We start from the raw sequence: 57,671 nt of genomic DNA on the forward strand, positions 1-57,671 counted from the left end.
GCAGCGGTAGTTCAGTTGGTTAGAATACCGGCCTGTCACGCCGGGGGTCGCGGGTTCGAGCCCCGTCCGCTGCGCCATTCTCTTGATTCCCTTGTCTAGAGAATGTAAAGTATAAAGATACATTCGTTATCTTTTCTTATTAAGGGCGCTTAGCTCAGTTGGTAGAGCGTCTGCCTTACAAGCAGAATGTCGGCGGTTCGATCCCGTCAGCGCCCACCATAATTTCTATCAGAAATTTAAAATCCCCTAAACTCATATTAATCTATAAATATCCTATACTTACATGTAAATTTATTTACTATGTGGTTCAGTGTAGATACAACTTTTCTATTCTAAAATTAAAATCCTGAGATCTTTAATTTATTCTTTTTAGTGATCGCTATTTTTTAGTTTTTAACATTAGTGTTTCTTCATGCTTTTGATAGGATTCCTCATTCTCATTAAATTGCGTTACTTGTGCTAAAAGATAAGAATCTAGCCTGTAATTTACTAGTTTTAGCTAATATCAGCTTTGTATCTGTACCGATCACCAATATTTTTACAAATAAAAAAACTGCTATTTTTTAAATAGCAGTTTTTTTATTAAATTATTTTTAATATTCGTTTAAAAGCCATCCACTTGCATATGCGAAATATTCACGTAACCATGCATTGTAGCGAGTAGCTAATGGTGTCTCGGCCGCTACCCCATAAACTTGGGTATAGCCCTGTTTTTTTGCAATTGCTACTGCTCGAGGAATATGAAAATCACTTGTCACAATAGCGATTGGCTGGTCTAAGGTAAAGTGGTGCTGTTCTAATAAGGGTTTACTATTTTTTAAGTTAAGCTCTGTGCTGGTGCTTTTATCTTCAAGGATCATTTGATCTCTTGCGATATGATACTTTTGTTCAAGATAACGAGACATAACCAATGCTTCGCTTTCTTTTTCTGAAAAATCAAGACCACCTGTTAAAACAATCTGTGCCTGCTGCTGTTTTAGGGCTAAAGGGGCAGCTGTATCTAAACGTTTTGCAAGAATTTCGGATGGCTGACCATTCTCGACACCGCTTCCTAAGACAATAATTGCTTTTACTGGAGGGGTACTATTTGAAGTATCTTTATTTTCTTTAATAAAGCTAAAAAAATAGCCTAAGCTAATTAACCATATCCAGAAGCATAACCATCCAAAACGCCAAAGTGTGTGTAAGCGATAGTGATAGAAGAAAAAGCGTTCTAAATGATAATAAAATAAGGAATATAGGCAGAAGAAAGCACCTAAAATTAAAGGAATAACGGTGCCTACATTAATTTTATTGAGACAAATTAGAACTAATCCATCTAGAAATAAAATTGAACCAATGATTGCTAGGAAAATACGGATCCACTTACTGACTTGCATTGTGCTTAGAGTTGCAATTTAAATTGCAGACAGTGTATGCAAAATCATTCTGAATGCAATAAAAAACCGAGTAAAGCATTTAAGCTATTACTCGGTTTTTTGTTTTTATTGATCTTTAATAAACATCACGGCGGTAACGGCCTTGTTGTCTTAAATCATCTACCTGTTCTTCACCTAGAATTTCGATAAGTGCTTGATCAACTCCGCTTGCCATACCATCAATACTACCGCATACATACAGAACAGCACCGCGTTCTATCCAGCGTACTAATTCTGCTGCATTTTGACGGATTACATCCTGAACATACATGCGTTGTTCTTGATCTCTCGAAAATGCTAAATCGAGGCGCTTTAACATTCCTGTGGTTTTCCATGCTTCAATAGTTGATTCATAGAAGAAATCACATGCTCTTTGACGTTCACCAAAGATTAACCAGTTTTCAGTGTAATCATGACGTGTACGGGTGTGTAATAGGCTCATTAAGCCAGCAATGCCAGTTCCGTTACCAATACAAATAATAGGGCGATTATCATCAATAAGATGGAATGATTCATTGGTACGAATACGCAAAGCAATTTCATTATTAACTTGTGTATGTTGAGTCAGCCAACCCGAACCTAAACCTAATTTGCCAGACGCATCATATTGTTGGCGTACAACCAAACGAAGGACTTGCTGAGACGGAATGCTCGCAATCGAATACTCTCGCGTTGGTAGAGTAGGCAGCTGCTCTAATAAATGATCCAGATTGGCAAATGGTTCAATTTCACCAGTTAAATCTTTATTCCAAAGCGCTTTTTCGATTGAAATCTGTAATGAATCAACTTTTGAATTTTTAAGAATATGATGCTTTTGCAAAAAAGCATGGATACGTTCAGCACTATTGCCTGGCTGTATTTCCGCAATATCACCCGCTTGCCATATCGCTTCATGATTTGCTTTAAGTTCAATATTATAAGCAGACTGACCTAAGCTATTTGGATTGAGTAAGTCACGTTGCTGTAATGTCCAACTATCAAATACTTTTTCCAGATTTACAGCATGCAAATCTAATTTAGTTGCCTTCGCGAGAGATTGATTCCAATTTTGAATATCCGAGGGGTTTGCATTATCAACTTCAATTGTATTGAAGAGAGCATGGGCCCCATTTGCTTTAAGCCAAGCATCTACTGCATGGCCAAAACTACAATAAGTGTCTGGATATTCTTTAGAGCCTAGAGCTAGAACAGCATAGTTGATGTGCTTAAGGTCCACATTCAATTTTAAAAGTTTCTTAGCAAAGCTTGTAGCGAGATCAGGAGCATCACCAGTACCATAAGTACTAATTACAAATAAAACCTGTTGATGTTGTTCTAAATCAGTTTGTGTTAGCTGCTGTATAGGTTTTACCTGAACAGGTTGATGAGCCTCTTGTAAACTTGTTGCCGTACTCCAAGCGAGTTGTTCAGCTACGCCGGTTTGAGTTGCATAAGTAATAAGCCAAGGCTTTGCATTTGGATCAATGTATTGTCCTGCTAAAGACTGACGAGCTGCCTGTGTTAATTTTTTCTGTTTACGACGTTTAAGGTAAAGCATCCACCCAGTAACCAAGAACAAAGGCATTGCTAGAGAAGCAAGCATCGCAACGAATTGATAAATTGGTCCAAAGAAGCTACCACGGTGTACTGGTAACATGCTGCTCATAATCTTTTGATTAAGCTTTTTGTCTTCGTAAAGCTCCATCTTTTCGATGTTGCCAGTTTGATAATTATAGATGGCTTGATTGCGTGCACGTTCGTGTTGTGGGATAGCATCGACAAAGGTTAACTCAATTTTCCCATCATCTTTTTTCGGTAAGCTTAATGTTAGTGTCGAATAATCACGTCCGATTTGACTATTGAAGCCGCTCCATGTTTGATTAAGTGCTGTAATGAGCTGTGTATTATCTAATTGAGGCTCTGATTTTTTATCATTATTACGGCCAGATTGTTTGCCTTGCTGCATTCCTCGATTTTGATTTTGAGGAGTGGCACCATGATCTTGTCGTTTAGGCTGTTCAACTCCCATCACTTTGAACATGCCACTACGCCACCAATCATAAGACCAATATAGGCCTGTACATGCGAAAAGAAGGTAAAAAACAATGACCCATGTACCAACAACAGCATGTAGATCCCAAATAAAATTTCGGTCTTTGAGTTTTGGTTTTACGGCAAGCCATTGACGAGCAGAATGCTTCTTAGGCCAGCGTAAATACAAACCGCTAAGTACAAAGTAAATTAACATGAGTGCGCAGGCACCCGTAATTTGTTTACCAACTTCACCGGCTGTTAAATTACGATGAATTTGTTGTATGAGTAACAATAACTTTCGACCTTTAACATCTGGAAGAACCTCAGCGTTATAGGGGTTAACCATCATATTGTAGCCACGACGTTCACCTTCTTTTTCAATGTTTACCACAGAAGAAGAGGTGGGGTCCTTAGCAATCGTAATGCTATTAATTTTGATTTCAGGCTGAGTTGTATTGAAATGCTGATAAAGCTGAGCAGGAGTTAGTTTAGGAGTGTTTTCAGCTTGAACAACATAACTATCAGAATTCACCCATTTTAAAATTTGTTGATCATAAGAATAAATTGCACCTGTAACACCCATAATGGATAAGATGAGGCCAGCAGTAATTCCCAGAAACCAATGAATTTGAAATAAAATCTTTTTAAACATGGTCGAAAATGTAAATATGATGGAGATCTTGTAACGAAGTATAGCCGAAGATTGGGGAGATAATATGGATTTTGGAGATAATATTAATTTTCATTATCATTTATTTTTAGCTTAATAAAAAACCTCCGTGAGGAGGCTTTTTATAAAATCTAGAATTACAAGGTTTTTGGTTCGCCTACAGATTCTTTTAAGTGTGTGCGAATTGTGTTGAACGAGAAGTTTTTCGAATCCATGCGCTTAGGTAGAATATAAGCACCTTGTTGTTCTTGGCCTTTTGGATCTTTTACTTTGAAATTGACCAAAATAAAATCAGGTGTATTGTACCATTCGTAGATATTTTTCCACCCAATAGTACCTACGCCTTCTTGTAAGCCCATTTGTTGACGCATCACAATACCATGAGGTTGCACACCTAAACGAATACCTTTGATTTCCTGTACCGGAAATTCATTCATCTTGCGTTTAACGTACCATTCTAATCCGTATTTACGTCCTACGTAGTAAAGGACTACGCAGACAATAGCAACCCAGCAAAAAATAGTAGAGTAGTTCTTGATAAAAACAAGGCCTAAAATAGCTAGGGCTAAAACCACACCCATAATTACCCAGATTTTTGTGCTGATTTTATTGGTACTGCGCCAGATAAGAAGCTGTGCATGACGTTGTTCAGCTTCTGACACGTCATAGGGAACAGGCTGAAGAGTATAAGCGTATAAAGTTTTCGCGGTCATAGTGCAAATAACAAATTGTAAACTGTTTTAAGTTTAGCATTAATTGGCATAAGTCAGGAAAGGATATTATGCCAATTTCATGCTAATTTCCGACTCAGATTTATAACGATGCAAGCTCACTGGCATCGTTATCAAGATCATGACTTAGGCGTTGTTTTAGCATACTGAAACGGTTTAATACACTAAGCATGAGTGATAGCTGTTGTAAGATAATGAGTGATTTTTGGTCCTCTTCATTATTTTGACTCAAACGTTGACGTATCGTTTGGAGCATATTTTGTGCTGTAAGACCAGGCATCTCATCTCTCAATAACGCACCTTGAATGTCGTCCAGCGCTTGGTCTAAAAGTTTAAGAACAGCTTGGTCTTGAATGCTTTCTCGATGTGCCCCTAGTGCTGCGATATAACTTAAAAAAGTATGGTTTAAACACAGAAATTCAAAAATATCTGATTTACGGGTTGGGTCAAAGTCAGGCTCTGTCGCTAAAGTTGAAATAAGCGAAGCAACCTCGGCATCAGTATTATGTGCAGCTCGTCTTACAATACGGTAATTCAACGCATGATTGCGGCCTTCATGATATTGTTTAACAACTTCAGCTAAATAATTGCATTGAGCTTGTAATGAACGTCTGATGTTGCGAGGTAAGCGTCGGAATTTCCAGTCAGGCCAAATAAATGTCACACCAAACCAAGCTAGAGCACATCCAATTAAAGTATCTACAAATCGCGGAATAGCAGCAGCCATTGCTGAACCGTCTAGATTAAAGTTAATTAATGCAAGAATAGTGATAAATGCGGTTGCTTGAGCATATTGCTTACTGCGTAACTCAAAAAACAGTACTCCGCTCAGGATTAGCATTAATAGTTGTCCTTCGACGGAAGGCACGAGAAATACAATGGTAAGACCAACAATAATTCCGACTAATGTTCCGACAATTCGTAAGCGTAAGCGACGTTTGGTTGCGTTGAAGTTAGGCTGGCTTACAAATAGCGCTGTAAGCATAATCCAATAGCCGTACTCAATATTGGTCATTTGAATCAACACATATCCAATAAAAAGAACAATCGAGACGCGAATTGCATGGCGGAAGAGTACAGATTCGGGAGTTAGATTTTGCTTTATTCGGATGACAATATCATTCCATCCTTGTAAATCATCATCTTTAAGCTGGTTCTCTGCTTGTTTAACTTTATCAGACTGAATGTGTTGTTCCGTTTCTAAGTTAAGTAACTGAGAGTCGATAGATTTTAAATTTTGGTATAAAGCGAAAAGAGCATTTACCCATAAAAGATCATAATGCTGATCACGTCTTAGCTTCTCTAAAGATAGTCTTAAGTTCTCAAAACTCTGCTTGAAACGTTTGTTATGTTTATAGGGTTTACGTTGTAAAATACATTCATTTAACTCTTGGCAAGCTTTACCTTGAACTGCCAAAATTCGTTGAAATCTAAATAAAATATCGCTGTGCTGAAAAATTTTGGCTAACTTTTGATAGTCGATATGGGCTGAGTCAGCACGCTCATGAATGTCTTGAGCGACAAAATAATAATGTAAGCTTCGACGTGTATCTTTTTGTCCACGGTCACCTTTTAAACGAGTCAATAAAGCTGTTTTTAAGTCATTAAAAATCGTAATTAATTTGCCATTTTCTAATGACAACTCAATCATGCTTTGCTGATAGCTAGCAGGAGTCATATCTACATCAAACAAATTTGATTTTGCAAAAAGAAAATCACCTAAAGATGCATAAGACGCAGCCAGTTTGTCTTGTAGTTGTCGAACTGGAAATAATAAAAAGCTAATAGTAGCAATGAGGCCATACCATGCAGCACCTGCAACTAAAAGGGCAGGTTGGATATACCAATGATCAAAAAGGTGAACACCTAGCATGGTATAGACTGAAACGACTAAACAGCCATAAGAGATGGTTGCGTAACGACGTCCTAATGAACCAAGTAAAATCCAGCCAATACATGATGCAATTAACCCTAAAGCAAAAGCCATGGGGTAGGGGAAAAGTAGTTGTACGGAAGCAGCGGTAACGAAGAACCCAATATAAGTATAAATCAGGTTCATGATTCGCACGGAAAAGCGATCATCAATATCACTTAAACCTGCTGCGACTACACCTAAAGTGAGTGGAATGGTTGCTAATTGATAGCCTAAAAAATAAGGCACGAAAGCAGTTCCTGAAAAGGCTATCAGCATTCGTACGTTATACATAAATGTTGTGTTATAAGTCGCTCTTTTTAGGCGTTTAAACCAAGATTTCAAAGGAAGTCCTTGCTGATCAACCTGAGTGATAAAGGATTTGTGTATTTCTACACCAATGTTGCACAAATCATACGATAGACAGTGTAAGCTTGTCTGTATGCAAATGATTGAAAAATGAAATATCGTTATGTCTGAACAAACAGCCCAGCGTCAATACTCTATTGGCTGGATTATGCTGCTCGCTTTGCTTACGGCTTTAGGGCCATTATCCATCGATATGTACTTACCTGCTTTGCCACAAATGGCTCATGATTTTGGGGTAAGTACGCAAATGGTGGCAAATACATTACCAGCGTACTTTTTTGGTTTAGCTGTTGGGCAGTTGGTTTATGGTCCTCTAAGCGACCGTATTGGTAGAAAAAAACCACTTTACTTTGGCCTCGCACTTTACGCAGTCGCAAGCTTATTTTGCGTATTGGCGACAAATGAATGGGGCTTGATTGCTGCTCGTATTTTGCAGGCTTTAGGCGGTTGTGTTGGCGTGGTCATGGCTCGTGCAGCAATACGCGATAAATTAGACGTTCAAGGCTCGGCACAAGCTTTTTCAAGCATGATGATTGTAATGGGACTTGCACCAATTTTGGCACCTATGATTGGAGCATGGATTTTAATCTGGTTTCCTTGGCAAGCTATTTTTATTGCCCTTTCAATTGTTGGCGTTATATGTTGGTTGTGTGTACATTTCTTCTTTAAAGAGACCTTAGCAACTGATAAAAGGCTTAAGCTTTCACCATATCAAGTAGTGACCCTCTATGGGGCTATTTTCAAAGATACGAGCTTCCGTTTACCTATGTTTGCAGGGTGTTTAACAGGAGCAGCGCTATTTTGTTATATCAGCTCGGCACCAGCAGTTTTCATGGATCAGTACGGACTAAATCAACAAGAGTTTGCTTATGTATTTGGACTAAATGCTTTTGGCATTATGTTGATGTCATCTTTAAATAAGCACTTAACAACACGTGTTGAAATCACTAAACGTTTAAGAGCTGGTTCAATGGTACAAGTAACAGGAGCAAGCATTGTACTGATTGCTGGTTTAATCCCAGCAGCGCCTTTATGGCTTGTTATGTTAGGGCTATTTTTAGCGATTTCAGGGATTGGTTTAACAGGACCAAATGCAATGGCGTTGGCAATGTCCAAACAAGGCGCTCGCGCAGGGACAGCGAGTGCAATCATGGGAAGTATGCAGTTCGCTTGTGGCCTGTTAGGTGGCGTGCTTCTTAACTTCCTGATTTGGTCTGCGTCGCTCAATATGGGCGTGATGATGGTGTTATTTACACTAAGCGGTTTTATTGTCGTATTAAAAGCGACGAAACAGGTAGCAATAAAGCCATTCTCATAGTTTTAAGAGAATGGCCACTTATATATTATTTGTCTAGAAAAACTGCGAAATTTTCTACTGGTTCTCTAGGGGTAATAAAGGTATTTACAATGTGGTTGGGATCAGCATGACCTAACGCAATTGCACATACGAGCTCTTCTTCATCTGATGCACCCAAGATATCTAAAACCACAGGGTGAAAATGGTTCCAAGCTGCTTGTGGGCATGTATCTAAACCACGTGCCTTAGCAGCGACCATCACGTTCTGGATCATCATTGCGATATCCATTTTAGACCCGATTCCCATTGTTTTATTTACAGTAAAGAAAAGGCCGACTGGAGCATCGAACAGTTTGAAATTACGTAACTGCTGTTCCGCCATTTTTTCTTTTTCGCCTTTTTTGATTTCGAGTAGACCATAGAGTCCCCAACCATTTTCACGGCGGCGATCAATAAATGGCGATATCCATTTTTCAGGATAATAGGCAAAGGTTTCTTTATATTTTTCTGCAAGCTCTGGGTTTTTTGAAACTTCAATTTGTGCTGCACAAACACGCTCTACCATTTCATCACGCTTATTGCCTGTTACCACATAGACTTTCCATGGTTGAGTATTTGTTCCAGAAGGTGCTCGACTTGCGACTTGTAATATATCTTTAATGACTTCTGGCTCAATTGGGGTATTTAAAAAAGCGCGGACAGAATGTCGAGAAGTGATAGCTTCATCAACGAGACGAACTTGTTCCAGATTCATGCGTACTCCTATATCTTTTCTTAAATACTTAATACCTTTTTTGAAGCTTAATTTCATGTTTTGAAAGTACTTCATTTATAAGCAAAAAATATTAGAAAAGGGATATCCTTAAAGATATGATGATGTGTTTAGTTTGGACATGATGTCTAATTAACTCTAATGTGAATATGCCACTTTAGATCTAAATAGACAAAAAAATATGATGTTTTTGACTATAAAAATAAATCTATAGCATCAGTTGGATTAAAAATTACTCAATTGAAAAAAAGGTATAATATGTTTAAAAACAGTACAAAACAGATGATTTTGGATAAAAAACAATCTGAAATAACATAAAATTTTAATGAAAAACATACACAAAATTTTAAATTTCTGCATAATACCGACTTTTTTACGCAGGTATGATTTCTCCATACTCATGTTAGGAAAGAAATGGCTGCATACAAAATCCCTTTACAAAAAGGATTTGGATGTAGAAATGGAGAAATACACGAGGAATAAGGAGCTTTACATGAGTTTACCGCTCATCAACAAGCAGTTCATGAAACAAGGATTGGCGATTACCATTGCAACCATGAAAATGAACGTAACTCACGCAACTACTGAGCCACAAGAAATACAACAGCTTGGTACAGATCTAAATGCACTCTTCTCCAATCAGAGGGAAAAGAGCGCAGATAGCCGCGTTATGGCGATGGCTCGTTACAGTCTTTGAAATTCATATCCATTTTAGACATTCGCTCTCAAGTATATGTAAATATGCTTATTGGCTTAAATCCAGATTTTTATAACTCGATTAATTGATGGGAATCATTAAGCGAGCTGATTTAGCGGTGGTCATTTGTTAGTTTCCAAGTTTGTAGCCGAGTCGATGCATTCTGTTCACCTAAATGGGAATATGTTCAGTGGTGCGATGAATTCATTTTATCTGAAGGGTGCTTTCTCTCATGCGACCTTCAAAGGCTTAGTGCTGGGCATTATGTTGCTTAAACTTGTGACGTTAATTGCTATTCAAGTGACATTAAAAGTTTTTCCTTAAATGTACTGAAGAAGTCCCTATTTTGAGGGGCTTTTTTGTTTATTGCAGTATTTTGGCTTGTGCTATTAGCACATTAGCAAGAACGTAAGCGGACCGAGTATGAATGAACAACTCAATGCCACACTGATGTCGTGGGTACAATTTTTTAATGATCCTTTATGGGATTTTCTGGTTATTTTCTTGCTGGCTGTCGGTATTTTTTATACGGTCTTAACAGGGGCAGTGCAGATTCGCATGTTCTTGCAAAGTATCCGTGTCATGAAAAGCAGCCGTACAGAAGGCGAAGATGAGCATGGACTTACACCTTTCCAAGCGTTTGTAACGGGTCTTGCGAGCCGTGTTGGGGTGGGTAACATTGCAGGTGTGGCAATTGCGATCGCAATTGGTGGTCCTGGTGCTGTGTTCTGGATGTGGGTAACTGCTGTACTTGGTATGAGTTCTGCTTTTATTGAGTCTACACTTGCTCAGCTTTTTAAAGTTAGAGATAGCAAGTCTAAACAGTTCCGCGGTGGACCAGCTTACTACATTACCCAAGGTTTACGCAGTAAAACCTTTGGTGTGGTTTTCGCACTAGCACTTATCTTTACGTATGGTTTCGTATTCAACTCAGTCCAAATTAATGCAATTGCTAATGCTTCTTCGCATGCTTGGGGTTGGGATAAAGCCAATCTTATTGCTCATTTAGGTGGGGTTGATCTTGAAATTTCATGGGTTGGCCTTGCGCTTGTCGTTATGGTTGCATTGGCAATTTTTGGTGGTATTAAGCGTATCGCTAAATTTGCGGAGATGTTTGTACCTTTAAAAGCGGGTCTTTATCTAGCCGTTGCTCTCTATATTGCAATTAGTAACTATGCAATTTTGCCTGATATTTTAAAGTTGATTGTGACTGAAGCTTTCCAATTCAATGCTGCGGCAGGTGGTTTCTTTGGTGCTGCTGTATCTATGGCAATGATGCAAGGTATTAAGCGTGGTTTGTTCTCAAACGAAGCAGGTATGGGTTCTGCACCAAACGCAGCTGCTGCATCTGATGTAAAACATCCTGTAAACCAAGGTTTAGTACAAATGCTTGGTGTATTCGTAGATACGTTCATTGTATGTACAAGTACCGCAATCATCATCTTAGTTTCTGGCGTTTACCAAGACGCAGGTTTTGTTGGTGTTGAATTAACACAACGTGCCTTAGAAACTCAAGTTGGGCATTGGGGATCTGATTTCCTAGCTGTTCTATTATTCTTATTCTGTTATTCAGCTGTACTAGGTAACTATGCCTATGCAGAAGGTAATGTACAGTTTATTAATAACAACCCGAAAGTCATGTTCATCTTCCGTATTTTCGTATTGGTGATGGTGTACTTCGGTGCAATCGGTAGTGTTCCACTCGTTTGGTCTATGGCTGACTTATTTATGGGTATTATGGCAACCATTAACTTGATTGCGATCTTACTGTTAACGCCAATGGCACGTACTTTGTTAAAAGATTACCGTGAGCAATTGAAACGAGGCATCAAAGAGCCTGAGTTTAAAATTGACAAGTATCCGGAATTGAAGAAAAAAGTTGATTCAGATATCTGGTAAGTTTCAAAAGGCCTCTTATACATAAGGGGCCTTTTTCATGTAGGTGATGAATAAAATACTTGAGTCTAAATTTTAAACATGACAAATTAAATAAATTCACTACAGCTTTTCACGAAAGTAGCAACTAAAATTGCAATCCGAACTTAAACCTCATAGTGCGAAGATGGGCCATGAAACAGCTTAAATTGTGGGTTCTCGGACTCTCTATGGTATTGGCAGGATGCCAGACCACCACACACTTGTCTGCTGCTCTAAAACCGCAAACGACAGAAGCTTATGCTCGTCCTGTCGATCAACCTTTTGCAAGAATTAAAAAAATGCAAAAACGTCCTGTTGTTGCGCTTGTATTGGGTAGCGGTGGGGCACGAGGTTATGCTCATATAGGGGTGATTGAAGTTTTAGAACAACATGGTATTCGCCCAGATTTTATTGTAGGTACGAGTGCGGGTAGTATTGTTGGGGCAATTTATGCGAGTGGTAAAACACCTGCTGAACTGCGTGATACTGCCTTAAAAATGAAAGCTGGCGATGTCCGTGATATTAGTATCGGTTTAAAAGGCTTTTTTGATGGCAAAAAAGTAGAGAATTACGTTAACCAGCAAGTAAATAATATGCCACTCGAAAAAATGAAGATTCCAATGTATGTGGTGGCAACTGAACTGAAGCATGGCACTAAGACCGTATTTAACTACGGCAATACTGGGCAAGCCGTGAGAGCCTCTGCTTCGATTCCGAGTATGTTTGTGCCGACTAAAATTGGTAAATCTGAATATGTTGATGGCGGCTTAGTGAGTCCTGTGCCAGTTGAAGTGGCTCGTGATTTAGGTGCTGATGTCATTATTGCAGTTGACATTCTAGCTCAACCTATTTACACAGAAACTTCGAATGTCTGGGGACTGTTTAATCAGAATATTAATATTATGCAAGGACGTTTGGCAGCAGAAGAATTGCAATATGCAGATGTTGTTATTCAGCCAGATTTAAGAGAAAAAGCACATATTTTTGATGTCAAAGGCCGTGAAGCTACTATGAAATCTGGTATAGATGCAGCTAATGCCAAGCTTTCTGATATTCAGTTTGCTATTGATGAAAAAATAGCTGAACACAATATGTCTACGGAAGGCTTGAGTGCTCAAAGCCAATAAATAAACGTTAATATTCTGAAAATTAAATAAAAAGCCCACAAAGGGCTTTTTTTATGGAAGTCTAAATCTTCAATTTTTGGAATAAAATTTTTTGTATATTAGAGACATGTTGGATATGCTGAAAACTCTAATGGTCAATATGAAATATTGTTGCCGTTTTTTAAAAATAATTGATTTGTAGTGTATTGAGGCTGACTGGATAAATGATACAGCAACAGGTTAAAAATGGCTTTCCAACATTAGATGATGTTCATGCTGCCGCAGAGCGTTTGGAAGGTTTAGTTGTAAAAACTCCCTTTGTTTTCTCAGAAACCATTTCTAAAACCTTAGGGGCTGAGATGTGGTTGAAATTTGAAAACTTACAATTTACAGCTTCATTTAAAGAGCGGGGGGCTCTAAATAAACTGTTGTGTTTATCTGAGCAAGAAAAGCAACATGGTGTTATTGCAGCTTCGGCAGGCAACCACGCCCAAGGTGTAGCCTACCACGCTCAGCGGACAGGTGTGACCGCGACCATTGTGATGCCCAAATCGACACCAAACGTTAAGGTACAACGAGTACGTGAGTATGGTGCACGCGTTATTTTGCATGGGCAGGACTTTTCGGAAGCTGCTGCTGAAATGCACCGTGTTGCACAAGAAGAATCTTTAACGATTATCCACCCATTTGATGATGCTGAAATTATTGCAGGTCAGGGAACCATTGCGCTTGAAATGCTTGCGGCTGTGCCTGATCTGGATATTTTGGTTGTGCCAATTGGTGGTGGTGGTTTAATTTCTGGTATTGCAATTGCTGCTAAAGCGATCAATCCAAAAATTAAAATTATTGGGGTGCAATCGGTTGTATACCCAAGTATGGCAAAACTACTGTGCAATTATCAGCACGCGGTTTCAATGGGCTCTACGGTTGCTGAGGGTATTGCGGTAAAAACTCCAGGTGAGCTTACGACCCAAGTTGCTAAAGAATATGTTGATGACATTGTTGTTGTCACTGAAGACATGATTGAAGAAGCGATTGCACTATTACTTAATATTGAAAAAACAGTATGTGAAGGAGCAGGAGCGACAGGTATTGCTGCAATTATGTCGCGTCCTGATCTGTTTTTAGGTCATAAATTGGGCGTGGTGCTGTCGGGTGGCAATATTGATACACGTGTTATGGTCTCTGTGTTGCAACGTCATTTAACTCGAACAGGCCGTATGGTGCGCATACGTGTTGAATTACCGGACAATCCAGGTGCCTTAGCTCGTTTAACAGCCATTATTGCTGAGCAGGGCGGTAATATTTATGAGCTGCGTCATGAACGCTTTGCGGCAACAAGCCGTGCCAAAGAAAGCGCTGTGAGCGTTGATGTCGAATTAAAAAGTGCCTCGGACCTAGATTTGCTTATTCAAGCAATGCAATTAGAAGGCTATATTGTTCGTAAGGAAGAGATTTAATCTCTGATATCACTGTGTTATAAAAGCCGTCTATGACTCTATCAAGAGTCATAGACAAGGTAATTTAAATGGATTAAATTGCCAAAAAAGGGATTAATTTACAAAAAAACGATCAAATCCTTCAATGGAATAGGAAAAACTGACAATTCTCTAAACTTTACCCTTCACAATTTTAAGGTTTAGGTTTTAGTATTCCTTTCATTGTAAATTTGAAGAAATATAGGGATATCCACGCTCAATGTTCAAATCATTTTTTCCATCACCAAGGTATTTCTTTATATCTGCGGTCATTTGGATCGCGCTCAATATGGTGCTCTGGTACTCAGGTGGAAACACATGGGGAACTTTTATCGGCTTTGCTAAGGGCTACCATGATGTTCAACCACCATTAGGTGTGAGCCGTTTTTGGTCTCCAACTTTCTTATGGTTTTATGTTTGGTTTTTAGTCTCTACTGCGCTTTTTGCTGGTTTCTGGAGGACTATATCGAATAACCCTTGGCAACGTTGGTCTGTGTGGGGCTCGGCGTTTATTTTATTTAATATTTGGTTTGGTGTTCAGGTTAGTGTAGCTGTTAATGCATGGTATGGGCCTTTTTATAATCTCATTCAAAGTATGTTAGATCACGGTGGTGGTGATATTAATAAACTTTATATGGGAACAGTTACATTTCTTTTAATTGCGATGGTCGGTGTTACTTTAGCTGTTATTAATGCCTTTTTTGCTAGTCATTATGTATTCCGCTGGCGTACAGCAATGAATGAATATTACACAGAGCATTGGGAAAAGCTTCGTCATATCGAGGGGGCTTCACAGCGTGTTCAAGAAGATACCATGCGTTTCGCCTCTGTTTTAGAAGATCTAGGAGTGAATTTTGTTAAGGCTATAATGGTTTTAATTGCCTTTTTGCCTATTCTTTTTGAACTTTCTAAACAAGTTAAAGTGCTACCTATTGTAGGTGAAATTGATCATTCATTGGTCTGGGCTGCAATTGTATGGGCTGTTTTTGGTACTGTTCTATTAATGGTTGTTGGTATTAAATTACCTGGTTTACAGTTTAATAATCAAAAAGTAGAAGCAGCCTATCGTAAAGAACTTGTCTATGGTGAGGATCATGAGGAACGTGCACAGCCAAAAACATTAAGAGAATTGTTCTCAAGTGTTAGGCTCAATTATTTCCGTTTATATCTGCATTACTCTTATTTTAATTTAGTTAGTATTTGGTATATCCAATTAGATATTTTATATAGTCTAGTTGTTTTATTCCCTTCTATTGCCGCAGGTAAAATGACATTGGGTTTAATTACGCAAATAGGTAATGTTTTTGATAAAGTCCGTGAATCATTCCAATATTTAATTAGCTCATGGAAAACGATTATTGAACTGCTTTCAATTTATAAGCGTTTAAGAATATTTGAGAAAATTTTAAATTAAAAAGTAATCATCGCTCTGTAAGATGCCTGGGTTCAAGCCAAGGCATCTTTAGAATATTAAGTATTTAGTAGAATAAAAGATTTGGTAAGTTTCTTCGTTTATAATTTTTATTTATATAAAAATATATTTTTGAAAATATTATATTTTCGCGGTATAAAACTTGCTTCTATATTGGTTTTAATTTTGCCATTCGCTTAATTAATAAAAAATAATCACTTTAAACCATTGTTTTAGATCATTAAATATTTAAATATGAGGTTAAGTCTTTGAAATCTATTTTGCTTAAAAGTGCTCTTACGACTGCACTTATGACTTCTGCTAATTTGGTACGTGCGGAATTAGTAACAAATTCTCAAATTAAAAAAATATCAGGTATAGATCAACAATATATTGATTCCTCTATTAATGAAAAGAACGACTTTTATTCACATGTAAATGGTATTTGGTTAAAAAAGACTGAAATCCCAGCTGATAAAGCAAGTTGGGGAGCTTTTAATCAGCTCCGTGAGTTATCAATTAGCCAAGTACATGGAATTGTAGAAGAGCTATCTGGTCAAAAGTGGGTGGATGGTAGTTTAGAGCAGAAAATAGCTACTCTATATGCTAGCTTTATGGATGAAAAAAGTATTGAAAAGCAAGGTGCTAGCCCTATAAAAAATGAGATAAATCAAGTTGATAAATTGAAAAATAAGAATCAAATTGCAATTTTAATGGCACATTTTGCTCGTATTAATGTCAATAGCCCAATCCGTTTAAGCATTGAACAGGATATGAAACAATCTACTGAAATGGTGGCTGGGTTGGAGCAAAGTGGTTTGGGTCTACCTGACCATGATTATTATTTGAAAGATGATAAAAAATTTATTGAAGCTCGTGCACAGTATTTAAAGTATATTGAAAAAACTTTAACACTTGCTGGAGACTCGCAAGCAGCACAACATGCTCAGGAAATTTTAAAACTTGAAACTCAATTAGCAAAAATACAATGGAGTAACGTACAAAACCGTGATCTTGCAAAACGCTACAATAAATACAAACTCGCAGAATTGTATAAATTGACCCCCAATTTTGATTGGCAAGGTTATCTAACTGCAACTGAATTAAAAGGAAAAATTGATACTATTCAGGTAAATCAGCCAGATTACTTTCAGGGCTTAAATACAATTATTCAAGATACACCCTTAGATGTATGGAAAGCTTATTTTAAATTGCATTTAATAAATAATTTTTCTCCATTACTAAATAGCGCTTTTGTAGATAATAAATTTAATTTTTATAACAAGACACTTCGAGATATTACTGAACAAGAAACACGTTGGAAGCGGGGTGTACAGCTTGTTGATAAGGTGTTGGGAGATGGTATCGGCAAACTTTATGTTGAAAAATACTTTCCTGCTGAGAAAAAACAACAGATGGAATTATTGGTTCAAAATCTGATTCGTGCTTATGATCAAAGCATTACAGAATTGGACTGGATGAGTCCTGCGACGAAAATACAAGCTCGTAAAAAGCTTTCTCACATGTCAATAAAGATCGGTTATCCAAAAAAGTGGCGTAATTATTCTGGTCTGCACATCGCTAAAAATGATTTAGTTGGAAATATAATTCGCGCAAGTGAGTTTAGATATCAATATGAACTTAATAAATTAGGTAAGCTGGTTGATCGTGATGAATGGTATATGAAACCACAAACGGTGAATGCCTATTACAATCCTTCATTGAATGAAATTGTATTTCCAGCAGCGATATTACAACCACCTTTTTTTAATATAAATGCAGATGATGCCGTGAACTATGGTGGTATAGGTGCTGTGATTGGCCATGAAATTAGTCATGGCTTTGATGATCAGGGTAGCCAGTTTGATGAATTGGGCAATATGAGAAACTGGTGGAATGCTGAAGATCACCAGCGTTTTAAAGCTAAAACACAAGCGTTGATTGAACAATATAACCGTTATGAACCGATTGCTGGTTATCACGTTAATGGTGAATTGACATTAGGTGAAAATATCGCAGATAACTCTGGGTTAGCAATTGCCTATAAGGCTTACCAAATTGCACTAGGCGGTAAGCCAGCTCCTGTAATTGATGGACAGACTGGGGAGCAACGTTTTTATATGGGGTGGGCTCAGGTTTGGCGTGCGAAAACCCGCGAAGCTCAAGCGATTATCTATTTAAAAACTGATCCTCACTCCCCTGATAAAGTGCGTGGCAATGGAGCTTTAATGAATCAAAAACCATTTTATGAGGCTTTTAAAATAAACGAAGATGATCAGATGTATTTACCACCAGAGAAGCGGATAACTATTTGGTGATTAAAAAACCCGCGAAAGCGGGTTTTTTTATAAGTATTGGATTAGTGCGTTGCATTATAAAAATTAAGGATAGGGCCAACTAAAGATTGTTGGGATTTATCTAAGGTGACTTGAATTTCTTTATAGTTAAAAGTGTCTTCATCATAATATTTGGCAATGCCATGGGTTTTATTGTTCACTTGTGGAATTTGATAACTAAAAAAAGCCACTTTTTTAGATGGGTGAACAATATGGATGAGTTTTTTAGGATCTTTAAATCCGCCAAATTCATTTTCCAGACTTTCTTTTAATAGCTCAGGAAAATAAAGCGTTGCATTGGGTAAGCCACATCCAACGCAAAATGAAGAGTCATAAAGCTTAATCGCTTGCTTTTGATCTGGACTCATTATTAGAGCAAAACCAGCTCCATTTGCCCCTGCATTTGCTTGAACATCTTGCCAGTTACGTGGAACAAGTATTAAACCTATTTCAGGTAATGCAAGAAGTTTTAATTGTTTGGCGTGTTGAGCATCGAGTTGAAAATTAAAACGGCAGCTTTTAGGCGTGCATTTTTCAAAATCTTTAAGTAAACCATCCTCCATTGGGTTCTGTGCAGTAACACCATAAAAAGGGACTACAACGCCGTTTAAAAATTTTGCCTCTCCAAGAGCATAGAATTGATTGTCTGCTTTGCGGGTTGCAGCAGAGCTATAAAATTTGGGGAAATGAGGAGTAAAGCTTTTTACTTCTGCATAAACAGTTGAATTTAGGCTGACTAATGTTGACCATAATAAAAAATTTAGTTTTTTCATTTTTAGAAAGTAATCAATTTAAATCTTATATAAATCTAACATATTCTTTTAAACTAGACGGTAACTCAAAATTTAACGCTGTTGTTAACTTCATAATAAAACAGACGTGTAGAGACATGAAAAAATGAAAAATATACTTTCAATTTGTTGTTTGGCAGTAATAAGTTCTTATAGTTTTGCTCAAGATATAAAAGGTATTTCATTTTCTCACCAAGAGTGGGAAATCTCTTGCAGTAATACGGGTACCTGTAAGGCTGCAGGCTATCAAAACGAAGAAAATGGTGATAATCCCGCTTCAATTTTATTAACACGTAAAGCAGGCCCAAAACAACCTGTACAGATTGAATTTGCTTTGTCCGACTATGAACAAAGCATACCTGCAAACCAGCTTAAAAATATCCATTTTTATATCAATGGCAAAGATTTAGGTGCGGTGGGTGTAGATGGTACTGAGCTGCCAATTATGGGTAAGCTAAACAGCTCGCAAGTCAATGCTCTACTACAGCAGTCCAAACAGAAGACTGAAATTGTATTTAAAAATGCGCAGCATAAATGGAAAATTTCCGATGCTGGGATGACTGCCGTATTATTAAAGATGGATGATTTTCAGAAGCGTATAGGGACTATTGGTGCTTTGGTTAAAAAGGGCAGTGCCAATGAAAATCAAGTGCTTATGCCTGAACCAAAACTAGTTGTGAAGCGTATTAAGACTTCAACCAAACCTTATTTAACTTTACAGCCTAAAAATAAACAGTACCAAGCAATACACCGTAGTTTGATGGCTGCTAAACCGAATCCGAAAGAAGACGGCTTTTGTGAAGGTATTTATGGTGGTAACAGTGATGGAGCCGAACCACAGAAAATTGAGCTATATAAACTAACCAATAAGAAAGTTCTGGCGACTACGTTGTGCTGGAGAGGGGCTTATAACGAAGGGTATGGGGCATGGGTACTCGATGAGTCTTTAAACGGTAAGCCCGCGTTTGTAACTGAGTCCGCCTCAGATTTTGATAGCGGTATTATTAGTAGTGCTCAAAAGGGACGAGGCATTGGAGATTGCTGGGCAAGTGAAGAATGGGTATGGGACGGCAAGAGTTTTGTGCATACTAAGGATATGTGGACGGGTATGTGTAAAGGCTTGGCAGCAGGTGGAGTGTGGGAGCTTGATCGCATTGAATCAGTCGTAAAGTAAGTATTTTGCGGTTACAGAGTCATAACAGGTAACTTTAGTGACTCTGTGATAAAAAGAACAGATTGTTTATTGGAGCTAGACCTATGTCACGTCATCTTTATGCTATTGCTCGCCGTAAGTTTTCACATCTGAGCCGTTCAATATGTGTGGCGGCGACTGTACTGGGTGCAACACAAATTGCGATGGCTGGTCCGACAGTTGATCAGTTAAGTGACTGTCTGGTTAAAGCAACAACAGCTTCAGATAAAACCACGGTGCTCCAATGGACATTTACAGCTTTAGCGGCTCATCCAGATTTAAAAGCATTTAGTAATGTAACGCCTGAGCAAAAAGACCAGTTAGATCAAAAACTGGCTCAGGTTTTACAGCGGATAATTGTAGAGCAATGTTCTGCTCAGACCAAAGCTGTAATTCAGGCTGAAGGTGTGAAGGCAGTTGGGGAGGCTTTCCAGCAGTTAGGCCAAAGTGCGGGTGAAGATATTGTTAAGGACCCAGCCGTTAAACAGCAGTTGCAGGGCACATTACGCTATATTGACTTAAATAAATTGGTGACGACGTTTTTAACACCAGAAATTTGGAATAAATTAGGGATTACAAGATAAAAGTCTAGTTTTCTATTTTAGTAATAAAGCCTGCTATCTAAGAGCAGGCTTTATTGTATTTGGGATAAAGATATCTTTTTAGATCGTAATTGTAGCCCCTAAAACTTTCACAAATTGAGCTAACCAAGCTGGATGTGCAGGCCAAGCTGGAGCAGTCACCAAATGACCATCTGTAACTGCTTCAGTCACAGCAATATCTGCGTATTGTCCACCTGCCAATTTTACTTCGACAGCACATGCTGGATAAGCAGAACAGAGGCGGCCTTGTAATACATCTGCCGCTGCGAGTAACTGAGCGCCATGGCATACGGCTGCTATCGGTTTTTTCACTCTATCGAACTCACGTACAATTTCGACAACACGTTCATTCATGCGTAAATACTCTGGTGCACGGCCACCCGGAATCACTAGACCTACATAGTCTTCAGTATTAATGGCATCAAAATCATAGTTAATCGCGAAGTTGTGACCACGTTTTTCGCTATAAGTTTGCTCGCCTTCAAAATCATGAATAGCAGTCGCAATATGGTCGCCGTTCTTTTTATTTGGGCAAACAGCATGCACGGAATAACCTAAACCAGTTAAGAACTGAAAAGGAACCATAGTTTCATAGTCTTCTGCATAGTCACCGACCAACATTAAAATCTTTTTAGACATGATTTATCCCTCTTTTTAAAATGTAATTTATCTAAATTCTTAATTTAAATTAGCACAGTCACTGAGTAATTTTTTAGGAAAAAAGTGCATTCTTTAGTCGAAGGGTGCTTTAGAAGGATATAAAAAAGCCCCGATAAATCGAGGCTTTTTCTGGAGTTGACTAATGAAATTAACCAATCAATTTTTTCATTAATTCATTTACTTGAGCAGGGTTAGCTTTACCCTTAGAAGCTTTCATAACTTGACCAACAAGACCGTTAAAGGCTTTTTCTTTACCAGACTTGTACTCTTCAACCATTTTTTCATTGGCTGCAAGTACTTCTTTAATGATCGCTTCAATTGCACCTGTGTCAGTTTCTTGCTTTAAGCCTTTTTCCGCAATAATGTCATCGGCAGATTTACCTTCCGATTCCCACATAAAGCCAAAGACTTGTTTAGCAATCTTACCGCTAATGGTGTTGTCAACAATACGGGCAATCATACCGCCAAGCTGTTCAGCAGAAACAGGTGAGTCTGTTAACTCTAGGCCCGCTTTGTTTAAAGCACCAGAGAATTCACCCATTACCCAGTTTGCAGCAATTTTACCTTGCTTCGCACCGCCAGCAGCAGCCACAACAGCTTCATAGAAGTCCGCCATTTCGCGTGAGAGCGTAAGTACATGTGCATCGTACTCAGTTACACCAAAGTCTGCGATAAAGCGCGCACGGCGAGCAGCAGGGAGCTCTGGAAGTGCAGCGCGAGCAGCTTCAATTTGCTCATCAGCAATAATCACAGGTAACAAATCTGGATCGGGGAAGTAGCGGTAGTCATTCGCTTCTTCTTTGGAACGCATAGAGCGCGTTTCCATTTTGTTTGGATCGAACAAACGAGTTTCTTGGTCAATCTCACCGCCCCATTCCAAAATTTCCATTTGGCGTTCAATTTCAACATTGATCGCTTGCTCAATGAAACGGAATGAGTTGAGGTTTTTAAGCTCGCAACGTGTACCAAACGGTTGGCCCGGACGGCGTAAAGACACGTTACAGTCCGCACGGAATGAACCTTCTGCCATGTTACCGTCAGAAATACCTAACCAACGTACCAGCGTGTGAATCGCTTTGATATAAGCAACAGCTTCTTCAACCGAACGCATGTCAGGTTCAGAAACGATTTCAAGCAAAGGTGTACCAGCACGGTTTAAGTCAATGCCAGACATACCTTCAAATTGGTCGTGTACAGATTTACCAGCATCTTCTTCAAGGTGAGCACGAGTTACACCAATACGTTTAGTCGTACCATCTTCAAGTTGGATGTCGATGTGACCCAAGCCCACAATCGGGTTGTCCATTTGGCTAATTTGGTAGCCTTTTGGAGAGTCAGGGTAGAAGTAGTTTTTACGTGCAAACACAGATGCTTGATCGATATAGGCATCAATCCCTAAACCAAAGCGAATAGCAAGATCAACCACTTTTTCATTCAAAACAGGGAGTACACCTGGCATTGCCAAGTCTACAAGGCTTGCTTGCGTGTTTGGGTCTTGACCAAATTCAGTTGATGAACCAGAGAAAATTTTAGAATTGGTTGCGAGCTGAGTGTGAATCTCGATACCAATAACGACTTCCCAACCGTCAATCAGTTTCAACTTTTGAGCTTCAGCCATTATGCATTCTCCTCAGCAATTGCCGCACGTTGAGTATGGAAATCGGTGTTTTGTTGGTATTGATGAACAATCGACAACAATTGTGATTCTGACCAGTAGTTACCAATTAATTGTAAGCCAATAGGCAAGCTATCTTTATCAAAACCAACAGGAGCATTAATCGCTGGTAAGCCTGCTAAGTTCACTGCAAGCGTATAGATATCACCTAAATACATTTCAGTTGGAGTTAAGTTCGCACCAATTTTATAAGCAGTTGTTGGTGCAGAAGGAGCAGCAATCACGTCTACATTTTCAAATGCTTTTAAAAAGTCTTGCTGAATTAAACGACGTACTTTTTGTGCTTTCACATAGTAAGCATCGTAATAACCTGCAGAAAGTGCGTATGTCCCAATTAAGATACGACGTTGAACTTCTGGACCAAAACCTTCTGAGCGAGAACGCTTATAAAGATCCATTAAGTCAGCTGGGTTCTCACAGCGGTAACCGTAGCGAACACCGTCATAACGTGACAAGTTGGAAGATGCTTCTGCTGGCGCGATGAGGTAGTACGTTGGTACGTAAGCTTCAGTCATGTTGAGGTCAATCTCAACAAGCGTTGCACCCATTTCTTCAAGCTTTTTCAAAGATTCTTCAACACGTGCTTTAACGTCTGCATCTAAGCCTGCAACGTTAAAGTACTGTTTAGGAATACCAATGCGTAAACCTTTTGCAGATGTGTTGTTTAAGTTTGCAACGTAGTCATCAACTTCTTTCTTAACCGAAGTCGAGTCTTTTGCATCGTGACCTGCAATTACATTCATGAGGTAAGCACAGTCTTCGGCAGAACGAGCCATCGGACCTGCTTGGTCTAATGATGATGCATAAGCAATGATCCCGAAACGAGATACACGACCATAGGTTGGTTTTAAGCCTGTTAAGCCACAGAATGACGCAGGTTGACGAATTGAGCCGCCTGTATCAGTACCTGTAGCGAAAGGCGCTAAATCAGCCGCTACAGCCGCAGCAGAACCACCTGATGAGCCACCAGGAACATGGTCAAGTGCCCATGGGTTGCTCGTTGCGCCAACATAGGAGCTTTCAGAAGTTGAGCCCATCGCAAACTCATCCATGTTCACTTTACCTAAAGTGACAAGACCAGCTGCTTTAGTTTTTTCAACAACAGTTGCATCGTAAGGAGAGATGAAGTTATCTAGTATTTTTGAACCAGCAGTCGTTTTAATGCCTTTGGTACAAAAAATATCTTTATGAGCAAGAGGAATACCCGTTAAAGCTGTTGCACTACCTGCTTTTAAAGCTGCATCAGCAGCGTCGGCTTCAGCAAGAGCTTGTTCAGGCGTAACCGTCACGTAGCTTTTTACCAGTGGGTCAATTTTAGCAATACGTTTTAAATAGTGTTCAGTCAGTTCGCGAGATGAAAACTTCGCTTGGCTTAAGCCCTCAGCAAGTTCACGAATTGATAAGCGATGTAAATCAGTCATGAGTAAAATATCTTTACATTCAAAATAGGGAAGATGGGTTAATTGAGTAAAAGTTATTCAATCACGCGAGGAACAAGATACAAACCATCTTGAGTTGCAGGTGCAACAGCTTGGTATTCATCTCGATGATTGCTTTCAGTTACCACATCAGCACGTAAAGGTTGAGGATTGTCAAAAGGACTTTTCAAAGGTTCTACGCCTTCCGTATCAATGCCTTTTAAGGTTTCCATCATGCCTAAAATTTTATTTAGACTTTGAGCATATTCAGCAGATTGCGTATCATTGAGCGACAATCGAGCAAGATTGGCGATTGCTGAAACTGTTTGTGCATTTAAATCTGCTGAATGCTGTGCATCCGATGTAGACATAACATCACCTAATCAGTATTAAAAATTTTCAAAATATCGTGCGTTATAATAAGCGATTGACTTGTTCAAATCATCACATTTAGTTTAAAGTTGCCACCTTGCATCCACATGAAAGTTTAACTGAGAACGAACCGTGATTCTAAAACGACTAATTGGCTTGTTTTCGCCGGATCTAGCCATTGATTTAGGTACAGCAAATACACTTATTTATGCACCAGGCCGCGGCATTATATTAAATGAACCAACAGTTGTGGCAATTCGTCACAGTGGTTCACAAAAAATTGTTGCTGCTGTAGGTCTAGATGCTAAGCAAATGCTGGGCCGTACGCCTGCGAATATTTCTGCAATTCGTCCAATGAAAGACGGTGTAATTGCGGATTTTGAAGTGACTGAAACCATGTTAAATCAGTTTATTGGTAAAGTTCACGAAAAACGTTTGTTCCCACCTGCACCTCGTGTAGTTGTATGTGTACCATGTAAATCAACTTTGGTCGAGCGTCGTGCGATTCGCGAAGCAGTATTTAATGCTGGTGCCCGTGATGTTCGTTTGATTGAAGAGCCTATGGCAGCAGCAATTGGCGCAGGTATGCCAGTTGAACAAGCATGTGGTTCTATGGTTGTGGATGTTGGTGGCGGTACAACAGAAATTGCAATTATTTCATTGCAAGGTTGTGTCTATGCTGACTCTTTACGCATCGGCGGCGATGTTTTTGATGAGCAAATCATCAATTATGTCCGTAAAGCTCACGGTTGTGTGATTGGTGAAACCACTGCTGAAATTATTAAAAAAGAAGTAGGTATGGCTGTTTCTGATGGTACAACATTAGAAATCGAAGTACGTGGTCGCAACCTTGCAGAAGGAGTACCTCGTGCAATTACTGTAACTTCTGACGAAATTACTCAAGCTATTTCTGATCCGTTACAAAGTATTGTAAGTGCTGTGAAATCTGCTCTTGAGCAAACTCCTCCTGAACTTTCTTCTGATATTGCTGAGCGCGGTATTGTGTTGACAGGTGGTGGTGCACTACTTCGTAATCTTGACAAGTTATTGGCTCAAGAAACTGGTTTACCAGTTGTTGTTGCTGAAGATCCTCTTACTTGCGTAACCCGTGGTGGTGGTAAAGTATTAGAATTCTTCGACAACCCGAACCATGACATGCTTTTCGTCGGTTAAGTTTAAGGATTAGGCGGTGCAACCGAATATTTTTTCAAGACAGCCGCCATCTTTCCGCTCGTTCATTATTGCGGTCATTACATGTTTGGTTGTGCTGTTCTTCGATTGGCGCATGCCTTATGTAATTCAGCCAGCAAGGGATGTCTTGTACGCTGCATATAACCCAATTTATGCATTGGCTAGTTATCCGGTACTGTCGAGAGAATGGCTGAATCAACAAACAAAATCTGAAGCACAACTGCGTCGTGAAAATACCGCGATGCAGGCTGAGCTTTTACAAGCTCAAGTCCGCTTACAGAAACTTTCTGAACTGTCAGCTGAAAATACCCGTTTACGAGGACTTCTTGATACCCCATTAATTATTGATGGCCGTATGGAAATTGCCGAAGTAATTGGTACAGATGCAGACCCATTACGTCATATCATCATTATTAACCGGGGCTCTATGGACCATCTAAAGGTCGGTCAAACGGTTTTGGATGATAAAGGTATTATGGGGCAGATCATTAATGTATATCCTCATAGCTCACGTGTGATGTTGTTATCAGATAAAGAACATTCACTGTCGGTACGTCTTGAGCGTACTGGAATGCGGGCAATTGTTTCTGGTACAGGTGATTTGGGCCGTTTAAAAATGGAATATGTCCCGACCAGTGCGAATATTCAGGCGGGTGATAAAGTGTTTAGCTCAGGCTTGGGTGAACATTTCCCAGCAGGTTACGCAGTGGGTACAGTTGCCAAAATAAAACGCCATAATTCAGGTGAGTTTGCTGAAATTGATGTAACACCATCAGCACAATTAGCAACAGGCCATCATGTAGTTGTACTTTTCTCTGAATCATTAGCGAAGGAGCAGCCATATGCCGATCGCTAAACTTAAACGAGAAAAGCGTAAAGATCCATTATGGGGAATTATTCTCTCCGTTATTGTGGGTTCTGTACTCATGGTTTATCCGCTATCCTATGATATTTCAGGATGGCGGCCACTGTTCATGTTAATGATCATGCTATTTTGGGTAGTATGCCAGCCAACATGGTGTGGGGTCTGGTTTGCATTTGGGATGGGAATTTTTACAGACTTACTGCTTGATGCACCTTTAGGACTCAATGCCTTAAGTTTTGTAATTGTGACTTTTCTTACCCGTTTTTTAATTCGGGAACGCCGTATTTTAACTTTTGTTAATTTATGGACGATAGCAACGTTGGTCATTATTGCCCATTTAGCATTTATGTGGGTAACACAGACGATGGGTGGAATTCATTTTTCAATTGCTAGACATTGGCAGCCTTTGATGACAAGTATCATCACATGGCCGGTCGTCTATTATTGTTTGGCAAAATGGCGCATATAGTTTTAGCATCTAGCTCTCCTCGTCGGAAGGAGCTGTTGCAACAGCTAGGCTTAGATTTTGAAATCTATAGTCCTAACATTGATGAGTCTGTTCATGAAAATGAGCTGGTTCATCATTATGTTGAACGGTTGGCTAGAGAAAAAGCTCAAACTGTATTGAAGCTTTTTCCAGAAGCTATTGTTATTGCTGCCGATACAAGTCTGGGACTTGATGGTCAAATTATTGGTAAGCCTGAATCGAAAAATCATGCCTTTGAAATCTGGAAACAATTATCTGGACGTTGGCATGATGTGTTTTCGGGACTGTGTGTTGCGACTCAACAACAGATGTTAAGTCAGGTAGTGCAAACACAAGTTGAGTTTCAGCGCCTGACTACACAGGATATGGAAGATTATTGGACCACGGGTGAGCCTGTTGGAAAAGCGGGTGGATATGCAATTCAAGGAATTGCCTCGCAATATATTCCCCAAATTCAAGGAAGTTATAGTAATGTGGTAGGACTTCCTTTATACGAATTTGCACAGTTATTCAAAAGAGTAAAGACATAAGGGGTTGTTATCCTTCTTCATTGAATAGCATTGTCGATGAACACTAGACAACGTTAAAGTTAACAGCTTCTCTGACTCTTTAATAAAAAATTTTATAATGCTTTGAGTTTATGTATGTCAGAAGAACTACTTATTAATGTCACGCCTATGGAGTGTCGGGTGGCATTAATCGAAAATGGAACTGTTAATGAACTGTATGTCGAGCGTACAGTTAAACGCGGTCTAGTCGGCAATATCTACAAGGGTAAAGTTGTACGAGTGCTTCCGGGCATGCAAGCTGCCTTTGTTGATATTGGTTTGTCTCGAACAGCCTTTTTACATATCAATGATATGGTTTGGCCTCGTTCGCAGCCTACCCCAAATGTCTTTGAGCTATTACATCCTGGGCAAACCCTTACTGTCCAAGTAATGAAAGATATGTTGGGCACAAAAGGTGCACGCCTCAGTACAGATCTTTCAATCCCTTCTCGCTATTTGGTTTTAATGCCGTATGGCAACCATATTGGTGTTTCGCAGCGTATTGAGTCTGAAGAAGAGCGAGATCGTCTGCGTAATATTATTGAAGGTATTCAATCTGAGCATAATTTACCTGGTAGTGTGATTGTCCGTACGGCTGCAGAAGGTGTGGATGAGGCAGAAATTGCACAGGACATGTGTTATCTGAGCAAATTGTGGGAGTACATCCAGCGCAAGCAGACGGATGTTGCTGTTCCTTCTTTAATTTTTGAAGAACTTCCATTACCTCAACGTATTATTCGCGACTTAGCAAGCGAAGAAACCGCAAAGATTTATGTAGATTCGCGAGAGATTCATGCAAAACTGCTTGAGTTTGTAGATGAGTTTGTCCCGAATATGAAGAGTCGTCTCATCCATTATCCGGGGGAGCGACCACTATTTGATCTTTATAATGTTGAAGAAGATATTCAAAAAGCCTTACAAACTCGGGTAGCTTTGAAGTCAGGCGGTTATCTGATGATCGACCAGACTGAAGCCATGACAACGATTGACGTTAACACAGGTTCATATGTAGGTGGTCGTAGTCTTGAAGACACTGTTTTTAAAACCAATATGGAGGCGACTCAAGTTATCGCGCGTCAACTTAGACTGCGTAATTTGGGTGGTATTCTCATTATTGATTTCATTGACATGCAAGAAGCAACTCACCGTGAAGAGGTGATGCGTCAGTTTGAGAAAATGCTTGAGCGAGATCACGCGAAGACCAAAATTACTCAAGTGTCAGAACTTGGTCTGGTCGAAATGACGCGTAAACGAACTCGTGAATCATTAGAACACTTGTTATGTGAATCATGTCCAACATGTCAAGGACGTGGTTTTGTCAAAACAGCGGAGACAGTGTGTTACGAAATATTTCGTGAGATATTACGATATACCCGCGCATTTGAGTCAACGAGTGGCTTTACTGTTGTTGCCCATCCTTCTGTGATTGACCGATTATTAACAGCAGAAGCACCAGCAGTAGCCGATTTAGAGCATTTTATTAACCGTGTTATTAAATTTCAGGTCGAAAATTTATATACGCAAGAGCAATACGATATCATTTTAAGTTAAAGTTGTAACAAGATATCGCTTAATCCTTGTTACAACTGAAATTTTACTTTCATTCATGAATTTTAAATACTACTTACATACAGTAGCCCTAGACGTTCTCCCTATTAAACGTCTTAGCAAACAATAAGAGGTATAACCCATGAATGTAAGTGAAAACTTAATTAGCAACGGTCTTAAACATGTTTTAGAAAGCACGCCAGTAAATAGCTGCTATATGTTGAATGACCAAGGTAAAGAAGTACCGATTACAACTGCAATGATTCGTTCAGTATGTCATCAGTTGCTTAACCAGTGCCGCACAATCAAAAAATAAGGGGCCAATTCAAAGCCCCTTAATTTTCTAACTTGCTGAATGATGTTTCAGCTGTTTTTCTGCAATAATTTCTTCAAAACGTTGAATCTCATCTTCTAAATGAGTCAAAAGGTTTTGCATTTTTGGCAAAGCATTTCGACAAGCTGTTAATCCAACTTCAAGCTTATCTAAATAACTGGTCATGGTAATGTTTAGAGCTTGTCCATCCATGACAATCGAAGCCGGGTAGAGTGCATCTAATTTCGCGCCATTCCAATAAAGCGGCTCACGTGGTCCTGGTACATTGGAAATCACTAAATTGAACGCCTGACGCTTAGGAAGCATTCCTGACATGATGTTTAATCCTGCCGGACCATAAACAACTGCACTATAGTTTAAAATTTCATTAGCTGTCATACGGCTAAAGCGTTGCTTTGAATTCTGCATGCTTCGACGAATGATTTCTAGGCGTTCTAGCGGTTGATCTTTATGCGTTCCTAAATTTGCCAGAATCATGGTAATTCGGTTACTCATGTCAGAATCATCTGTACGTAATGAAGCTGGAACCATGGCAATAAGTGGCTTTTTAGGTAAGCTGTTTTGGCTAATCAAATATTCACGTAAAGCGCCTGAACATACAGCTAGGACAACATCATTAATCGTCACGCCTAATGCTTTTGATATTTTTCTAAGGCGGCTTAATTCAAATGATTGGGCCGCAAAACGACGTGAAGCACTGACTCTTTGGTTCAAAATAGAAACTGGTGCCTGAAAAGTAGAAACATAATCAGGATTTTTACCCATTTCCTTGAATATTGTTTGAGATAGCTCGTGCATGACTTTTGGAGCTATGTCGAGTTGAGACTTAATACCGCCTAAAATACTTTTAATTTTACTAGTACTTGGAGTTGGTACTTTTAGACGCTTAGCTCTTTTGCTCTCAACACACCATAAAGGTACAACATGTTTCTCTTCTGGTGTTTTTGATAGAGATTTCTCGATCAAACGCATACCCGCAACACCATCTACCATGGCATGATGGATTTTAAAATACATGGCAAAACGATTGCCTTCGATTCCTTCAATAATGTCACAAGTCCAAAGTGGCTTTGCACGATCAATTAGTGAGCTATGCTGCTGTGAAATATAAACCAGAAGTTCACGAATACGGCCCGGGTGAGGCAAAGCGATGTGGCGAAAGTGATGATCGATATCGAACTCTTCATCCTCATCCCAAAATAGACCACTTAAACGGTTATTGAAGGGAGGGATAGGAATGCTTTTTGAGCGTTTAATATCTTCTACTAAATCATGTACAAAGGTTTCTGGTGCATTTTCAGGAATTTCAAATAAAAATAATCCACCGACATGCATGGGTTGCTGTCTTTTTTCAAGTGACAGAAAAATGAAATCAATTGGGTGTAATGGACGCATAAATCATTGTGCCTCATGCATTTTTCTAAGAAGCCCTTATATGAGCTCTTATTAGAATTATAGAACCGTAAAATTAAGTATATAGCGTTTAGAGTAGAGAAAATATGACTTTGTGTACGGAACATGACATAAAAAAAACCACTGATTTGCCAGTGGTTTTTTGATATCCAATTACTTTTTCATATTACCAGCGTGTAAGCCACACTCTTTTTGAGTGGCTTCTTCCCACCACCAGCGTCCTTCACGCTCATGTTGATTTGGTAATACAGGTCGCGTACATGGTTCACATCCAATAGAAACAAAACCACGCTCATGAAGAGGGTTATATGGAATTTCCATCATACGGATGTAGCTCCATACCTCAGCACTTGTCCAGTTCGCTAGAGGGTTATATTTAATGAGTTGCTTACCTGGGCCAGAGAAACCTGCATCAGCTTGTACTACAGGAATCTCTGTACGCGTACCAGGGCTTTGATCTTTACGTTGACCCGTAATCCAGCCATCTAAAGTCGCAAGTTTTTTACGCAAAGGCTGAACTTTTCGAATACCGCAACATTCTTGATGCCCATCTGTAAAAAAGCTGAATAAACCTTTTTCGTTTACCATGTTTTGAACAGCTTCAGATTCAGGGAAACAAATTTCGATATTGATATTGTAGTGTTTACGGACAGTTTCAATAAATTGATAAGTTTCGGCATGCAGGCGGCCCGTATCGAGACTAAATACACGGAAAGGTTTGCCTAAGCGTGAAGCAATATCAATTAACACAACATCTTCTGCTCCCGAAAATGAAATTGCAATTTCACCTTGTTGGCTTAAGGCAAGTTCTAAAATTTCTCGAGGGCTTTTGGTTGCATATTCAGCAGCAAGAGCATCTACGATATCAATAGTCGGAATAACGGTCATGTGTGTTCCTGGCAAAAGGCTTGGGCGCATTGAGTTATGAAAAATATTCTAAAGGATAGTTGATAAAGTGCTTAGCACTTTAATTTCGATCCTTATGAATAAAATTGATTTGATCAATAACAACGCAAAACTGAAAATCTTAATGGTATGATACAGCAATTTTTAACCAACGTTGGAAGCATTCATGGAAATCGTATGCCTAGATCTTGAAGGGGTTTTAGTTCCTGAAATCTGGATCAATTTCGCTAAAAAAACAGGGATTAAAGAACTCGAAGCAACAACTCGTGATATTCCGGATTATGATGTTTTAATGACTCAGCGCCTTAATATCTTAAAACAACACGGTTTAGGCTTAAACGATATTCAAGAAGTTATTGCTGAGATGGGACCATTACCAGGTGCAAAAGAGTTTGTTGAATGGGTAAGTACTCATTTCCAACTTGTGATCTTGTCAGATACTTTCTATGAATTTGCACATCCTTTAATGAAGCAATTAGGATGGCCAACAATTTTCTGTCATAAGTTAGAGACAGATGAAGAAGGTATGATTACCGCTTATAAACTACGTCAACCAGATCAAAAACGTGAGTCGGTTAAAGCATTACATGGTTTAAATTTCCGAGTAATTGCTGCTGGTGACTCGTATAACGATACAACCATGCTTGGTGAAGCTGACCACGGTTTCTTGTTTGATGCACCAGAAAATGTGATTGCTGAGTTTCCACAATTTCCAGCTATCCACGGTTACGATGCATTAAAAGAAGCAATTCGTTCAGTTTCACAGCGTACAATCCCAGCTTAAGAATAAAGAATAAAAAAGGCGCTTAAAGCGCCTTTTTTATATGAATGAGTTTTGAAACTTAGAATTTATAACCAAGTTTTAAACCATAAGCGATAGCGTTGTTGTCATCAAAGCTACCTGCAGCAGAATGAGCGCCTGTAACAGCATCAGCATCACCCAACCAGAAATATTTTACGCCGCCAGCAATAAAGGTTTGTGGAGTAGGGCTGTATTGAACACCTAAGCCTACGTTCCAGTAACCTTCAGTTGGGCCTAAGGTTGTTACAGGGTTACCCGCACCAGAGTCCCAACCTACAGAGACATTACCAGCCCACTTGTCGGTAAGTTTACGGCCTACACCAGCAGTAACAGACCATTGGTCATCTGAGTAATCTACTAAATTAAATCCATTAGGTTTACCTAATTGAGGAAGTAATTGACCAGCTGCTTTTGAAACAATACCAAATTTATATGGTTGAACTGCAAAGTCTTTCCAATTTACCCAACGTACATTCGCAAATGCGACTGTATTTGCCATGATACCTGTTTGGAAATCAAGGTTTACAGACTGTGGTGTTGTGATAGTAGTTTTTCCATCACTTTGGAGTGATGCTAATTGTTTACCAATAGCTGCTTGAGTTGCAGGATCAGTGATACCTAAAGCACCAAATAGAAGTGCTGGGTTTGCAGCTACCAAGTTCACGATAGGAATATTTTCTTTAATATTTACATCATGATCAATTTCAGAGCGATAAGTTAAAGAAGCTTTAAGCGCAATTTCTGGAATTTGATAAGCTACCCCTGCTAACCAACCTGCTCCACCTGTTTCTTTAATGTCAGCATCATAGCCATTATATAAGCTATATGCTGAACCTCTTAAGTGAACATTTCCTTTAATCGTTTGGTATACACCACCACCATAAATATTCCAGTTTACTGTTGGTTGAAAACCAAAAACTAAAGCAAGGTTCTGTGTATCAACTTCTACAGATGTGCCGCCAGTAATAGTATTACCCAAGCCAGCTTGACCTAATGTTGGGCTTGCTGGTGAAGGTAGTAAACGGTCATTTGGATTTGCTACAAAATTATTTTTGCCGCTATATTCTGAATCAGACCCAAATGGTTGGTCATATAGTAAACCAAAAGAAAATTTATCGGTGAGTTGTAATTTCAATGCTGCGCTAGGGAAATAGTAATCATTTGCCATATCACCTGTTGCATTTCCAGAAGTATCTTTACCCGATACATCAGGATCTAAAGCAGAAATACCAGCTTCAAAGTAATTTCCCGGCTGAAAAAAAGCAGACATTGATTGTCCAGAGCGATCCAATGCTGCTGCAAAAACCCCAGTTGCAGGCAGCGTTGCTAAAATCATTGCAGTGCTCAGATGTTTTAATTTCATTTTAATCTTTCCTTGAACTTCAAGACATTTTTTTAAAAGTAACAGAGTTAAACCGTTTAAACTGTGTTGCCTTCAAAGCTCCTAATTACAAGTAATAGAAGCTTTGATAACTCCATGTAACAAAAATAGCATAATTAAAATAAGAGTAAATCTATTGTATGAACTGGGCAGTACTCATTTTTTATACAAAATCGGTCAATAATGGATGAAATATGAAGGAATATTTGTATTGTTAAATTAATTTAATTAATTGATATTTATATTTTTTATGTATCAGTAATGGTATTTATTTTTATGACATTTTTGTCACAAATCCAAGAAAAATGGTCAAAGATTTTTTTGTAAAAATATGAATTAAGTGATTATGAAATGAGTATTGATAGTCATTTTTAGTTGATAAGTCTAGTTTCTCTACATCTGTATATTATTGATTCAGTTTTATATTCTTAGCCTTATAAAAAAAATTGCCTTAATTTTTTTACCATTTGATCTATTTTTTGAGCGAATTTGGATTCTATATTTGAAAGTTATATGCGATAAAAAAACCGAAAATAACAATCTAGATTCGGTTATTTAACTTTTATAGCTAAAACATAGCATTAGATTGGATATAGTTTTTCATCAAATTGCTCAAGCTTTGGAAATGTTAATGACTCAAGCTGGTCCAAATGAGTAAGGTAGATTACATAGTCTTCAAGAAGGGTTTCTCGTGCTTTTTGGCTAATATAAGGTACATGGTAAGCAATGAATGGAGGCAGGACTTTAAAACCAGCATATGCCAAAGTACCACGTTGAATCGGAGATAAATAATTTTCAATTGGACCATGAATAGAGTTTTCTCCAAACATGTGTGTTCTACCACCGAGTGTTAAACACAACATCGCTTTTTTACCTACCATGCCGCCGTGGTTGTAAAATCGTTTGCCTCCATAAAAAAGCCCTGAGATAAATACGCGATCAATCCAACCTTTTAAAATTGCTGGCACAGATGTCCAATAAAGTGGGAAATTTAAAATGACTAGATCTGCTTTTTTTACCTTTTCAATTTCTGCTTGAATATCTGCAGCTAGAAGTTGATTTTTGCTGGCATTTCTTTGTTCTAGTGCATAGTTAAAATACTCAGGCTGATTAAGCTCTAAGAAATCCTCTTTAGATGCAATAGGGTTAAATTGCATCGCATATAAATCTGAAATTTCTACACTGTGCCCCAATTTTTCTAAGGTTTGCTTAGCTGTATTTTTTAGAGCAGTGGTGAAAGACTGTGGTTCTGGATGAGCATGGACAATCAGAATGTTCATAAGGTAGGACCTGTATTCTTTTCAGAAATTGTGCTGTCTTGCAATTCAGCGGATTTTGTTTTGAATAACTATGCATCAATTTAAAAGCATGGCATAGTTCATGAACTGACAGTTTTTACCATTTCGCGCCATTTTATTTTGCTCATTGGGTTGTTTATGAATCCAGAATTACCCGGAACTTATATTAATTTAATCGTCGAGACTATTAAGCAGTGGGGTGTCTCTGGTGAGCAGCTTTTAGATGGAAGTGGAATAACCTTAGACCAGTTAGAAAAGCCTTACTGGTATGTTGAGTTCAACACCTTAAATCAGCTTATTGAACGGGCGATTGAGTTATGCAAAGAGCCAGCACTGGCAGGATATTTAGCTTTAAATATGACAGCTTCATGTTATGGTTCAGTCGGAATGGCTGCCATGGTTTCTCCAAATTTAGGAGAAGCGCTGAAAATACTTGAACAATTCATTGGTTCACGTTGTAAGGTTTTTAAACCAGAATTAAAACAAGAAAATAATGATGCATATTGGTCCATTCATCAGCCCGTCAATGTATTTCAGCTGAGCCCAAATGCCAACATTTTTTTGTTAGTCGGTTTTGTTCAAATTGCGAAAAAATTAACAGGGCTTTCTCATTTGGGAAAAGTTGAATTACAAATGCCAGAGCCGATAGGTTTTGACCAAATCAGTCATCAACTGGCTGTGACTTGTTTATTTAATCAAAAGTTTAATCGTTGGATATTTCCAAAAGAGTATTTAGCACAGCCTGTATTAACAGCAGACCCAATGCTAGCGCCGTTATTAAATGCGCAATGTAAGCGGGATATAGAGAAATTAAACTTAAAAAGTGGTTGGAAAGGCCAAGTCAAACAAGTTGCCGAAAAATTGCTTTTAAATGGGAATATTGACGCATTAAAAGTTGGGCAAGTGGCTCATATCATGAGTATGTCGGAGCGAACTTTGCAACGCTATTTAGCTCTTGATCATACTAGTTTTACCCTCTTGGTAGACTCACTGAAAAAGGAGCATGCCCTGAAACTTTTAGCTCAAAATAACATGTCGATCGAAAAAGTCGCTTTAATGCTAGGTTATGCCGAGACTTCTCACTTCACTCGTGCGTTTAAGCGCTGGATGGGGATGACGCCTAAATATTTCCAAACCCAGCATAAAATAGCGGATTCAAATTAAAGGACCATAAATTTAACTTCATGGCCTTTCATTTATTATTTGAGTCAATTAAGTAGATTGTTCTGGCTTAGATGAGAGTGATTCAATCACTTTAAAATAGCTAGGTGGTGCCGGAACATGGCCACGCTCTCTCAATAAACGATGCATACGCGGCAATTTGAAGTAGGGCACCGATGCCATTAAATGATGTTCCATATGGTAATTGACATGAATAGGCGCCACAAAACTTCTAGCAATCCAACCTGCACGTGTTGTTCGTGTATTGGTTAAAGCTGTATTACTCGTTTGCATACCTGCATGTTCGGCCATTGAGCGAATTCTTAAAAATAATGGAAAGGGTGTTAAATAAGCTAGGGGCCATAACCAATAAAATCGTTGTTGACCAAAAGCTTTTAAAACACAATAAAGAGCAACATTGGTAGCAATGGCGCCGCTACTGTTTTTTATAAGACTTTTGGCATAGTCAACGAAATCTTTATTGCTTCGATCTAACCAGACTTGATCATTTGCAACGGTCCATTTCATTAGATCTAGATCCATTAATACTCGGCCAAAGCTAAACTTTAATCCCGTCATACCCGTTAAGTCGCGTAAAAATTTACGAGTAAGCGATTTTTTGCTTACAGGAAAACCAGAAACTAACGAAAGATCTGGGTCATCTGGAGTAGAGGTTTTTGCATGATGACGAACATGATGTACGCGATATTTTTGTAGATCATTCCAGATTGGACGGGCGCATAGCCATTCGCCTACAAAGTCATTTATTTTTTTATTTTTGAATAAGCTCTTATGAGATGCATCATGCATCAAAATTGCTAGACATAACTGACGACCTGCCAATATAGCTAAAGCTAGCATACAAGCAAGTAATTTTCCCCAGTTAGGTAAGTAATCCCACATCATGATTAAGCTAGCAAATGTTCCTCCAATAACGGCCCACGTACTAGCAACAGCCCAAGCGCCGTATATATCTGAGGGTTGTGTGAGTTCCTGTATTTCTTCTCTGCTAAATAGATCGGTCACACTCACTTGTGCATTCATTTTTATTCTCCCAAAACAAATTTTTGGTATTTACATCCAATATTACAAATATAATTATAAAATTTTAAAAATTGAAATATTTGTTTGTAAAAAAATAAATCGCCCGTTAGTGGGCTAATTCATTTTCATAAAGTTTCTGCCATAGCTTTTGTCCAATCGAATCGAGCTGTTGTACATTTTGAGCAAACTGATTGCGGGCATACTCGTTAACAAATGGAGAGGGTAGTAGAGGATCATTCATGAGTAAGGTAATTGTTTCGCGTCCTAATAACAAAGCTTGGGTAGCGGCCTCATTTAAGGATAAATTTTTATAATTCAAAAGCCATTCTTGAATATCTTGACTATACATCTCATAGTTTTTTTCAAGTTGTTGGGTATCCCACAAAGAAGGAATTAACAAAACTGTTTTTGAGTCAAATTTTTGAATAATAGAAATTTTAGCTTCATTTTCAAGCCCCGCTAATACGAGCTCTTCACATGTTTTTTCAAAGCTATACGCTAAATTATCTGGACGTATATAAATGCCAGTTTCGAGTTCTCTAAAACCAAATTGACTTAAAGCGTGTTCTCTTTTTTTTAAAGCGGTCCGATCAATACGACCTAAAGTTCCAGTGAAGACTGCCAGATATTGATGTTGCCATTCTTTAGTCTGCTTAATGCCATTTTTACGATTCAAAATGACTTTTGCCCATTCTTTGGTTGATGGTGAAAGTTGATAAATGCCGCGTTCTACGCTTTCTATCATGCCTTCATTTAATAGCCGAGTTGTCGCAACACGAATACCATTGTCACTCATATTAAAAAGTTTAGCGGCAATCAATATTTGTTTAATGGTGAGCTGAGGGTAGGCCGAGGAAAGAAATAAATCGATAATGAGATGGCGTGCATTAATTTTGGTATTTTTCATTCAGATAGAATTTTTGATATGAGCTGCATTTGTTCAGAATAATATCATGTTTTTTTAAGGACTTTTTAAGATCATTTTGTAGAGTAAGTAAAGGTAAAAAGCTTTGTCTATAAAAAGAAAAACCTTGGCAGTTCTTAACCAAGTTTTATCTTTTTACGATAGTTAACCCAAGTTTGTCATCATGATGTGATACATTATCGCACTTTAAATAAACTGCCTTTAACTAGGGGCAATAACCACAAACGTTAGAAATGATCTGATATTGAACATGTGTTAAGTCTAATTTGGGACTTACCAATTTCGATAAAACAAATTTTAGGTCGTTCTAATGATTAACTTTCTTTGAGCAAGTTATGGAAAATTTTGAAGTTATAAAAGCACTGTTTTTAGGCTTTGTCGAAGGCTTAACTGAATTTTTACCCATCTCGAGTACAGGCCATTTAATTTTATTTGGTCATATTATCGATTTCCACTCAGACGGCGGTCGTGTATTTGAGGTCGTAATCCAGTTAGGTGCTATTTTGGCAGTGTGCTGGTTATACCGACAAAAAATTATTAACTTGATTAAGGGATTCTTTAGTGGTGATGTGGAGTCACGTCATTTTGCGATTAGTGTGCTTATTGCATTCTTTCCAGCAGTCATTATTGGTGTTCTAGCTGTCGACTTTATTAAAAGTGTTCTATTTAGCCCAATTGTAGTTGCGATTGCCTTAATTGTCGGGGCGCTTATTATTTTCTGGGTTGAATCTAGACAATTTGAACATAAGACACTCGATGCAACTAAAATTACTTTTAAGCAAGCGCTTTTAGTGGGTCTTGCTCAGTGTGTGGCGATGATTCCAGGAACTTCACGTTCAGGCGCAACAATCGTAGGCGGAATGTTTGCGGGCTTATCACGTAAAGCTGCTACAGAATTCTCTTTCTTCCTTGCTATGCCAACCATGTTGGGCGCTGCGACTTTTGATTTGATTAAAAATGCCGACGTACTCACCTCAGACAATATGGTTAATATTGGCGTAGGTTTCGTTGCTGCTTTTATTGCTGCGCTGTTTGTTGTAAAAGCATTGGTACTGTTTGTAGAACGTCACACTTTACGTGTATTTGCTTGGTACCGAATTGTCCTCGGTGTAATTATTTTAATTGCAGCCATGTTCTTTAATTTATCTGCTTAAATAGCCTGATAAAGTGAAAAAACCTAGAATGCTCTAGGTTTTTTTATGCCTAAAAATTGATTTGAATTGCCTATTTATACAAAGTAAACGTAAGACAGATGTTTTCATTTTGGGTTCATTGTTATATTGATTATTAGATTACCTCTCACAATAAAACTATGCCGCAAAATCATCTTACAGCACATTTGGTCGATGCTTTTTTGCCCTTGGCTCCAGCAGAAGGCCTCTATCCTACTTTTATTTCTAATATCACTTTAATGCGTGTAGATCATTCCACACCACCTATTGCTGTGCTGCAAGAGCCTTCAATTGTTTTAGTGATACAGGGATTAAAGCGAGGGTATATTGGTAAAGAAATCTTCCCATTTAAACAAGGGCAGTGCTTATTTATTTCTATTGCTATACCGTTTGATTGCGATACTGTTGTTGAAAATAATGAACCAATGCTGGCGATAGCCATAAAATTTGAACCACAAATGATGGCTGATCTCATTACTAAAATGGATAAACAACAACAAGTGGTTACTGAAGATGCTCATTCAGAAGATTTAAAATTAAGCTGTGGGCTTAGAGTGATTGACATGAATGTGACTATTTCGGAGGTTGCTCTACGATTACTCAATTTACTTCGTTCTAAACAAGATACTTTTATATTGGGTGAGCAAGTTAAAAGAGAATTGGTTTATCGTGTGGTGCAGGCTTCAGGCGGCAATCTAGTCGAGAGTTTATCGGCTATGGTAAGCCGCAATGGTGTGATTTACACCATTTGTGAAATTATTCAGCGTGATTATTATCATAACTTAACGGTTCAAGATTTGGCGAAACAAGCGGGCATGAGCATATCGCTTTTTCATCAGACTTTTAAAAAGGTGACGAATTATTCTCCCTTACAGTACATCAAAATTACTCGATTACATAAGGCACGTGAGTTAATCATGAACAATAAAATGGGAGTCGCAGAAGCAGCCTATGAAGTTGGTTATGTCAGTGCTTCACAATTTAGCCGAGAATTTAAGCGACTGTTTGGCGTTCCACCCAAGTCCTCAATTATTTAACGTAGATTAGTAATTTTGAAATATAAATCAAACATGGAGCATTTTATGACCCTTCCAACAACCATGAAAATTATTGAAATTACGGCTCCTGGTGGACCTGAGGTTCTAAAAGTTCAAGATGCTAGTCTTCCAGCACCTCAGGCAGATGAAGTCTTGATTGAGGTAAAGGCTGCTGGAGTTAACCGTCCTGACGTTTTGCAGCGTATGGGATTATATCCAATGCCTAAAGGTGTTACTCAAATACCGGGACTTGAAGTCGCTGGTGTTGTGGTCGCTGTAGGTGACCAAGTGGATCAATTCAAGGTTGGTGATAAAGTTTGTGCGCTAACAAATGGCGGCGGTTATGCAGAATATTGTGCGGTAACGGCCACTCAAGTATTACCAATTCCTGAAAAATTATCGTTTACACAAGCTGCCGCGATTCCGGAAACATTTTTTACGGTTTGGGCAAATCTTTTTGATATTGGCCGTTTAAAGAAAGATGAAACCGCACTAATACATGGCGGGGCAAGTGGTATTGGAACCACAGCTTTAGCGATTTGCCAAGCTTTAGGGATTAAAACTTTTGCTACGGTTGGTAGTGAAGATAAAGTTGAAGCACTCTCTAGTTTCACCACTGCAATTAACTATAAAACCCAAGATTTTGAGCAGGAAGTTTTGAAGCATACTCAAGATCAAGGTGTTGATGTCATTTTAGATATTGTAGGTGGTTCTTATTTCACGAAAAACCTAAATCTATTAAAACGTGATGGCCGATTGGTCATTATTGGTTTTATGGGTGGACGAATCGCAAAAGAATTTGATTTACAAAAACTGATTTTAAAACGTGCCACAATTACGGGTTCAACGATGCGAGCACGTAATAGCCAAGAAAAAGCACAAATTGCCCAATCTTTGCATGAGCATGTGTGGCCATTATTGGCACAAGGTAGGTGTTTACCGCAAATCTATAAGACGTATGCTTTTACAGATGTACAAAGTGCTCATGCATGTATGGAGCAAGGTGATCATATTGGAAAGATCGTTTTAGAAATGAATGCGTAACGCTATAATCATTGAAGTTTAGGTGAACGACAGGTTTGCCTAAACTGAATTTTATAATTCTAGATTCTGCCTATTTCTCTATAAAAATTGCCAAATTCTATTGGCAGATTGCACCAGTTCTATAACTTCACCTATAAATTGAGTAAGAAATAACAATTGGTTCTTACCTTATTATTTCTTTCCATACTGATGAAAAAGGATAGTAACAATGAATAACGCAAATATTGATGATAAAAATCCTACTCCAGATTTGGCTGAAGATAATGCCTTTTTCCCATCACCTTATTCCCTAAGCCAATATACTGCTCCTAAAACAGATTACGATGGCACGACTTATTCAACTCCCTATGCAGGCAATAAAAAAGTTTTAATGATTGCAACTGATGAGCGTTATATCCAGATGAAAAACGGTAAGTTCTTTTCAACAGGAAACCATCCTGTAGAAATGCTCTTACCGATGTTTCATTTAGATAATGCTGGTTTTGAAATTGATGTTGCGACACTTTCAGGAAATCCAGCCAAACTTGAAATGTGGGCGATGCCAAAGCAAGAACAAGTGGTGTTAGACACCTTTCAGAAATATGCAGATAAATTAAAAAATCCGCTAAAACTTGCTGACATTTTAGAAAATGCAGTCGGTGAAAACTCACCATATGCGGCTGTATTTATTCCGGGTGGGCACGGCGTTTTAGCTAAAATTCCACATAGCCTTGAAGTGAAAAAAGTTCTTAAATGGGCGGTTGAACAAGATAAATTTATTATTACATTATGCCATGGCCCAGCTTCATTACTTGCTGCGGCTGTAGATGAACAGCCAGAAAACTATATTTTTAAAGGCTATCAAATTTGTGTATTCCCTGATTCATTAGATAAGGGAGCAAATATTGATATCGGTTATATGCCTGGAGCTTTACCTTGGCTAGTGGGTGAAAACCTTGAAAAACTTGGTGTGGAAATTTTAAATAAGGGTATTACAGGTCAATGTCATAGAGACCGTAAATTGCTAACTGGTGATAGTCCGCTTGCTTCTAATAATTTAGGCAAACTTGCAGCTGAAACATTGTTGGCTGAAGTGAAGGATTAACGTATTAAGTATGTGCGCCCTGCGGGACTCGAACCCACGTCGGTCGCTTAGGAGGCAACTGCTCTATCCAGTTAAGCTAAGGGCGCATAATTTTATGATTATAAACAAAAAAGCTATTGCGAAGGCAATGGCTTTTTTACATTTTAAGTATTAAAACCTCTGCCATAGTGGCTAATAAAAATAAAGCTTTACAATTCAACAGTTGCATACTCACTTATGCTTTATAGAAAAATAGAGTTTATAAAGCTAAAAAATCACAAAAACTTCATGTTTGTCTTTCTATGATCTTAAGTAAAACACGAAAAGATTTAAGGCGAGCAATTGGATAGATATAGTTATTTCTAAACCGTTGTTTGTTAAGAATCAGATTTGGCTACCTATAAATCAAAAGGGCATAACATGAAAAAAATTGATGAACAGGACTTATCTAGAATTATTGAAATGGCATGGGAAGATCGCACTCCATTTGAAGCAATTGAGCGAGAGTATGGCTTAAGCGAAAGCGAAGTTATTCGTTTAATGAGATACAACCTAAAAACCAATAGTTTTAAACTTTGGCGTAAACGTATGGCAGGGCGTAAAACTAAGCATCAACAATTACGTTCACCAGACGTTGAACGAGCTTACTGCTCTCGTCAGTATAAATATGCTTAACATCATCAGATATAATCAATTGAAATCTAGCTGATTCAACAATTAAGAGTAGTGTTGAATCAGTTAAAACAATCGAGTGAAATATCTACTTAGTTGATCGGGCTTGTCTTTTACATCTTTCAGAGCAATATTTTACATCTTTCAGAGCAATATTTTACTTCTTCCCAGCAACGTTCCCATTTTTTTCGCCAGTCAAAAGGACGTTGACAATAGGCACATATTTTCTGAGGTAAATGCTGTTTTTTCATGATCTTAAAGCTCATCAAGTTGATGAATTAGTAACTTGGCATGCTGCATGACAGAAGCTTTATCTTTCATACGATCAAGGTTTTTATAGACCATAGCCATTCTGGGATTCTGACGAAATATGGCCTCATGTCGGCTCATAAAATACCAATATAAACTGTTAAATGGACAACTGTCAGACTCAGTTTTTGTTTTGACGTTATATGTACAGTGCTGACAATAATTTGACATTTTATGTACGTAATTACCTGATGCAGCATAGGGTTTACTTGCCATGATGCCGCCATCTGCATACATTGCCATGCCTAAAGTATTCGGTAATTCGACCCATTCATAAGCATCTACATAGACTGCTAAATACCATTTGCAAATTTCTGATGGAATTACACCTGCTAAAAGTGCAAAGTTGCCTGTAATCATTAAACGCTGAATATGGTGAGCATAGCCATGTGCAAAGGTATTTCTGAAACACTCGGCCATACATGCCATTTTTGTATTACCCGTCCAGTAATATTGTGGCAGCGGCGTGCTGGCATGAAGGGTATTTTGATCGCTATAGTCAGGCATAGATAACCAATATATTCCACGCACATATTCCCGCCACCCTAATATCTGCCGAATAAATCCTTCTACTGCATTTAAGGGAGCCTGTCCGCTGTAATAGGCTGTTTGAGCAGCGTCACACACTTCTTTTGGCAACAACAATCCACAATTTAAATAAGGTGAGAGCAGACTATGAAACATAAAATCTGAACCATAAACCATGGCATCTTGATAATCGCCAAAGTGAGGTAAGATGTTAGAAATAAAATGATCTAGAGCAAGTAGGGCATTTTGACGGGTAGTTGCCCATTGAAAGGAGTTGATATTGCCGATATGTTGTGAAAATTCTTTCTTGACCAGTTGAATAACATCTATATCAATTTGATCATGCTCAAAGGCTAATTTTGATGGCAAAGATGGATTGCCTGACCACGCTTTTCGATTGGCTTGATCAAAGTTCCATTGCCCGCCAACGGGTTGTTGGTCATGCATTAAATAGTGAGTTTGCTTGCGCATTTCTCGGTAAAAGTATTCCATTCTTAGCGTTTTATATTTGTTTGCCCATCGCTTGAATTGTTCTACAGTACAAAAGAAGCGATCATCTTCTAGACACATAACAGGTAGTTTTAGCTTGTTAGCCCATGAAGTTTCGATTTCATGTTGTAAGCGATACTCACCACATTGGGTAATGACGAGAGTATTCGCCGAGAAGTGTTGCTGCTGCAAAGCAATAAAGTCGAATAACTTTTTTATATGACTTTCGCGCTTAAATGTGTGGTAACGGATTTTCCAGCCCTGTGCTTTTAATTCTTTTGCAAAGTGACGCATTGCACTAAAAATCAGCGCTATTTTTTGTGGATGATGAGCAACATAAGATGTTTCCTCAAATACTTCAGCCATCAAGATAACGTCTTCATTCCGGTTTAAATACTTGAGCGTTGCGAGTTGGTGATTTAATTGATCACCCAGAATTAAACCAAATCGCATATTTTTGCTTCATGAGATGGAACTAAAACTAGTCTATATTTTCAGAGATCAATTTTATGTGAAGCAGAGCTTCTAAGTTCATCACGAGTCACTTAGCTATAAAAAGATAAAGACAACTTAAAAACATAACGCATGTGAATAAAATGTGATTTTAATCAAAAAGATACAAATTAAATGAATTGAAGGTGTTCGCTAATATGCGTAAGATTTTAAAAAAATATGTTTAAGCTTGATCCTTTTGAAGGAGCAATAGAGTCCATCGAAAGGTTCTTCACTCGAGTATATAAATGGATACCAACAACCATCCTATTGCTTATATTTTTCAGCAGCAACAACTTTTGGTTGATGCGAATTTTAATCTACCTTGCCTTGAACAGCAGGAATATGATTTACCTATACAAGCAGACCCTCTAGTAATAGCGAGAGATTTCCAAGAAAGCGAACTTATACCAAATGGATATCAGTTCATACCCATTCGCCAACTTTTACAGTATTGGACTAAACCGCAGTTTGAGCAGGCAAGTCGTGCTTTTCAGTTGCTAGAGTGGCGCCGTAATCATCAGTTTTGTAGTCGTTGCGGACATAAAACCCAGCAGCATAAGACTGAATATTCGATGACTTGTCCAGCATGTAATTTTAGTCAATATCCTAGAGTCAATCCTTGTGTAATTACCATTATTACGCGTGGTGAGGGCGAGATTTTGCTGGCTAAAAATGCTAGAAATAAGAGCCAGATGTACAGTTTAATTGCTGGCTTTGTCGAGGTAGGGGAAACACTAGAAGATGCTGTTCGACGTGAAACATTAGAAGAAGTGGGATTACACATTAAGAATATTCAGTATTTGGCGAGTCAACCATGGCCATTTCCCAGTAACTTAATGTTGGCCTTTAAAGCTGAATATGAAGCGGGCGAAATTGAAATTCAGGAGAAAGAACTTAGCGATGCTCAGTTTTTCAAATTTAATCAATTACCTGAAATTCCATTTAAGGGCAGTATTGCTCATGCAATGATTATGCACGTTATTCATGGCACACCTGTCGCTGATGATACGAAACAGTGGCTTTAAACTGAGATTCAGATATGGCTTTAATCTTATAGTTTTAAATAAAAAAGCCATTGTCTAGACAATGGCTTTTTAGATTTATTTATTCTTCAGGATTCTCAATGGAATCTAATTTTTTAGGATTTAAATAGTCAAAAAGTATAAGCATTGCCGTAATCCAAATAGGGATCATCATTACTGACTCTTTGAAGCCTTGAGTCCACATAATATAGAGAACCACAGCAATAAAGGCTAAAACTAGATAATTACTAAAAGGTGACCATAACGCTGGAAAAGAAGTCTTAATATTCGCGTGCTTAACAAAGCGTCTATACTTCAAATGTGTAATTGATATCATTGCCCAGTTTAGAACAAGTGCACCAACCACAACATACATAAGATGTCCAAGAGCATCTTCAGGTACAAAGTAATTTAAAAGAACGCAACCAAAGATTAATAAAGCAGAAAGCAGAACAGCGGGAATAGGAACCCCTTGTTTATTGGTTTTTGCAAAAACTTTTGGTGCATTACCTTGTTGAGCGAGACTGTATAGCATACGGCTATTTGCAAACATCCCACTGTTATAAACAGATAGTGCAGCAGTTAAAATAATAAAGTTCAGTAAGTGTGCAGCCCAACCAATTCCCATTTGACTAAAAATCATAACAAATGGACTTTTGTCGAGACCGCCAAGATCTAATTGGTTCCACGGCACTAATGAAAGTAAAATTGCCAATGAACCGATATAGAAAATCAAGATACGGAAAACGACTTGGTTAATTGCTTTTGGAATCGTTTTTTTTGGATCTTTTGCTTCTGCTGCGGCCATACCAATCAGTTCGATACCACCAAAGGCGAACATCAAGAAAGCCAACATATAGAAGAGGCCGCTAAAGCCATTTGGAAAAAATCCACCATGAGACCAAAGGTTACTAAATGAAATGTTTGAACCTACATCTGCTGTAAATAGCAAATAAAGTCCAAAAACAATCATAGAGATGACCGCAGCAACTTTAATAATAGCGAGCCAGAATTCGGACTCACCATAAAATTTGACGTTTGTTAGGTTAATTGCCGTAATCACGACAAAGAAAAATAAGACAGACGTCCACGCTGGAATATGAGGCCACCAATAATTAATATATTTGGCCACTGCGGTGAGTTCGCTCATCGCAACCAGAACGTAGAGTATCCAATAATTCCATCCGGTTAAAAATCCGGGAAATTTCCCCCAGTATTTATACGCAAAATGGCTGAACGATCCTGCAACAGGTTCTTCAACAATCATTTCTCCCAAGTGGCGCATAATTAAAAAAGCAATTAAGCCACCAATGGCATATCCTAAAATAATGGATGGTCCCGCAGATTGAATCACTTGCGCCGAGCCTAAAAATAATCCAGTACCAATTGCTCCACCCATAGCAATTAATTGGATATGTCGATTTTTTAGTCCTCGTTGAAGTGTAGAAGATTCGTTGGTCAAAGGTCTTCACTCACTATGAATAAGTAAATTATTCTAATAGATGGAGTTATTTTAGCCTAGACTACAAATTAATAAGGCGTGACTGAAAAGTAATTGTAAAAAATATTTAAAATCATGATGTTGCTTTTAATATTTCTATTTCGAGTGAAAAGTACTCTAAAAAATATAATTTCAGATAGACTTTTTTTCTTAGATTTTGCTTAGATTAAGTCATTGCAAGCATATTGTTAAATTCACAAAATATACTCGCGTCAATACGATTGATGTATGAAGCAGATCGCTATCTCTTGGCCTTAAAACAATTTAAGATGCAGAGAAGGGTAAACAAGAATGCTTGTTTTGATATAGAAGAACATAATAGTAAGGATAACAGTTGATATGAGCTCAGTACCGCAAATTAAAATTCCAGCAACTTATATGCGTGGTGGAACGAGTAAAGGTGTCTTTTTTAAGCTTGATGATTTGCCCGAAAAAGCCCAAGTTGCAGGTCAAGCAAGAGATCAGCTCTTACTACGTGTAATTGGTAGTCCAGATCCTTATGGAAAACAAATTGATGGGATGGGTGGTGCCACTTCGAGTACCAGCAAAACTGTTATTCTCGCTAAAAGCACTCAGCCAGATCATGACGTTGATTATTTGTTTGGTCAGGTTTCAATTGATCAGGCTTTTGTAGATTGGAGTGGTAACTGCGGTAATTTAACCGCTGCGGTTGGCTCTTTTGCGATTTCAAATGGCTTAGTTGATGCCGATCGTATTCCAGAAAATGGCCTATGCACGGTTCGAATTTGGCAAAAAAATATTCAAAAAACCATTATTGCGCATGTGCCTATTACCAATGGACAGGTTCAAGAAACTGGAGATTTTGAACTGGATGGGGTGACATTCCCTGCCGCTGAGGTCCAAATTGAGTTTTTAGATCCTGCCGATGATGGTGAAGAGGGCGGTGATATGTTCCCGACAGGGAATGTTGTTGACCAATTAGATGTTCCAGATATTGGCCGTTTCCAAGCGACATTCATTAATGCAGGTATTCCAACCATTTTCTTAAATGCAGAAGATTTGGGTTATCAAGGCACCGAATTACAAGATCATATTAATAGTGATACAACTGCATTGGCACGTTTTGAAAAAATCCGTGCCTATGGCGCGGTACAGATGGGTTTGATTAAAGATATTTCAGAAGCAGCAGCGCGTCAGCACACACCAAAAATTGCTTTTGTCTCTAAACCAAAAAACTATACGGCATCAAGCGGTAAGTCAGTTTCAGAGAATGATGTTGATTTACTCGTTCGTGCTTTGTCGATGGGTAAATTACACCATGCCATGATGGGAACAGCGGCGGTAGCAATTGGTACAGCGGCTGCTATTCCAGGCACTTTAGTAAATTTAGCAGCTGGTGGCGGTGAGCGTGAAGCAGTACGTTTCGGGCATCCATCTGGGACACTACGTGTGGGTGCTCAAGCTGAACTTACAAATGGCCAGTGGGTTGTTAAAAAGGCCATTATGAGTCGTAGTGCGCGTGTGTTAATGGAAGGTTGGGTACGCGTTCCGGGTGACAGTTTCTAAAAGTTACTTAAGAATGAAAAAGCCTCTCCATTTTGTAGAGGCTTTTTTACCTAGGCCTTCGAAAACTCATCACGCACTTTTCACAGTGAATCGTGTATGATGTAGCGCATGAATGCTTCATAACATTCAATAAAATTTCTCTACTGATTTTATCGAGGCGACTGTGTCATCACTCTCTCAAGTTAATGCGGATGTTTTAAAACAAGCTCAACAACGTATTCAACAAGATTTATTGACGACACTGGCCGCATTCTCAATTCCAGAGCCTTTAAAAAGTGCAGTTCACCATGCAGTTATGCTTGGTGGAAAGCGTGTGCGTCCGGCTTTATGTTATGCCACTGCCTCTTTACAGCCAAATCCAAATTTTGCTGCGGCTCGTCGTGCGGCGGTTGCTGTAGAGTTAATTCATTGCTACTCACTAGCGCACGATGACTTGCCTTGTATGGACAATGATTTACTGCGTCGTGGTCAGCCGACTTGTCATGTTGCGTTTGGTGAAGATACTGCTTTGCTTGCTGGTGACATTTTACAATCAATGGCTTTTGAGGTTTTAGGTAGCCGTTTGTTTGATGAACAAGGGCAGGGTACTGATGCTGCGATTGTATTAAAACAAATGCAGATTTTAGCAACTGCTAGCTCCAAAATGGTTTCTGGACAGGTTTTAGATTTGCAAGCTGAAGGCAAGCAAATTACTCAAGACGAACTTGAAAATATCCATCGTAATAAAACGGGTGCGCTCATTCAGGCAGCCATTATGATGGGTGCAGTGACAATCTTCTCTGGAATAGATCAAGCAATTCCAAAGTTACGTCAATATGGACAAACAATTGGACTAGCTTTTCAAGTGTTAGATGATATTCTCGATATTACTTCGAGTACCGAAACCTTGGGTAAAACTGCAGGTAAGGATGAACAAGTACAAAAATCGACATATCCAGCCCTAATGGGGCTCGAACAAGCAAAGGTCTATGCTAAAGAATTGCATGATCAAGCTTTTGAAGCCTTAGCGCATTTTGGTGACGATGCGAAAGAATTAGTAGATATTTCACAATTCCTTTTAGCGCGTACCAATTAATAATATTAAATCAATATTCATAACTTCTATTCATGTGAAATGAATAAGGGAGAAAAGAATGAATGGTGCTCAGCTTCATCAAACTGCAATTGAAATCGCGCGTAATCTTCCCTTTAGTCAACAGACCCATCCATTTGGGCCAGACTATGAAGTTTTTAAAATTTTAGAGAAAATGTTCATGTTGACCGCAGAAGTAGCTGGCGTCAAAATGGTTAATGTTAAATGTGATCCCTATAAAAGTCAGGAATATCAGGAGCTCTATTCATTTATTATTCCTGGATATCACATGAATAAAAAACACTGGATTTCGATTACACCGCATAAGAACTTAACAAGAGATTTACTTCAAGATTTAATTCGCGACTCTTATGATTTGGTTGTAAAAAAACTCCCTTTGAAAGATCAGAAAAGATTAAAAAACCAATAATATAAAAGATAAAAAACGGCGACATAGTAGTCGCCGTTTTGTTTTCAAATACTTATTTAAAGTAAACACATTAATTATGTTTTCCCATAATACCGCGAATTGTATTTAAAACATCGGCAGGTAAAACCACAGTTTTAGCATTGCTTGATTTCGCCATATCTTGCATCGCTTTCACATATTGTTCACCTAAAAGGTAAGCAACAGGAATCTCTTTATCACCAACCGCACTGGTTACCATTTCAATTGCTTTTTGAGATGCTTCTGCTAAGACCACTTGAGCTTCAGCATCACGTCGAGATGCTTCTAAACGACCTTCTGCACTTAAAATAGCAGCCTGTTTTTCACCATCGGCTTTAGTAACGGCAGCACGACGTTGACGCTCTGCCGCAGCTTGCTCTTCCATAGCGGCTTGCATGGTATGAGAAGGTTGAATATCTTGAATTTCAACAGTTTTTAAAGTAATACCCCAATCTGAAATATCATCAGAAATCGCAGCTTTGAGCTTGGCTTTAATATGATCTCGTGAAGACAATGCATCATCTAGATCCATTTCACCTACAATAGAACGTAACGAAGTTTGTACAAGGTTTTGAATCGCCCATGTATAGTTTTCAATACCATAGACCGCTTTTTCTGGTGTGGTTAAATTAATGTAGGCCACTGCATTCATTAGTAATACGGCGTTATCACGTGTAATTACTTCTTGAGATGGAATATCAAGCACAATATCTTTCGTGGTAATTTTATATGCCACTTCATCGACATAGGGAATCACAAAATTAAGCCCAGGATTAAGGGTCGAATGGTATTTACCTAAACGTTGAACAATCCACTTATAACCCTGAGGAACAATACGTACCCCTTTAAAAATGGTGACAGCCACAAAAGCCAAAAAAGCTAAAACAATAATAGTACCGACTGGCATGAAAATACCCTCTCTTTATCTTTAATGTTTATGAAGTACCGTGGGACTGGACAATTAAGTCATTACCCGAAATATCAATAACTCTCACTCGATCACCGACTTTGACGGGATTAGTGCTTCGACAGTTCCATTCATCAGCCCCTAAAATAGGCATTGGAAAGCGAACAATAATTTGATCATGATCAAGACCGGTTTGAATCACCATACCAATTTGACCAATAGTCGCTTCACGGGGTAATCCCGCTTTAGTTTTATCAATTGATAATGGTTTAATAAATTTGAACCAAAGAATGGTGCATAGCACTGACAGAACTATCCACAATACAATTTGCGTTGTGAGGCTAATATCTGGAAATAACCAGTAGAGAAAGCACACCATAATGGCGGCAATACCAAACCAAAGCGCGGCAAAGGCGGGTAGAATCAGCTCGGAAAGAATAAGTAATATACCCAATACAAACCAGTGCCAAGGTTGTATAACAAACTCCATAGATCTGCTCTTTTATATATCTTTATGATGGGTAAAAGTGACTTAATATCACTTTTACCACTGTAGCAGATGATGGGGAGTGTGGATAGAAAAAAACCACCTCAATTAGAATTTAGGGCGTGGTGCAGGCTTAAATGCAGCTGGAGATTTTTTGAAGTTTGCAATTGCAGTTTCAACTTGGCGTATTTGCGCTTGAGCAGCTTTTTCACCTTCCAAAATTGCCTGATTACTTGATTTGAGGTCAAGAGTACCTAGATGACCAACTTTAGGTTGAATCACTACATTAGCTTGCTTGAGTTCTTCATTAATACTTTGTTGACCCATGATATTAATGGTTTGATCAAGTAGTCCCCACATATTGGCTGGGCGATTCCCTGCTGGACGTGCAGAAATATCAACCGCAATCACAATATCTGCACCCATATCACGAGCTGTTTTAACTGGAATAGGGCTAACTAATCCACCATCTACATATTTCTGTTTGCCAATAGTTGCAGGAACGAACACGTTGGGAATACTGCACGATGCACGAACTGCTTGCCCTGCATTACCTTTAATAAAGTCAGCTTTTTGACCATTATCAAGGCGTGTTGCAACCGCTGCAAAACGAATGGGGAATTTCTCAATTGGTTTGTTACCCACGTTACGGTTCACGTAGTCCTGTAACTTTTGTCCGAGAATAATACCCTGACGATTCAGGGTTAAATCACGGATATCTGACTCTTGTAATTTCAAAGCCAGACTTTGCAATTGATAAGGCGTTTGTCCACTTGCGTAGATACTTCCAACAAAGCTACCGGCACTGGTACCTGTGACAATTTTAGGTTTAATTCCGTGAGACTCTAAAACCTTGATTACACCAATATGTGAAAATCCTTTTGCTCCACCGCCACCTAAAGCAAGTGCAATCACAGGTTCACGGGCTTTCATTGAGGTTGTCGGTGTTGGTGTTTTGCTAAATTTATCACAGCCAAAGAGTGCTAGAGAGATAAATCCAATACTGGCAAATTGAGCAATTTTCATCTTTAAAAAATAATCTACATCGAGATAAATGAAGAGGGCTCATAAGACCAGATTTGTTCATTTTTTGCTAGGTTTTTTTCACTAGATTTTGTAAAGGTTCAGCAAGCCAATTACGATTTTTTGGTGAAATTTTTCCTTCATAACGCTCAAAAATCTTTTCTAAATCTTCTTCATAGTTGCCGCTTGGGTTTAAGTGCCCTAAACAGTGAATAGTCTTATGATCATAATCAAAAGAAAACATGACAATGGGAATATGAGCTTTTGCAGCAATATGGTAAAAACCACTTTTCATTTTTTTTGCTTTCTTACGTGTACCTTCGGGCGCCATTCCAATCCAGATCTTGTCATAGTTTTGAATGGTTGCAACGACTTGCTCAGTAAGTCCATTGGCTGTGTCACGTTTAACTGGAATGACCCCAGCCCAATCTAAAGCTCGTTTAAATGGTGGTTTAAAAAGAGCATCTTTACCTAGTACTGTAATTTGGATACCTAATCCGAAAATCGCAAGAAAACCATACCATCCATCAATATTGGAAGTATGGGGTGAAATAATTGCGACTGCTTTTGGGAAATTAGGAACTTCGCCTTCAATTGTCCAACCTTGCGCTAAGAAAAGTTTTTTAAATAGCGCTCGGCTTAAAGCAGTACCGCGTTGGGGTACTAAATCAGGTAAATTAGGGAAATGTTGATCCATATTTTTTAAATTTTAACTTGTCCTAGTTTTATCTTAATCTTTTGAAATATATGCTTCATTGGCAAAATGTAAGAACAACATGACATTTGATGTTATTCCTCATTAAACAAATAAAAAGTAGGTTTCTATGTTGCGGCAGCAAAATCTTTATCTTCTGCTATTTTCTCTATATTGGGCACAAGGACTGCCTGTTGGGTTTATGACCCACGCTTTACCCGTGATCTTAAGGGCAGAAGGAGTTTCACTCGCCCATATTGGCGGTTTTGGCTTATTAATGTTGCCTTGGTCAATCAAGATTTTTTGGGCGCCGTGGGTCGACCGACACACACTTTCCCGTTTAGGACATTATCGTAGTTGGATATTACCTACTCAGTTTTTGACGGTAGGTGTACTGTGTATTTTGTCTTTTTTCCCCGTTCAAGCTTTAGATCAACCTATTTATTTATTTGCCTTTTTTATTTCACTACTTTTTATGAACTTAACTGGAGCAACACAAGACATTGCTACCGATGCTTTAGCAGTCAACTTGTTAAAACATGATCAGCAGCATTGGGGCAATACATTTCAGGTCATTGGTTCGCGGTTAGGTTTTATTGTTGGGGGAGGCGCCGTACTTTGGTGCTTAGACTGGTTAACATGGCAACCCACTTTTTTGCTATTAGCAACCATAGTATTTTTAAATACTCTACCAGTTTGGTTATTTAAAGAGCCTCAACATACTTCTCATGCGAGTCGCGAACTCAAGCTTGATCAGCAAAATTTAGTCCTAAAAATTAAAGCTTACCTAAGATATTTCTCTCAAAATAAAGAACTCCGCACTTGGTTAATGGTACTGATCACTTTTAAAGTAGCAGACGGCTTAGCTGGACCATTACTTAAACCTTTAATGGTTGATATGGGATTAAGTTTTACTCAAATTGGTGTTTACATCACGATGCTCGGTGCAGTAGCAGCACTCGCTGGGGCGGTAATAGCAGGAGGAGTGCTTAAATACTTTTCAAGACCAGCAGCATTAATTGGCTTTTCAATTTTTAAAATTATGAGTCTAGGAGCCTATACTTATTTAGCCTATGCCTATGAACAAAAAATTCAGTTGAATGTCTGGGTTATATATACAGTCAATGCTTTAGAAGATGCATTCTCGGCAATGCTATTGGTAGCTATGTTGACTCTAGTCATGCATTACAGTCGAAAAGAATATGCGGGGACAGATTTTACCTTTCAGGTTTCAGTCATGGCGACTGTTAGCGGTCTTCTTTATAGTTTTAGCGGTGTGATTGGAGATGTACTCGGTTATTTCCATTATTTGATAGCTATTGTCATTATTGCAGTGATCAGTTTACTGCCTATTTTCCTCTGGAAACATGAGAAACTACAGGAAAAATAATGTTAACTAAATGAAATAAAGAACTTTAATATTGCTCAAGCAGTGATCTAAGCTTTATCTAATACCTTTGTCTATGTTTTTAAAAATGTATATTTTTAGCTATTTAAATGCTCAATTAATTGTGCCATCTTGTGTGGGTAGCAAATGGAAGCTAAATGGAGAAAAAATGGATTTGGATAACAAGAAAAATCATGTGAATCAATCAAAATGGGCAGAAAAATGTTCAATTAGATTGGTTATTAGTCTAAAGTCTAAAAAAGAATAATGAAATAACGATTTAATCATTCTATAAGATAAGAGAGTTGTGTAGGATTCGTTACAACATGAAGTTAAGGTAAAAATCTGTAAATCAAAGTACGTTTTTTATGTCTTTGTTTATCGGTTTTAGTCTTGCACAACGTTGAAATTGGTTTTGGTTGCGGTAATAAAATTAATGTAACCAATGTGGAGGAGAGTTGATTTTTTAGCCCCTAATTTAATGGCGTAAATCAACTTGGCATGGATAGGCAACATAAAATATATTTTTAGGAGTTTTTGATGGATCTATTCCTTAATCGTAAATCTTTCGTTATTAAAAGTTTAGCTCTTACAGTTACAGCTTTAATGATGAGTGGGGCACATGCTGCGACTTCCGACAAAGCGGAAATTCAACAGCTTCGTAAAGAAGTTGAAGCGTTAAAAGCTTTAATTCAAGAACAACGTCAAGTTCAGCAACAACAACAGCAAGTACAGCAACAACAGCAAGTACAGTTAGCTGAAGTTAAGGCACAACCTCAAGCTGCTGCACCAGCTTCTCCATTAGCATCATTAAAATCTAAAACTGGTGCTGATGTGAATCTATATGGTTTTGTTCGTGGCGATGCTAACTATATTATCGAAGGTGCGGATGGTGACTTCGCTGATGTAAGTAAGTCTAATGGTGAAGCAAAAGATAAATTGCGTGCTACTGCTAAAACGACTCGTCTAGGTTTAGATTTTACTGCTCCTGTAAGCAATGCCAAAGTTGGTGGTAAAATTGAGTTGGACTTTGCAAGTGGTGACAATAACAAATCTGAAAACGTACGTATTCGTCATGCTTACTTAACTTATAACAACTGGTTGTTTGGTCAAACTACATCTAACTTCTTGGCGAGCCACGCACCAGAAATGATCGACTTTTCGACGAACATTGGTGGTGGTACAACACGTATTCCACAAGTACGTTATAACTATAAATTAGCTCCTGCGACTCAATTATTTGTTTCAGCTGAGGAAGGTAATAGTTCAGCAACAGGTGACTCAGTTAAATATAGATTACCTGTATTAACAGCTAAAATTACTCAAGGTTATGCTGGTGGTAATGGTAATGCTTCTGCTCGAGCTTTTGTTGAAAACTACAAATCAGGAAAGGGCGATGACCAGACTGGGTGGGGCGTTGCTGCAGGTACTGACTTTAAAGTAGCAGATCCTTTAAAACTCTTTGCTGATGCTTCTTATGTTGTAGGTAACAGTAACTACTTATATGGTAGTAATTCTGCTTATACTTTAGTTAATGATAATATTGAGCAAAATGAATTTGTAGCTGTACAAGTGGGTGGAACTTATAAGATTTTACCTAACCTACGTGCTACTTTAGCATACGGTGCTCAATTCGCTGATGATGGCACAGACTATGCTAAAGCATATACTGCGGGTAATGAAAAAGTTCAGCAAGCATGGCTCAACGTCATTTATACACCAGTTAAACCAATTGACTTAGGTATTGAATATGTTAATGGTAAACGCGAAACCTTTGCTGGTGATGATTACAAAGACAACCGTGTTGGTTTAATGGCTAAATACAGTTTCTAAAAACAATATTTAGTTAAAAGCTCAAAAGACGAGATTAAATCTAATCTCGTCTTTTTTTATATAAATTAAAAGAATCAGTATGCTTTAAAGCTTCTGAATTAGATCATTTTTTATTTAAGTCATTTTTAAGTTTCAATTTCTACATTAGAGCATCATAAAAAGATTGTAGTCACCCAAGATGCTGAATTTTTTTTCTACTTTAAAAAATAAACAGATTTCGC

54 protein-coding genes and 3 tRNA genes (1 of these 57 running past the window's edge) are annotated in these 57,671 nt (G+C 38.4%); 33 read left to right on the forward strand and 24 right to left on the reverse strand.

What is annotated here, in order from left to right:
• Positions 1-77: transfer RNA gene (locus KTJ10_RS14850), tRNA-Asp, on the forward strand.
• A gap of 66 nt (positions 78-143) precedes the next feature.
• Positions 144-219 (forward strand) — tRNA-Val (locus KTJ10_RS14855).
• Positions 220-593: 374 nt separating this feature from the next.
• Here the strand turns inward: KTJ10_RS14855 and KTJ10_RS14860 are convergent.
• From KTJ10_RS14860 to yccS, 4 genes are all read right to left on the reverse strand, one after another.
• Positions 594-1,379 (reverse strand): YdcF family protein, encoded by a 786-nt coding sequence (locus KTJ10_RS14860; protein WP_262442340.1) that lies wholly within the window; start codon positions 1,377-1,379, stop codon positions 594-596.
• A gap of 115 nt (positions 1,380-1,494) precedes the next feature.
• Positions 1,495-4,083: a sulfite reductase flavoprotein subunit alpha gene (locus KTJ10_RS14865; protein ID WP_262442341.1), complete on the reverse strand. Its 2,589-nt coding sequence runs from the start codon at positions 4,081-4,083 to the stop codon at positions 1,495-1,497.
• 155 nt (positions 4,084-4,238) lie between these two features.
• Positions 4,239-4,814, reverse strand: coding sequence for an SdpI family protein (locus tag KTJ10_RS14870; RefSeq protein WP_086265167.1), 576 nt, complete (start codon positions 4,812-4,814; stop codon positions 4,239-4,241).
• 100 nt (positions 4,815-4,914) lie between these two features.
• Positions 4,915-7,089, reverse strand: coding sequence for a YccS family putative transporter (gene yccS, locus KTJ10_RS14875; RefSeq protein ID WP_086265166.1), 2,175 nt, complete (start codon positions 7,087-7,089; stop codon positions 4,915-4,917).
• A 127-nt stretch (positions 7,090-7,216) separates the two neighbouring features.
• Here yccS and KTJ10_RS14880 point away from each other — a divergent pair, with 127 nt between their 5' ends.
• Positions 7,217-8,431 (forward strand): multidrug effflux MFS transporter, encoded by a 1,215-nt coding sequence (locus KTJ10_RS14880; protein WP_111856208.1) that lies wholly within the window; start codon positions 7,217-7,219, stop codon positions 8,429-8,431.
• A 25-nt stretch (positions 8,432-8,456) separates the two neighbouring features.
• Here the strand turns inward: KTJ10_RS14880 and KTJ10_RS14885 are convergent, their stop codons facing one another.
• Complete coding sequence (locus KTJ10_RS14885; protein WP_262442342.1) at positions 8,457-9,164, reverse strand: nitroreductase; 708 nt, start codon at positions 9,162-9,164, stop codon at positions 8,457-8,459.
• A gap of 511 nt (positions 9,165-9,675) precedes the next feature.
• On the opposite strand from KTJ10_RS14885, the gene KTJ10_RS14890 reads away from it, so the two are divergent.
• From KTJ10_RS14890 to KTJ10_RS14920, 7 genes are all read left to right on the forward strand, one after another.
• A complete protein-coding gene (locus tag KTJ10_RS14890; protein WP_199977929.1) occupies positions 9,676-9,879 on the forward strand; it encodes a hypothetical protein in 204 nt (67 codons plus the stop codon).
• 183 nt (positions 9,880-10,062) lie between these two features.
• Positions 10,063-10,203: a hypothetical protein gene (locus tag KTJ10_RS14895; protein WP_014207545.1), complete on the forward strand. Its 141-nt coding sequence runs from the start codon at positions 10,063-10,065 to the stop codon at positions 10,201-10,203.
• 99 nt (positions 10,204-10,302) lie between these two features.
• Positions 10,303-11,778: an alanine/glycine:cation symporter family protein gene (locus KTJ10_RS14900; protein ID WP_005064394.1), complete on the forward strand. Its 1,476-nt coding sequence runs from the start codon at positions 10,303-10,305 to the stop codon at positions 11,776-11,778.
• A gap of 170 nt (positions 11,779-11,948) precedes the next feature.
• On the forward strand, positions 11,949-12,923 hold the full coding sequence (locus KTJ10_RS14905) for a patatin-like phospholipase family protein (RefSeq protein ID WP_033850753.1): 975 nt from the start codon (positions 11,949-11,951) through the stop codon (positions 12,921-12,923).
• A 203-nt stretch (positions 12,924-13,126) separates the two neighbouring features.
• Positions 13,127-14,362, forward strand: coding sequence for a threonine ammonia-lyase (locus KTJ10_RS14910; protein ID WP_005064397.1), 1,236 nt, complete (start codon positions 13,127-13,129; stop codon positions 14,360-14,362).
• 238 nt (positions 14,363-14,600) lie between these two features.
• Complete coding sequence (sbmA, locus tag KTJ10_RS14915; protein WP_262442343.1) at positions 14,601-15,794, forward strand: peptide antibiotic transporter SbmA; 1,194 nt, start codon at positions 14,601-14,603, stop codon at positions 15,792-15,794.
• Between the two features lie 266 nt (positions 15,795-16,060).
• Positions 16,061-18,109 (forward strand): M13 family metallopeptidase, encoded by a 2,049-nt coding sequence (locus KTJ10_RS14920; protein ID WP_262442344.1) that lies wholly within the window; start codon positions 16,061-16,063, stop codon positions 18,107-18,109.
• A 41-nt stretch (positions 18,110-18,150) separates the two neighbouring features.
• Here KTJ10_RS14920 and KTJ10_RS14925 read toward each other — a convergent pair whose 3' ends face one another.
• Positions 18,151-18,900 carry a DUF4850 domain-containing protein gene (locus KTJ10_RS14925; protein ID WP_262442345.1) on the reverse strand — a complete coding sequence of 250 codons (750 nt, stop codon included), beginning with the start codon at positions 18,898-18,900 and terminating at the stop codon, positions 18,151-18,153.
• A 124-nt stretch (positions 18,901-19,024) separates the two neighbouring features.
• Here KTJ10_RS14925 and KTJ10_RS14930 point away from each other — a divergent pair, with 124 nt between their 5' ends.
• Complete coding sequence (locus tag KTJ10_RS14930) at positions 19,025-20,092, forward strand: DUF1176 domain-containing protein (protein ID WP_149932915.1); 1,068 nt, start codon at positions 19,025-19,027, stop codon at positions 20,090-20,092.
• An 83-nt stretch (positions 20,093-20,175) separates the two neighbouring features.
• Positions 20,176-20,694 (forward strand): hypothetical protein, encoded by a 519-nt coding sequence (locus KTJ10_RS14935; protein WP_000086443.1) that lies wholly within the window; start codon positions 20,176-20,178, stop codon positions 20,692-20,694.
• A 78-nt stretch (positions 20,695-20,772) separates the two neighbouring features.
• On the opposite strand, the gene KTJ10_RS14940 is transcribed toward KTJ10_RS14935, so the two are convergent.
• The 4 genes from KTJ10_RS14940 to gatC all read right to left on the reverse strand — a co-directional run bounded on the left by KTJ10_RS14940 (position 20,773) and on the right by gatC (position 24,836).
• Entirely contained in the window at positions 20,773-21,351 is a 579-nt protein-coding gene (locus tag KTJ10_RS14940; protein WP_213072913.1) for a DJ-1/PfpI family protein, read from the reverse strand.
• A gap of 169 nt (positions 21,352-21,520) precedes the next feature.
• Positions 21,521-22,990, reverse strand: coding sequence for an Asp-tRNA(Asn)/Glu-tRNA(Gln) amidotransferase subunit GatB (gatB, locus tag KTJ10_RS14945; RefSeq protein WP_262442346.1), 1,470 nt, complete (start codon positions 22,988-22,990; stop codon positions 21,521-21,523).
• Entirely contained in the window at positions 22,990-24,468 is a 1,479-nt protein-coding gene (gene gatA, locus KTJ10_RS14950; RefSeq protein WP_262442347.1) for an Asp-tRNA(Asn)/Glu-tRNA(Gln) amidotransferase subunit GatA, read from the reverse strand. The genes gatB and gatA overlap by 1 nt, the downstream gene beginning before the upstream one ends.
• 53 nt (positions 24,469-24,521) lie before the next feature.
• On the reverse strand, positions 24,522-24,836 hold the full coding sequence (gene gatC, locus KTJ10_RS14955; RefSeq protein ID WP_000107699.1) for an Asp-tRNA(Asn)/Glu-tRNA(Gln) amidotransferase subunit GatC: 315 nt from the start codon (positions 24,834-24,836) through the stop codon (positions 24,522-24,524).
• Between the two features lie 133 nt (positions 24,837-24,969).
• Here gatC and KTJ10_RS14960 point away from each other — a divergent pair, with 133 nt between their 5' ends.
• From KTJ10_RS14960 to KTJ10_RS14985, 6 genes are all read left to right on the forward strand, one after another.
• Positions 24,970-26,010 (forward strand): rod shape-determining protein, encoded by a 1,041-nt coding sequence (locus tag KTJ10_RS14960; protein WP_000601379.1) that lies wholly within the window; start codon positions 24,970-24,972, stop codon positions 26,008-26,010.
• 16 nt (positions 26,011-26,026) lie between these two features.
• The gene (mreC, locus tag KTJ10_RS14965; protein WP_161282936.1) at positions 26,027-26,884 is read left to right on the forward strand and encodes a rod shape-determining protein MreC; all 858 of its coding nucleotides are present in this window, start codon (positions 26,027-26,029) and stop codon (positions 26,882-26,884) included.
• The gene (mreD, locus tag KTJ10_RS14970; protein ID WP_002116279.1) at positions 26,871-27,362 is read left to right on the forward strand and encodes a rod shape-determining protein MreD; all 492 of its coding nucleotides are present in this window, start codon (positions 26,871-26,873) and stop codon (positions 27,360-27,362) included. The genes mreC and mreD overlap by 14 nt, the downstream gene beginning before the upstream one ends.
• Positions 27,350-27,910 carry a Maf-like protein gene (locus tag KTJ10_RS14975; RefSeq protein WP_262442370.1) on the forward strand — a complete coding sequence of 187 codons (561 nt, stop codon included), beginning with the start codon at positions 27,350-27,352 and terminating at the stop codon, positions 27,908-27,910. The genes mreD and KTJ10_RS14975 overlap by 13 nt, the downstream gene beginning before the upstream one ends.
• 114 nt (positions 27,911-28,024) lie before the next feature.
• Positions 28,025-29,479, forward strand: coding sequence for a ribonuclease G (gene rng / locus KTJ10_RS14980; protein ID WP_005064412.1), 1,455 nt, complete (start codon positions 28,025-28,027; stop codon positions 29,477-29,479).
• Positions 29,480-29,618: 139 nt separating this feature from the next.
• Positions 29,619-29,792 carry a PA1571 family protein gene (locus KTJ10_RS14985; RefSeq protein ID WP_002116397.1) on the forward strand — a complete coding sequence of 58 codons (174 nt, stop codon included), beginning with the start codon at positions 29,619-29,621 and terminating at the stop codon, positions 29,790-29,792.
• A gap of 27 nt (positions 29,793-29,819) precedes the next feature.
• On the opposite strand, the gene KTJ10_RS14990 is transcribed toward KTJ10_RS14985, so the two are convergent.
• On the reverse strand, positions 29,820-31,205 hold the full coding sequence (locus KTJ10_RS14990) for a WS/DGAT/MGAT family O-acyltransferase (protein ID WP_005064414.1): 1,386 nt from the start codon (positions 31,203-31,205) through the stop codon (positions 29,820-29,822).
• Between the two features lie 171 nt (positions 31,206-31,376).
• Positions 31,377-32,111, reverse strand: coding sequence for a phosphoadenylyl-sulfate reductase (locus KTJ10_RS14995; protein ID WP_005064416.1), 735 nt, complete (start codon positions 32,109-32,111; stop codon positions 31,377-31,379).
• A gap of 184 nt (positions 32,112-32,295) precedes the next feature.
• Here KTJ10_RS14995 and thrH point away from each other — a divergent pair, with 184 nt between their 5' ends.
• Positions 32,296-32,913 (forward strand): bifunctional phosphoserine phosphatase/homoserine phosphotransferase ThrH, encoded by a 618-nt coding sequence (gene thrH / locus KTJ10_RS15000; protein ID WP_009389629.1) that lies wholly within the window; start codon positions 32,296-32,298, stop codon positions 32,911-32,913.
• 58 nt (positions 32,914-32,971) lie between these two features.
• Here thrH and KTJ10_RS15005 read toward each other — a convergent pair whose 3' ends face one another.
• On the reverse strand, positions 32,972-34,294 hold the full coding sequence (locus KTJ10_RS15005; protein WP_057070553.1) for an OmpP1/FadL family transporter: 1,323 nt from the start codon (positions 34,292-34,294) through the stop codon (positions 32,972-32,974).
• 599 nt (positions 34,295-34,893) lie between these two features.
• Positions 34,894-35,592 carry an NAD(P)H-dependent oxidoreductase gene (locus tag KTJ10_RS15010; RefSeq protein WP_262442348.1) on the reverse strand — a complete coding sequence of 233 codons (699 nt, stop codon included), beginning with the start codon at positions 35,590-35,592 and terminating at the stop codon, positions 34,894-34,896.
• A 156-nt stretch (positions 35,593-35,748) separates the two neighbouring features.
• Between KTJ10_RS15010 and KTJ10_RS15015 the strand changes: the two genes are divergently transcribed.
• Complete coding sequence (locus KTJ10_RS15015; RefSeq protein ID WP_262442349.1) at positions 35,749-36,774, forward strand: AraC family transcriptional regulator; 1,026 nt, start codon at positions 35,749-35,751, stop codon at positions 36,772-36,774.
• A gap of 48 nt (positions 36,775-36,822) precedes the next feature.
• Here KTJ10_RS15015 and KTJ10_RS15020 read toward each other — a convergent pair whose 3' ends face one another.
• Together KTJ10_RS15020 and KTJ10_RS15025 are read right to left on the reverse strand one after the other, a co-directional pair.
• Positions 36,823-37,815, reverse strand: coding sequence for a fatty acid desaturase family protein (locus KTJ10_RS15020; RefSeq protein WP_174725039.1), 993 nt, complete (start codon positions 37,813-37,815; stop codon positions 36,823-36,825).
• 106 nt (positions 37,816-37,921) lie between these two features.
• Positions 37,922-38,722 carry a PaaX family transcriptional regulator C-terminal domain-containing protein gene (locus KTJ10_RS15025; RefSeq protein WP_262442350.1) on the reverse strand — a complete coding sequence of 267 codons (801 nt, stop codon included), beginning with the start codon at positions 38,720-38,722 and terminating at the stop codon, positions 37,922-37,924.
• A 353-nt stretch (positions 38,723-39,075) separates the two neighbouring features.
• On the opposite strand from KTJ10_RS15025, the gene KTJ10_RS15030 reads away from it, so the two are divergent.
• The 4 genes from KTJ10_RS15030 to hchA all read left to right on the forward strand — a co-directional run bounded on the left by KTJ10_RS15030 (position 39,076) and on the right by hchA (position 43,077).
• On the forward strand, positions 39,076-39,894 hold the full coding sequence (locus tag KTJ10_RS15030) for an undecaprenyl-diphosphate phosphatase (RefSeq protein WP_002116515.1): 819 nt from the start codon (positions 39,076-39,078) through the stop codon (positions 39,892-39,894).
• A gap of 158 nt (positions 39,895-40,052) precedes the next feature.
• A complete protein-coding gene (locus tag KTJ10_RS15035; protein WP_262442351.1) occupies positions 40,053-40,949 on the forward strand; it encodes an AraC family transcriptional regulator in 897 nt (298 codons plus the stop codon).
• Positions 40,950-40,982: 33 nt separating this feature from the next.
• Complete coding sequence (locus tag KTJ10_RS15040; protein WP_199992935.1) at positions 40,983-41,993, forward strand: NAD(P)H-quinone oxidoreductase; 1,011 nt, start codon at positions 40,983-40,985, stop codon at positions 41,991-41,993.
• A 208-nt stretch (positions 41,994-42,201) separates the two neighbouring features.
• Positions 42,202-43,077: a glyoxalase III HchA gene (hchA, locus tag KTJ10_RS15045; RefSeq protein ID WP_262442352.1), complete on the forward strand. Its 876-nt coding sequence runs from the start codon at positions 42,202-42,204 to the stop codon at positions 43,075-43,077.
• Positions 43,078-43,090: 13 nt separating this feature from the next.
• Here the strand turns inward: hchA and KTJ10_RS15050 are convergent.
• A tRNA-Arg gene (locus KTJ10_RS15050) sits at positions 43,091-43,163 on the reverse strand.
• A gap of 313 nt (positions 43,164-43,476) precedes the next feature.
• On the opposite strand from KTJ10_RS15050, the gene KTJ10_RS15055 reads away from it, so the two are divergent.
• The gene (locus KTJ10_RS15055) at positions 43,477-43,731 is read left to right on the forward strand and encodes a TIGR03643 family protein (protein WP_032052731.1); all 255 of its coding nucleotides are present in this window, start codon (positions 43,477-43,479) and stop codon (positions 43,729-43,731) included.
• Between the two features lie 119 nt (positions 43,732-43,850).
• Here the strand turns inward: KTJ10_RS15055 and KTJ10_RS15060 are convergent, their stop codons facing one another.
• A complete protein-coding gene (locus KTJ10_RS15060; RefSeq protein ID WP_262442353.1) occupies positions 43,851-43,979 on the reverse strand; it encodes a DUF2256 domain-containing protein in 129 nt (42 codons plus the stop codon).
• Between the two features lie 4 nt (positions 43,980-43,983).
• Complete coding sequence (locus tag KTJ10_RS15065; protein WP_262442354.1) at positions 43,984-45,507, reverse strand: cryptochrome/photolyase family protein; 1,524 nt, start codon at positions 45,505-45,507, stop codon at positions 43,984-43,986.
• Between the two features lie 287 nt (positions 45,508-45,794).
• Between KTJ10_RS15065 and nudC the strand changes: the two genes are divergently transcribed.
• Complete coding sequence (gene nudC, locus KTJ10_RS15070; protein WP_262442355.1) at positions 45,795-46,574, forward strand: NAD(+) diphosphatase; 780 nt, start codon at positions 45,795-45,797, stop codon at positions 46,572-46,574.
• Positions 46,575-46,653: 79 nt separating this feature from the next.
• Here nudC and KTJ10_RS15075 read toward each other — a convergent pair whose 3' ends face one another.
• Complete coding sequence (locus KTJ10_RS15075; RefSeq protein ID WP_031945084.1) at positions 46,654-48,033, reverse strand: amino acid permease; 1,380 nt, start codon at positions 48,031-48,033, stop codon at positions 46,654-46,656.
• Between the two features lie 378 nt (positions 48,034-48,411).
• On the opposite strand from KTJ10_RS15075, the gene prpF reads away from it, so the two are divergent.
• The 3 genes from prpF (at position 48,412) to KTJ10_RS15090 (ending at position 51,101) form a co-directional block, all read left to right on the forward strand.
• Positions 48,412-49,599, forward strand: coding sequence for a 2-methylaconitate cis-trans isomerase PrpF (prpF, locus tag KTJ10_RS15080; RefSeq protein ID WP_262442356.1), 1,188 nt, complete (start codon positions 48,412-48,414; stop codon positions 49,597-49,599).
• Between the two features lie 163 nt (positions 49,600-49,762).
• Positions 49,763-50,674, forward strand: a complete 912-nt coding sequence (locus tag KTJ10_RS15085) for a polyprenyl synthetase family protein (protein WP_262442357.1) — start codon at positions 49,763-49,765, stop codon at positions 50,672-50,674.
• A 58-nt stretch (positions 50,675-50,732) separates the two neighbouring features.
• Positions 50,733-51,101 (forward strand): MmcQ/YjbR family DNA-binding protein, encoded by a 369-nt coding sequence (locus KTJ10_RS15090; RefSeq protein ID WP_086265299.1) that lies wholly within the window; start codon positions 50,733-50,735, stop codon positions 51,099-51,101.
• Between the two features lie 70 nt (positions 51,102-51,171).
• Here the strand turns inward: KTJ10_RS15090 and KTJ10_RS15095 are convergent, their stop codons facing one another.
• The 4 genes from KTJ10_RS15095 to KTJ10_RS15110 form a co-directional block, all read right to left on the reverse strand.
• A complete protein-coding gene (locus tag KTJ10_RS15095; RefSeq protein WP_032006515.1) occupies positions 51,172-52,026 on the reverse strand; it encodes an SPFH domain-containing protein in 855 nt (284 codons plus the stop codon).
• A gap of 28 nt (positions 52,027-52,054) precedes the next feature.
• The gene (locus KTJ10_RS15100; RefSeq protein WP_086265300.1) at positions 52,055-52,516 is read right to left on the reverse strand and encodes an NfeD family protein; all 462 of its coding nucleotides are present in this window, start codon (positions 52,514-52,516) and stop codon (positions 52,055-52,057) included.
• 105 nt (positions 52,517-52,621) lie between these two features.
• Complete coding sequence (locus tag KTJ10_RS15105) at positions 52,622-53,539, reverse strand: patatin-like phospholipase family protein (RefSeq protein ID WP_014207516.1); 918 nt, start codon at positions 53,537-53,539, stop codon at positions 52,622-52,624.
• Between the two features lie 67 nt (positions 53,540-53,606).
• Positions 53,607-54,233, reverse strand: coding sequence for a lysophospholipid acyltransferase family protein (locus KTJ10_RS15110; protein ID WP_069141422.1), 627 nt, complete (start codon positions 54,231-54,233; stop codon positions 53,607-53,609).
• A 127-nt stretch (positions 54,234-54,360) separates the two neighbouring features.
• Here KTJ10_RS15110 and KTJ10_RS15115 point away from each other — a divergent pair, with 127 nt between their 5' ends.
• The 4 genes from KTJ10_RS15115 to KTJ10_RS15130 form a co-directional block, all read left to right on the forward strand.
• Positions 54,361-55,620, forward strand: coding sequence for an MFS transporter (locus KTJ10_RS15115; protein ID WP_262442358.1), 1,260 nt, complete (start codon positions 54,361-54,363; stop codon positions 55,618-55,620).
• A gap of 73 nt (positions 55,621-55,693) precedes the next feature.
• Entirely contained in the window at positions 55,694-55,885 is a 192-nt protein-coding gene (locus KTJ10_RS15120) for a hypothetical protein (protein ID WP_014207513.1), read from the forward strand.
• Between the two features lie 272 nt (positions 55,886-56,157).
• On the forward strand, positions 56,158-57,450 hold the full coding sequence (locus KTJ10_RS15125; protein ID WP_002116353.1) for a DcaP family trimeric outer membrane transporter: 1,293 nt from the start codon (positions 56,158-56,160) through the stop codon (positions 57,448-57,450).
• Positions 57,451-57,628: 178 nt separating this feature from the next.
• Positions 57,629-57,671, forward strand: partial view of a phosphoethanolamine transferase gene (locus tag KTJ10_RS15130; protein ID WP_262442359.1) — the 5' end (the start) only. The gene runs 1,607 nt beyond the window's last position; 43 of the gene's 1,650 nt are visible here — the first part of the coding sequence; the start codon lies at positions 57,629-57,631; its stop codon lies off the right edge, out of view.

It is taken from the genome of Acinetobacter sp. WU_MDCI_Abxc222 (genome assembly GCF_025514755.1).
GTDB classification, from domain to species: Bacteria; Pseudomonadota; Gammaproteobacteria; order Pseudomonadales; family Moraxellaceae; genus Acinetobacter; species Acinetobacter geminorum.

Excerpts from the sequence above, each read along its gene's own strand:
- KTJ10_RS14860 (WP_262442340.1), bottom strand. The coding sequence starts at position 1,379 with ATGCAAGTCAGTAAGTGGATCCGTATTTTCCTAGCAATCATTGGTTCA.
- KTJ10_RS14865 (WP_262442341.1), bottom strand. The coding sequence starts at position 4,083 with ATGTTTAAAAAGATTTTATTTCAAATTCATTGGTTTCTGGGAATTACT.
- KTJ10_RS14870 (WP_086265167.1), bottom strand. The coding sequence starts at position 4,814 with ATGACCGCGAAAACTTTATACGCTTATACTCTTCAGCCTGTTCCCTAT.
- KTJ10_RS14880 (WP_111856208.1), top strand. The coding sequence starts at position 7,217 with ATGTCTGAACAAACAGCCCAGCGTCAATACTCTATTGGCTGGATTATG.
- KTJ10_RS14885 (WP_262442342.1), bottom strand. The coding sequence starts at position 9,164 with ATGAATCTGGAACAAGTTCGTCTCGTTGATGAAGCTATCACTTCTCGA.
- KTJ10_RS14890 (WP_199977929.1), top strand. The coding sequence starts at position 9,676 with ATGAGTTTACCGCTCATCAACAAGCAGTTCATGAAACAAGGATTGGCG.
- KTJ10_RS14895 (WP_014207545.1), top strand. The coding sequence starts at position 10,063 with ATGTTCAGTGGTGCGATGAATTCATTTTATCTGAAGGGTGCTTTCTCT.
- KTJ10_RS14900 (WP_005064394.1), top strand. The coding sequence starts at position 10,303 with ATGAATGAACAACTCAATGCCACACTGATGTCGTGGGTACAATTTTTT.
- KTJ10_RS14905 (WP_033850753.1), top strand. The coding sequence starts at position 11,949 with ATGAAACAGCTTAAATTGTGGGTTCTCGGACTCTCTATGGTATTGGCA.
- KTJ10_RS14910 (WP_005064397.1), top strand. The coding sequence starts at position 13,127 with ATGATACAGCAACAGGTTAAAAATGGCTTTCCAACATTAGATGATGTT.
- sbmA (WP_262442343.1), top strand. The coding sequence starts at position 14,601 with ATGTTCAAATCATTTTTTCCATCACCAAGGTATTTCTTTATATCTGCG.
- KTJ10_RS14925 (WP_262442345.1), bottom strand. The coding sequence starts at position 18,900 with ATGAAAAAACTAAATTTTTTATTATGGTCAACATTAGTCAGCCTAAAT.
- KTJ10_RS14930 (WP_149932915.1), top strand. The coding sequence starts at position 19,025 with ATGAAAAATATACTTTCAATTTGTTGTTTGGCAGTAATAAGTTCTTAT.
- KTJ10_RS14935 (WP_000086443.1), top strand. The coding sequence starts at position 20,176 with ATGTCACGTCATCTTTATGCTATTGCTCGCCGTAAGTTTTCACATCTG.
- KTJ10_RS14940 (WP_213072913.1), bottom strand. The coding sequence starts at position 21,351 with ATGTCTAAAAAGATTTTAATGTTGGTCGGTGACTATGCAGAAGACTAT.
- gatB (WP_262442346.1), bottom strand. The coding sequence starts at position 22,990 with ATGGCTGAAGCTCAAAAGTTGAAACTGATTGACGGTTGGGAAGTCGTT.
- gatA (WP_262442347.1), bottom strand. The coding sequence starts at position 24,468 with ATGACTGATTTACATCGCTTATCAATTCGTGAACTTGCTGAGGGCTTA.
- gatC (WP_000107699.1), bottom strand. The coding sequence starts at position 24,836 with ATGTCTACATCGGATGCACAGCATTCAGCAGATTTAAATGCACAAACA.
- mreD (WP_002116279.1), top strand. The coding sequence starts at position 26,871 with ATGCCGATCGCTAAACTTAAACGAGAAAAGCGTAAAGATCCATTATGG.
- KTJ10_RS14975 (WP_262442370.1), top strand. The coding sequence starts at position 27,350 with ATGGCGCATATAGTTTTAGCATCTAGCTCTCCTCGTCGGAAGGAGCTG.
- rng (WP_005064412.1), top strand. The coding sequence starts at position 28,025 with ATGTCAGAAGAACTACTTATTAATGTCACGCCTATGGAGTGTCGGGTG.
- KTJ10_RS14985 (WP_002116397.1), top strand. The coding sequence starts at position 29,619 with ATGAATGTAAGTGAAAACTTAATTAGCAACGGTCTTAAACATGTTTTA.
- KTJ10_RS14990 (WP_005064414.1), bottom strand. The coding sequence starts at position 31,205 with ATGCGTCCATTACACCCAATTGATTTCATTTTTCTGTCACTTGAAAAA.
- KTJ10_RS14995 (WP_005064416.1), bottom strand. The coding sequence starts at position 32,111 with ATGACCGTTATTCCGACTATTGATATCGTAGATGCTCTTGCTGCTGAA.
- thrH (WP_009389629.1), top strand. The coding sequence starts at position 32,296 with ATGGAAATCGTATGCCTAGATCTTGAAGGGGTTTTAGTTCCTGAAATC.
- KTJ10_RS15005 (WP_057070553.1), bottom strand. The coding sequence starts at position 34,294 with ATGAAATTAAAACATCTGAGCACTGCAATGATTTTAGCAACGCTGCCT.
- KTJ10_RS15010 (WP_262442348.1), bottom strand. The coding sequence starts at position 35,592 with ATGAACATTCTGATTGTCCATGCTCATCCAGAACCACAGTCTTTCACC.
- KTJ10_RS15015 (WP_262442349.1), top strand. The coding sequence starts at position 35,749 with ATGAATCCAGAATTACCCGGAACTTATATTAATTTAATCGTCGAGACT.
- KTJ10_RS15020 (WP_174725039.1), bottom strand. The coding sequence starts at position 37,815 with ATGAATGCACAAGTGAGTGTGACCGATCTATTTAGCAGAGAAGAAATA.
- KTJ10_RS15025 (WP_262442350.1), bottom strand. The coding sequence starts at position 38,722 with ATGAAAAATACCAAAATTAATGCACGCCATCTCATTATCGATTTATTT.
- KTJ10_RS15030 (WP_002116515.1), top strand. The coding sequence starts at position 39,076 with ATGGAAAATTTTGAAGTTATAAAAGCACTGTTTTTAGGCTTTGTCGAA.
- KTJ10_RS15035 (WP_262442351.1), top strand. The coding sequence starts at position 40,053 with ATGCCGCAAAATCATCTTACAGCACATTTGGTCGATGCTTTTTTGCCC.
- KTJ10_RS15040 (WP_199992935.1), top strand. The coding sequence starts at position 40,983 with ATGGAGCATTTTATGACCCTTCCAACAACCATGAAAATTATTGAAATT.
- hchA (WP_262442352.1), top strand. The coding sequence starts at position 42,202 with ATGAATAACGCAAATATTGATGATAAAAATCCTACTCCAGATTTGGCT.
- KTJ10_RS15055 (WP_032052731.1), top strand. The coding sequence starts at position 43,477 with ATGAAAAAAATTGATGAACAGGACTTATCTAGAATTATTGAAATGGCA.
- KTJ10_RS15060 (WP_262442353.1), bottom strand. The coding sequence starts at position 43,979 with ATGAAAAAACAGCATTTACCTCAGAAAATATGTGCCTATTGTCAACGT.
- KTJ10_RS15065 (WP_262442354.1), bottom strand. The coding sequence starts at position 45,507 with ATGCGATTTGGTTTAATTCTGGGTGATCAATTAAATCACCAACTCGCA.
- nudC (WP_262442355.1), top strand. The coding sequence starts at position 45,795 with ATGGATACCAACAACCATCCTATTGCTTATATTTTTCAGCAGCAACAA.
- prpF (WP_262442356.1), top strand. The coding sequence starts at position 48,412 with ATGAGCTCAGTACCGCAAATTAAAATTCCAGCAACTTATATGCGTGGT.
- KTJ10_RS15090 (WP_086265299.1), top strand. The coding sequence starts at position 50,733 with ATGAATGGTGCTCAGCTTCATCAAACTGCAATTGAAATCGCGCGTAAT.
- KTJ10_RS15095 (WP_032006515.1), bottom strand. The coding sequence starts at position 52,026 with ATGCCAGTCGGTACTATTATTGTTTTAGCTTTTTTGGCTTTTGTGGCT.
- KTJ10_RS15100 (WP_086265300.1), bottom strand. The coding sequence starts at position 52,516 with ATGGAGTTTGTTATACAACCTTGGCACTGGTTTGTATTGGGTATATTA.
- KTJ10_RS15105 (WP_014207516.1), bottom strand. The coding sequence starts at position 53,539 with ATGAAAATTGCTCAATTTGCCAGTATTGGATTTATCTCTCTAGCACTC.
- KTJ10_RS15110 (WP_069141422.1), bottom strand. The coding sequence starts at position 54,233 with ATGGATCAACATTTCCCTAATTTACCTGATTTAGTACCCCAACGCGGT.
- KTJ10_RS15115 (WP_262442358.1), top strand. The coding sequence starts at position 54,361 with ATGTTGCGGCAGCAAAATCTTTATCTTCTGCTATTTTCTCTATATTGG.
- KTJ10_RS15120 (WP_014207513.1), top strand. The coding sequence starts at position 55,694 with ATGTTTTTAAAAATGTATATTTTTAGCTATTTAAATGCTCAATTAATT.
- KTJ10_RS15125 (WP_002116353.1), top strand. The coding sequence starts at position 56,158 with ATGGATCTATTCCTTAATCGTAAATCTTTCGTTATTAAAAGTTTAGCT.